Origin of the sequence: Blautia sp. OM06-15AC (genome assembly GCF_003481425.1) — a bacterium.
In the GTDB taxonomy this organism is placed as follows: domain Bacteria; phylum Bacillota; class Clostridia; order Lachnospirales; family Lachnospiraceae; genus Fusicatenibacter; species Fusicatenibacter saccharivorans.
In genome coordinates this window covers 268,096-325,766 of sequence record NZ_QULD01000003.1, presented here as the reverse complement: position 1 = coordinate 325,766, position 57,671 = coordinate 268,096, and the positions used below count along the sequence as shown (strand labels likewise).

At 41.7% G+C, this 57,671-nt stretch carries 61 protein-coding genes, 3 pseudogenes and 1 riboswitch (2 of these 65 only partly in view); of the genes and pseudogenes, 43 read left to right on the top strand and 21 right to left on the bottom strand.

Annotation, left to right across the window (positions count from 1 at the left end; genetic code table 11):
- From mobQ (DXB83_RS06825) to DXB83_RS06790, 8 genes are all read left to right on the top strand, one after another.
- Positions 1-637 carry the 3' end of a MobQ family relaxase gene (gene mobQ / locus DXB83_RS06825; protein ID WP_074104019.1) on the top strand. Its footprint begins 836 nt before the window's first position, so only the last 637 of its 1,473 coding nucleotides appear in the window; its start codon lies beyond the left edge, outside the window; it ends in the stop codon at positions 635-637.
- Positions 638-684: 47 nt separating this feature from the next.
- Entirely contained in the window at positions 685-1,425 is a 741-nt protein-coding gene (locus tag DXB83_RS06820) for a CHC2 zinc finger domain-containing protein (protein ID WP_014079457.1), read from the top strand.
- The gene (locus tag DXB83_RS06815; RefSeq protein WP_009321442.1) at positions 1,310-2,650 is read left to right on the top strand and encodes a virulence-associated E family protein; all 1,341 of its coding nucleotides are present in this window, start codon (positions 1,310-1,312) and stop codon (positions 2,648-2,650) included. The genes DXB83_RS06820 and DXB83_RS06815 overlap by 116 nt, the downstream gene beginning before the upstream one ends.
- 270 nt (positions 2,651-2,920) lie before the next feature.
- A complete protein-coding gene (locus DXB83_RS06810; RefSeq protein WP_005362436.1) occupies positions 2,921-3,106 on the top strand; it encodes a hypothetical protein in 186 nt (61 codons plus the stop codon).
- A gap of 107 nt (positions 3,107-3,213) precedes the next feature.
- On the top strand, positions 3,214-4,836 hold the full coding sequence (locus tag DXB83_RS06805; protein ID WP_118109718.1) for a recombinase family protein: 1,623 nt from the start codon (positions 3,214-3,216) through the stop codon (positions 4,834-4,836).
- Between the two features lie 51 nt (positions 4,837-4,887).
- Complete coding sequence (locus DXB83_RS16875) at positions 4,888-5,511, top strand: XRE family transcriptional regulator (RefSeq protein ID WP_243037616.1); 624 nt, start codon at positions 4,888-4,890, stop codon at positions 5,509-5,511.
- Between the two features lie 427 nt (positions 5,512-5,938).
- Positions 5,939-6,355 carry a YjdF family protein gene (locus DXB83_RS06795; RefSeq protein ID WP_019160999.1) on the top strand — a complete coding sequence of 139 codons (417 nt, stop codon included), beginning with the start codon at positions 5,939-5,941 and terminating at the stop codon, positions 6,353-6,355.
- 61 nt (positions 6,356-6,416) lie between these two features.
- On the top strand, positions 6,417-6,797 hold the full coding sequence (locus DXB83_RS06790; RefSeq protein ID WP_118137847.1) for a DUF4825 domain-containing protein: 381 nt from the start codon (positions 6,417-6,419) through the stop codon (positions 6,795-6,797).
- Positions 6,798-6,938: 141 nt separating this feature from the next.
- On the opposite strand, the gene mobQ (DXB83_RS06785) is transcribed toward DXB83_RS06790, so the two are convergent.
- From mobQ (DXB83_RS06785) to DXB83_RS06760, 6 genes are all read right to left on the bottom strand, one after another.
- A complete protein-coding gene (mobQ, locus tag DXB83_RS06785) occupies positions 6,939-8,624 on the bottom strand; it encodes a MobQ family relaxase (protein WP_118660635.1) in 1,686 nt (561 codons plus the stop codon).
- A gap of 136 nt (positions 8,625-8,760) precedes the next feature.
- Positions 8,761-8,982 (bottom strand): DUF3847 domain-containing protein, encoded by a 222-nt coding sequence (locus DXB83_RS06780; protein WP_118697380.1) that lies wholly within the window; start codon positions 8,980-8,982, stop codon positions 8,761-8,763.
- Positions 8,983-9,152: 170 nt separating this feature from the next.
- The gene (locus DXB83_RS06775; protein WP_118697379.1) at positions 9,153-10,010 is read right to left on the bottom strand and encodes an ATP-binding protein; all 858 of its coding nucleotides are present in this window, start codon (positions 10,008-10,010) and stop codon (positions 9,153-9,155) included.
- Complete coding sequence (locus DXB83_RS06770; protein WP_118697378.1) at positions 10,007-10,723, bottom strand: replication initiator protein A; 717 nt, start codon at positions 10,721-10,723, stop codon at positions 10,007-10,009. Before DXB83_RS06770 ends, DXB83_RS06775 begins: the two co-directional genes overlap by 4 nt.
- 24 nt (positions 10,724-10,747) lie before the next feature.
- Positions 10,748-11,131 carry a hypothetical protein gene (locus DXB83_RS06765; RefSeq protein WP_005348488.1) on the bottom strand — a complete coding sequence of 128 codons (384 nt, stop codon included), beginning with the start codon at positions 11,129-11,131 and terminating at the stop codon, positions 10,748-10,750.
- Between the two features lie 3 nt (positions 11,132-11,134).
- The gene (locus tag DXB83_RS06760) at positions 11,135-12,058 is read right to left on the bottom strand and encodes a ParM/StbA family protein (protein WP_118697377.1); all 924 of its coding nucleotides are present in this window, start codon (positions 12,056-12,058) and stop codon (positions 11,135-11,137) included.
- A gap of 220 nt (positions 12,059-12,278) precedes the next feature.
- On the opposite strand from DXB83_RS06760, the gene DXB83_RS06755 reads away from it, so the two are divergent.
- The 5 genes from DXB83_RS06755 to DXB83_RS06735 all read left to right on the top strand — a co-directional run bounded on the left by DXB83_RS06755 (position 12,279) and on the right by DXB83_RS06735 (position 16,835).
- The gene (locus tag DXB83_RS06755) at positions 12,279-12,953 is read left to right on the top strand and encodes a response regulator transcription factor (RefSeq protein WP_014080778.1); all 675 of its coding nucleotides are present in this window, start codon (positions 12,279-12,281) and stop codon (positions 12,951-12,953) included.
- Entirely contained in the window at positions 12,941-14,119 is a 1,179-nt protein-coding gene (locus tag DXB83_RS06750) for a sensor histidine kinase (protein ID WP_118697376.1), read from the top strand. Before DXB83_RS06755 ends, DXB83_RS06750 begins: the two co-directional genes overlap by 13 nt.
- 116 nt (positions 14,120-14,235) lie before the next feature.
- Complete coding sequence (locus tag DXB83_RS06745; RefSeq protein ID WP_117813827.1) at positions 14,236-15,306, top strand: ABC transporter permease subunit; 1,071 nt, start codon at positions 14,236-14,238, stop codon at positions 15,304-15,306.
- Entirely contained in the window at positions 15,303-15,959 is a 657-nt protein-coding gene (locus DXB83_RS06740) for a transporter (protein ID WP_238033586.1), read from the top strand. Before DXB83_RS06745 ends, DXB83_RS06740 begins: the two co-directional genes overlap by 4 nt.
- Before the next feature lie 3 nt (positions 15,960-15,962).
- A complete protein-coding gene (locus DXB83_RS06735) occupies positions 15,963-16,835 on the top strand; it encodes an ATP-binding cassette domain-containing protein (RefSeq protein ID WP_117509305.1) in 873 nt (290 codons plus the stop codon).
- Positions 16,836-16,872: 37 nt separating this feature from the next.
- Here the strand turns inward: DXB83_RS06735 and DXB83_RS06730 are convergent, their stop codons facing one another.
- A complete protein-coding gene (locus tag DXB83_RS06730; RefSeq protein ID WP_118697375.1) occupies positions 16,873-19,071 on the bottom strand; it encodes a tetratricopeptide repeat protein in 2,199 nt (732 codons plus the stop codon).
- Between the two features lie 250 nt (positions 19,072-19,321).
- Here DXB83_RS06730 and DXB83_RS17010 point away from each other — a divergent pair, with 250 nt between their 5' ends.
- Positions 19,322-19,456, top strand: a complete 135-nt coding sequence (locus DXB83_RS17010; protein WP_270422568.1) for a hypothetical protein — start codon at positions 19,322-19,324, stop codon at positions 19,454-19,456.
- 47 nt (positions 19,457-19,503) lie between these two features.
- On the opposite strand, the gene DXB83_RS06725 is transcribed toward DXB83_RS17010, so the two are convergent.
- Together DXB83_RS06725 and DXB83_RS16870 are read right to left on the bottom strand one after the other, a co-directional pair.
- Complete coding sequence (locus DXB83_RS06725; RefSeq protein WP_118697374.1) at positions 19,504-20,112, bottom strand: GNAT family acetyltransferase; 609 nt, start codon at positions 20,110-20,112, stop codon at positions 19,504-19,506.
- Entirely contained in the window at positions 20,105-20,290 is a 186-nt protein-coding gene (locus DXB83_RS16870) for a hypothetical protein (protein ID WP_014080774.1), read from the bottom strand. Before DXB83_RS16870 ends, DXB83_RS06725 begins: the two co-directional genes overlap by 8 nt.
- Positions 20,291-20,627: 337 nt before the next feature.
- On the opposite strand from DXB83_RS16870, the gene DXB83_RS06715 reads away from it, so the two are divergent.
- The 16 genes and pseudogenes from DXB83_RS06715 to DXB83_RS06640 all read left to right on the top strand — a co-directional run bounded on the left by DXB83_RS06715 (position 20,628) and on the right by DXB83_RS06640 (position 31,144).
- Positions 20,628-22,382: a recombinase family protein gene (locus DXB83_RS06715; protein WP_243037613.1), complete on the top strand. Its 1,755-nt coding sequence runs from the start codon at positions 20,628-20,630 to the stop codon at positions 22,380-22,382.
- 122 nt (positions 22,383-22,504) lie between these two features.
- Positions 22,505-22,825: a SymE family type I addiction module toxin gene (locus DXB83_RS06710; RefSeq protein ID WP_117509302.1), complete on the top strand. Its 321-nt coding sequence runs from the start codon at positions 22,505-22,507 to the stop codon at positions 22,823-22,825.
- 14 nt (positions 22,826-22,839) lie between these two features.
- Positions 22,840-23,625, top strand: a complete 786-nt coding sequence (locus tag DXB83_RS06705; protein ID WP_118697373.1) for a ParA family protein — start codon at positions 22,840-22,842, stop codon at positions 23,623-23,625.
- Complete coding sequence (locus tag DXB83_RS06700) at positions 23,555-23,962, top strand: ParB N-terminal domain-containing protein (RefSeq protein WP_334295287.1); 408 nt, start codon at positions 23,555-23,557, stop codon at positions 23,960-23,962. The genes DXB83_RS06705 and DXB83_RS06700 overlap by 71 nt, the downstream gene beginning before the upstream one ends.
- Before the next feature lie 10 nt (positions 23,963-23,972).
- Positions 23,973-24,194, top strand: a complete 222-nt coding sequence (locus DXB83_RS06695) for a hypothetical protein (protein WP_147343095.1) — start codon at positions 23,973-23,975, stop codon at positions 24,192-24,194.
- A gap of 82 nt (positions 24,195-24,276) precedes the next feature.
- Positions 24,277-24,465: a hypothetical protein gene (locus tag DXB83_RS06690; protein WP_117509428.1), complete on the top strand. Its 189-nt coding sequence runs from the start codon at positions 24,277-24,279 to the stop codon at positions 24,463-24,465.
- Between the two features lie 149 nt (positions 24,466-24,614).
- Positions 24,615-25,625, top strand: a complete 1,011-nt coding sequence (locus DXB83_RS06685; RefSeq protein ID WP_117509301.1) for a helix-turn-helix domain-containing protein — start codon at positions 24,615-24,617, stop codon at positions 25,623-25,625.
- Positions 25,626-25,783: 158 nt separating this feature from the next.
- The gene (locus DXB83_RS06680; protein ID WP_004853467.1) at positions 25,784-26,221 is read left to right on the top strand and encodes a radical SAM mobile pair system MarR family transcriptional regulator; all 438 of its coding nucleotides are present in this window, start codon (positions 25,784-25,786) and stop codon (positions 26,219-26,221) included.
- Positions 26,218-26,907 carry a radical SAM mobile pair protein A gene (locus DXB83_RS06675; protein WP_117509300.1) on the top strand — a complete coding sequence of 230 codons (690 nt, stop codon included), beginning with the start codon at positions 26,218-26,220 and terminating at the stop codon, positions 26,905-26,907. The genes DXB83_RS06680 and DXB83_RS06675 overlap by 4 nt, the downstream gene beginning before the upstream one ends.
- The gene (locus tag DXB83_RS06670; protein WP_055228656.1) at positions 26,895-27,803 is read left to right on the top strand and encodes a radical SAM mobile pair protein B; all 909 of its coding nucleotides are present in this window, start codon (positions 26,895-26,897) and stop codon (positions 27,801-27,803) included. The genes DXB83_RS06675 and DXB83_RS06670 overlap by 13 nt, the downstream gene beginning before the upstream one ends.
- A gap of 44 nt (positions 27,804-27,847) precedes the next feature.
- A complete protein-coding gene (locus tag DXB83_RS06665; protein WP_118697372.1) occupies positions 27,848-28,222 on the top strand; it encodes a hypothetical protein in 375 nt (124 codons plus the stop codon).
- A 74-nt stretch (positions 28,223-28,296) separates the two neighbouring features.
- Positions 28,297-29,639: pseudogene (locus DXB83_RS06660) on the top strand (hypothetical protein).
- A complete protein-coding gene (locus tag DXB83_RS06655) occupies positions 29,639-29,977 on the top strand; it encodes a hypothetical protein (protein WP_330426805.1) in 339 nt (112 codons plus the stop codon). The pseudogene DXB83_RS06660 and the gene DXB83_RS06655 overlap by 1 nt, the downstream one beginning before the upstream one ends.
- On the top strand, positions 29,974-30,390 hold the full coding sequence (locus DXB83_RS06650; protein WP_118697371.1) for a phage holin family protein: 417 nt from the start codon (positions 29,974-29,976) through the stop codon (positions 30,388-30,390). Before DXB83_RS06655 ends, DXB83_RS06650 begins: the two co-directional genes overlap by 4 nt.
- Before the next feature lie 4 nt (positions 30,391-30,394).
- Complete coding sequence (locus DXB83_RS06645) at positions 30,395-30,547, top strand: hypothetical protein (RefSeq protein WP_330378155.1); 153 nt, start codon at positions 30,395-30,397, stop codon at positions 30,545-30,547.
- Between the two features lie 279 nt (positions 30,548-30,826).
- Positions 30,827-31,144 (top strand): helix-turn-helix domain-containing protein, encoded by a 318-nt coding sequence (locus DXB83_RS06640; RefSeq protein WP_118697370.1) that lies wholly within the window; start codon positions 30,827-30,829, stop codon positions 31,142-31,144.
- A 135-nt stretch (positions 31,145-31,279) separates the two neighbouring features.
- Positions 31,280-31,355, top strand: a riboswitch (cyclic di-GMP riboswitch).
- A 216-nt stretch (positions 31,356-31,571) separates the two neighbouring features.
- Here the strand turns inward: DXB83_RS06640 and DXB83_RS06635 are convergent.
- The 6 genes from DXB83_RS06635 to DXB83_RS06600 form a co-directional block, all read right to left on the bottom strand.
- Positions 31,572-32,759: a site-specific integrase gene (locus DXB83_RS06635; RefSeq protein ID WP_117865373.1), complete on the bottom strand. Its 1,188-nt coding sequence runs from the start codon at positions 32,757-32,759 to the stop codon at positions 31,572-31,574.
- Between the two features lie 78 nt (positions 32,760-32,837).
- The gene (locus DXB83_RS06630) at positions 32,838-33,038 is read right to left on the bottom strand and encodes an excisionase (protein ID WP_055065933.1); all 201 of its coding nucleotides are present in this window, start codon (positions 33,036-33,038) and stop codon (positions 32,838-32,840) included.
- Between the two features lie 1,266 nt (positions 33,039-34,304).
- Positions 34,305-34,829 carry a DUF5104 domain-containing protein gene (locus DXB83_RS06620; RefSeq protein ID WP_055065934.1) on the bottom strand — a complete coding sequence of 175 codons (525 nt, stop codon included), beginning with the start codon at positions 34,827-34,829 and terminating at the stop codon, positions 34,305-34,307.
- Between the two features lie 107 nt (positions 34,830-34,936).
- Positions 34,937-36,160: an XRE family transcriptional regulator gene (locus DXB83_RS06615; protein WP_117459757.1), complete on the bottom strand. Its 1,224-nt coding sequence runs from the start codon at positions 36,158-36,160 to the stop codon at positions 34,937-34,939.
- A 93-nt stretch (positions 36,161-36,253) separates the two neighbouring features.
- Complete coding sequence (locus DXB83_RS06610) at positions 36,254-37,222, bottom strand: hypothetical protein (protein WP_118697369.1); 969 nt, start codon at positions 37,220-37,222, stop codon at positions 36,254-36,256.
- A 641-nt stretch (positions 37,223-37,863) separates the two neighbouring features.
- Positions 37,864-38,619, bottom strand: coding sequence for a hypothetical protein (locus tag DXB83_RS06600; RefSeq protein WP_117865375.1), 756 nt, complete (start codon positions 38,617-38,619; stop codon positions 37,864-37,866).
- 497 nt (positions 38,620-39,116) lie between these two features.
- Here DXB83_RS06600 and DXB83_RS06595 point away from each other — a divergent pair, with 497 nt between their 5' ends.
- The 8 genes and pseudogenes from DXB83_RS06595 to DXB83_RS06555 all read left to right on the top strand — a co-directional run bounded on the left by DXB83_RS06595 (position 39,117) and on the right by DXB83_RS06555 (position 49,431).
- Positions 39,117-41,240 (top strand): ATP-binding protein, encoded by a 2,124-nt coding sequence (locus DXB83_RS06595; protein ID WP_118697368.1) that lies wholly within the window; start codon positions 39,117-39,119, stop codon positions 41,238-41,240.
- 129 nt (positions 41,241-41,369) lie between these two features.
- On the top strand, positions 41,370-44,201 hold the full coding sequence (locus DXB83_RS06590) for a transporter substrate-binding domain-containing protein (protein WP_118697367.1): 2,832 nt from the start codon (positions 41,370-41,372) through the stop codon (positions 44,199-44,201).
- A gap of 57 nt (positions 44,202-44,258) precedes the next feature.
- The gene (locus DXB83_RS06585) at positions 44,259-44,492 is read left to right on the top strand and encodes an Hpt domain-containing protein (protein WP_238061014.1); all 234 of its coding nucleotides are present in this window, start codon (positions 44,259-44,261) and stop codon (positions 44,490-44,492) included.
- A gap of 316 nt (positions 44,493-44,808) precedes the next feature.
- Positions 44,809-45,426 (top strand): annotated as a pseudogene (gene wecB, locus DXB83_RS06575) (non-hydrolyzing UDP-N-acetylglucosamine 2-epimerase); the annotation flags it as partial.
- Positions 45,427-45,640: 214 nt separating this feature from the next.
- On the top strand, positions 45,641-46,567 hold the full coding sequence (locus DXB83_RS06570; protein ID WP_147343060.1) for a hypothetical protein: 927 nt from the start codon (positions 45,641-45,643) through the stop codon (positions 46,565-46,567).
- 94 nt (positions 46,568-46,661) lie between these two features.
- Positions 46,662-47,351, top strand: coding sequence for a response regulator (locus tag DXB83_RS17365; RefSeq protein ID WP_173815309.1), 690 nt, complete (start codon positions 46,662-46,664; stop codon positions 47,349-47,351).
- 27 nt (positions 47,352-47,378) lie between these two features.
- Entirely contained in the window at positions 47,379-48,224 is an 846-nt protein-coding gene (locus DXB83_RS06560) for a LicD family protein (RefSeq protein ID WP_022461471.1), read from the top strand.
- 31 nt (positions 48,225-48,255) lie between these two features.
- Positions 48,256-49,431: a glycosyltransferase gene (locus DXB83_RS06555; protein ID WP_117760761.1), complete on the top strand. Its 1,176-nt coding sequence runs from the start codon at positions 48,256-48,258 to the stop codon at positions 49,429-49,431.
- Between the two features lie 63 nt (positions 49,432-49,494).
- On the opposite strand, the gene DXB83_RS16860 is transcribed toward DXB83_RS06555, so the two are convergent.
- The 3 genes and pseudogenes from DXB83_RS16860 to DXB83_RS06545 form a co-directional block, all read right to left on the bottom strand.
- The gene (locus tag DXB83_RS16860; protein WP_243001861.1) at positions 49,495-49,713 is read right to left on the bottom strand and encodes a hypothetical protein; all 219 of its coding nucleotides are present in this window, start codon (positions 49,711-49,713) and stop codon (positions 49,495-49,497) included.
- A pseudogene (locus DXB83_RS17260) lies at positions 49,710-50,015 on the bottom strand (GGDEF domain-containing protein); the annotation flags it as partial. The pseudogene DXB83_RS17260 and the gene DXB83_RS16860, both read right to left, overlap by 4 nt.
- A gap of 179 nt (positions 50,016-50,194) precedes the next feature.
- On the bottom strand, positions 50,195-50,944 hold the full coding sequence (locus DXB83_RS06545) for a transposase (protein ID WP_243108865.1): 750 nt from the start codon (positions 50,942-50,944) through the stop codon (positions 50,195-50,197).
- Between the two features lie 173 nt (positions 50,945-51,117).
- Between DXB83_RS06545 and DXB83_RS06540 the strand changes: the two genes are divergently transcribed.
- The 5 genes from DXB83_RS06540 (at position 51,118) to DXB83_RS06520 (ending at position 53,629) form a co-directional block, all read left to right on the top strand.
- Positions 51,118-51,399 (top strand): hypothetical protein, encoded by a 282-nt coding sequence (locus DXB83_RS06540; protein ID WP_118697365.1) that lies wholly within the window; start codon positions 51,118-51,120, stop codon positions 51,397-51,399.
- A 21-nt stretch (positions 51,400-51,420) separates the two neighbouring features.
- Positions 51,421-51,636, top strand: coding sequence for a DUF4118 domain-containing protein (locus DXB83_RS06535; protein ID WP_118697364.1), 216 nt, complete (start codon positions 51,421-51,423; stop codon positions 51,634-51,636).
- 131 nt (positions 51,637-51,767) lie between these two features.
- Entirely contained in the window at positions 51,768-52,076 is a 309-nt protein-coding gene (locus tag DXB83_RS06530) for a sensor histidine kinase (RefSeq protein WP_243037626.1), read from the top strand.
- The gene (locus DXB83_RS06525; RefSeq protein WP_022461465.1) at positions 52,069-52,770 is read left to right on the top strand and encodes a response regulator; all 702 of its coding nucleotides are present in this window, start codon (positions 52,069-52,071) and stop codon (positions 52,768-52,770) included. The genes DXB83_RS06530 and DXB83_RS06525 overlap by 8 nt, the downstream gene beginning before the upstream one ends.
- A gap of 82 nt (positions 52,771-52,852) precedes the next feature.
- Positions 52,853-53,629: a GTP pyrophosphokinase gene (locus DXB83_RS06520; RefSeq protein WP_118595151.1), complete on the top strand. Its 777-nt coding sequence runs from the start codon at positions 52,853-52,855 to the stop codon at positions 53,627-53,629.
- Between the two features lie 326 nt (positions 53,630-53,955).
- Here the strand turns inward: DXB83_RS06520 and DXB83_RS06515 are convergent, their stop codons facing one another.
- From DXB83_RS06515 to DXB83_RS06505, 3 genes are all read right to left on the bottom strand, one after another.
- Positions 53,956-54,909, bottom strand: coding sequence for a tRNA dihydrouridine synthase (locus DXB83_RS06515; RefSeq protein ID WP_118697363.1), 954 nt, complete (start codon positions 54,907-54,909; stop codon positions 53,956-53,958).
- A gap of 229 nt (positions 54,910-55,138) precedes the next feature.
- Positions 55,139-56,113 carry a choloylglycine hydrolase gene (gene bsh / locus DXB83_RS06510; protein ID WP_055219508.1) on the bottom strand — a complete coding sequence of 325 codons (975 nt, stop codon included), beginning with the start codon at positions 56,111-56,113 and terminating at the stop codon, positions 55,139-55,141.
- A gap of 270 nt (positions 56,114-56,383) precedes the next feature.
- A protein-coding gene (locus DXB83_RS06505; protein ID WP_118697362.1) for an EAL domain-containing protein crosses the window boundary here: on the bottom strand, positions 56,384-57,671 show its 3' portion. 785 nt of this gene lie beyond the right edge of the window; 1,288 of the gene's 2,073 nt are visible here — the last part of the coding sequence; its start codon lies off the right edge, out of view; its stop codon occupies positions 56,384-56,386.

Sequence of the window (57,671 nt, the reverse complement as noted above, 5' to 3'; positions counted from 1 at the left end):
GATGGCAGAGGTAAAAGAAGAACTTTCCAAACCGCAGACACCGAGCCTTGCCGACCTGTTGATCGCTTATTACAACCAGCGCAACGCAGGGGCATGGAGCAATAAAGCCAGAACCGGAAACTTAAAGCAGTTTGCCGAAGCCGTCAATTATCTGACGGAAAACAAGCTGCTCACATTAGAGGATTTGCAGGAGCGTCTTTCCTCTGTCAACGAAGAATTTGAAGCGTTAAGCGACTCCATGAAAAAGAAATCTGCCCGGATAAAGGAATTGCAGGAATTGATACGGGAGGGCGAGAATTACCAGCGGCTAAAACCTGTTCATACGGAATTGAACAATATCAAGTTTAAGAAACAGAGGGAGAAATTTGAAACATCCCACGATGCGGAGTTACGGCTGTTTTATGCCGCCCGCCGTATTTTGAAAGAAAAACTGGACGGAAAACCCATTGCCCTGAAAGCATGGAAACAGGAATACGCACAGTTAAAAACAGAGTATGCCGAACTGTCTCCGCAGCACAAGCCACTCCGGGAGGAAGTCATACGGCTACGGCAGGTGCAGAACGCCGTAGATACCGCACTGCGCCGGAGGGAGCAGCCACAGGCAGTACAGAGAAAGAAACATGAGATGGAGCTATGATATAACCGGCAGCTTTACCGCTACCAGTATTTTTATGGAGGGAGCATTTGAATGTATTTGAAGCGGTGAAACAGTCTGTTACCACCCGGCAGGCTGCTTCATTCTATGGAATCCGGGTGGGGAGAAACGGCATGGTCTGCTGTCCATTCCACAATGACCGCACGCCCAGCATGAAAGTGGACAGCCGCTTTTACTGCTTCGGCTGCGGGGCTTCCGGGGATGTGATCGACTTTGCCGCTTTGCTGCATGGATTGGGGAAACGGGAAGCTGCGGTCAGGCTTGCGGAGGACTTCGGCGTTTCCTATGAGAAATCCGGCAATGCGCCGCCAGATAGGAAGCGTCACAACAGGTCACAGCCCCGACAAAAATCAGCGGAGCAGAGATTTCAGGAAACGGAACGGTATTGTTTCCGGGTGCTATGCGATTATCTGCGCCTGCTGGAGCATTGGAAAACAGCACACGCCCCACAGCCGCAGGATGCCATCTGGCATCCTCTTTTTGTGGAAGCGTTGCAGAGGATAAGCTACACAGAATACCTTTTGGATATTTTGTTATACGGAGAAATAGAAGAAAAAGCGGCATTGATCGCCGCACAGGGAAAGGAGGTGTTGCGGCTTGAACAGCGAATTTCAGAGCTTGCCGCCGGAAACGCAGGAAGCGGTCAAAAGGACGATGGACACAATGGAACCGGCGCAGACACCGGCAGAAATCCGGGAAACATTAGAGGGGACGCAGAAAGGCGGCGTGAAGAACAGCATCCGAAACTGCCTGACGGTGTTCCAGCGTGACCCTCTGTTTCGCGGGGCGCTGCGCCTGAACCTTTTGACGGAGCAGATTGACATTGTGAAGCCGCTGGGCTGGGAGCGCACCAGTACCACGCTGACCGACATGGACATGAACTACCTGCTTTTGTATCTGGAAGAAAATTACGGGCTTACCAGCGAGAAAAAGGTGCAGAGCGCCATCAAGATTGTTGCCAATGAAAACCGCTACCATCCAGTCAGGGATTACCTGAACAGCCTGCAATGGGACGGCACAGAGCGCATCCGTTACGCCCTGCATCACTTTCTGGGAGCCGATACGGACGAATACACCTATGAAGCCTTGAAACTGTTCCTGATGGGAGCCATCCGGCGGGTATTCAGACCGGGGAGCAAGTTTGAGGTCATGCTCTGTCTGGTTGGTGGTCAGGGAGCCGGGAAATCTACCTTTTTCCGGCTGCTGGCAGGCAGGGACGAATGGTTTTCAGACGATTTGAAAAAGCTGGACGATGAAAATGTGTACCGCAAGCTGCAAGGGCATTGGATTATCGAGATGTCGGAGATGATTGCCACAGCCAACGCCAAGAGTATTGAGGAAATCAAGTCATTCTTAAGCCGCCAGAAAGAAACCTACAAAGTGCCGTATGAGACACATCCGGCAGACCGGCTGCGGCAATGTGTATTTGGAGGGACGACCAACCGGCAGGACTTTTTGCCCCGTGACCGCACCGGCAACCGGCGCTTTCTCCCCGTGACGGTGTACCCGGAACGGGCGGAGGTTCACATACTGGACGATGAAGCGGCGGCGAGGGCGTATATCGAACAGATGTGGGCGGAAGCCATGACGGTTTATCGCAGTGGGAAGTATAAGCTGTCATTCAGCATGGAAATGAACCGATACCTGAACGCCCACCAGCAGGACTTTATGCAGGAAGACACACAGGCCGGCATGATCTACGCCTATTTGGAGGACTACACCGGCGACAGGGTATGTTCCAAGCAGCTTTATGAGGAAGCGCTGGGGAACTTAAATTCCCCGGCAGACTGGGAGACACGGGCAATCTGCGAGATTATGAATACCGGCATTGCGGGCGGCATCATACAGGGCTGGGTAGCCTACAAAAGCCCGAAGCGGTATAAGAAATACGGTTCTCAAAAAGGCTGGGAGCGTGTCAACCAAGCTCCGCCGGAGGGGGACGGTTTTCAGGAAATCACGGAAGAAGAAGCCCGGCAAATGGAACTTCCATTCTGAAAAGCCACCGGTTGACAGTTTGGTTGACGCTTTGGTTGACAGCCGGTTGACGGGGAAAAGCCTGATATTTGGGGCATTTCTCTCCTTTGTCAACCATGTCAACCAAGAAATCAAAGAAAAAGTAAAAAGTAATAATAGAGCGCCTATGGATTGTTTTCAAAGTCTTTTCTGCCGGTTGACACGGTTTGGTTGACACGGAGACAGTCTGCGGCTGTACACCTGTCTGACATTCCCTTGTCGGGCATATTTCATTTATGGAGGTAACTGCCTATGGCAAAAAGCAAAAACGAGAGCAATAACAAAAGCAGCGGCACCCTGCTTACCGAAAAAGACGGCACCCAGTATTTTGTCATGGGGAAAGTCCGTATCAAGGTATCGGAGCATTTCGCACAGGATGGGAAGCCGCTTGACAGCCTGCTGGAAGATGTGATCCAGCACGCTGCCGCCGCTTCCTGAAAAAATACGGAATAACGACTGTCAATCAGCCCACGCTTATGATATACTTGTACCAGCGAGTATTGTATAAGCGTGGGTTGTTTCTTTTAGAAGGAGGATTTTTAACCGTGAAACAACCATACAATACAACGATTTATAACACTGCACTATATTTGAGATTGAGCCGTGACGATGAATTACAGGGGGAAAGCGGCAGTATCCAGACCCAGCGCATGATGCTTAGACAGTATGCCGCAGAGCATGGGCTGACCGTTGTAGACGAGTACATTGACGACGGATGGAGTGGGACAAATTTCGAGCGTCCAAGTTTCCAAAGGATGATTGATGACATCGAAGACGGGAAAATCAACTGCGTTGTCACAAAGGACTTATCCCGTCTGGGAAGAAACTATATCCTGACCGGTCAGTACACGGAAATCTATTTCCCCAGCAAGGGAGTACGCTACATTGCCATCAATGACAATGTGGACACCATCAACGGAGAAAGCGAGCTTGCACCGTTCTTAAACATCCTGAATGAAATGCACGCCCGACAGACCAGCAAAAAGGTCAAGGCTGCCATGCACACAAGATTTGCCAATGGCGCACACTATGGAGCCTATGCACCGCTGGGCTATGTAAAAGACCCGGACAAAAAAGGTCATCTTCTGATCGACCCGGAAACACGCTGGATTGTAGAGAAGATTTTTGACCTTGCTGTACACGGGCGTGGAGCCGCCAGCATTACACGGATTCTGGTGGAGGAAAAAGTACCTACCCCCGGCTGGCTGAACTATGAAAGATACGGGACTTTCGCCAATATCTACGCCGGTGCGCCCGCAGAAAAAGCCTATGCGTGGACGATAGCACAGGTCAAGAGCATTTTGAAAGAGGAAACCTACATCGGTCACAGCATTCACAACAAGCAGAGCAACATTTCATTCAAGAACAAGAAAAAGGTGCGGAAGCCGCAGGAAGAATGGTATCGTGTGGAAAATACCCACGAAGCCATCATTTCTGAAGAAGTGTTCCAAAAAGTTCAGGAGCTGATTGCAAGCAGACGCAGGAAACGCAGAAACGGTACGACACAGATTTTCGCAGGATTGATAAAATGTGCAGACTGCGGATGGTCTTTAGCCTATGGGGAAAACAAGCAGAATAAGAACCCATACGGGTACTACCATTGCAGCAAGAACGGGCAGGGATTACGCCAGTGTTCCATGCACTATATCCGCTATGATGTACTGTATGCCTATGTGCTTGCAAGACTGCAATACTGGTCTATGCTGGCACAGAAAGACGAGGACAATCTGCTGAAACGCCTGCTCAATGCCAGCGACAGGGAAAGAAACTCTGCGAAGAAAAAGCAGGCTGCGGAGCTGAAAAAGGCAGAGAAGCGTAAAGCCGAGGTTGACGGGCTGTTTGCTAAAATGTATGAGGACTGGTCTGCCGGACGCATAACCGAGTATAACTTCAATATGCTGTCCGAGAAGTACCAGAACGAGCAAAAGGAGCTTGAAGCAAAAATAAGACAGCTTCACGAAACGATGGAAGCCGCCGTACAGACCGCAGCGGATGCTGAAAAGTGGATTGCCCTAATGAAACAGTATGTCAACCCTGTGGAGCTGACCGCCGAACTTCTGAACACTCTAATTGAAAAAATAACCGTCCACGAAGCTGTCAAGGGCGAGGACGGAAGCCGTGAACAGGAAGTAGAAATCTACTACCGCTTCATCGGCAAAATCGACTGACCTTTCTTTTTTACCCAACAATATCTTTAATTAAGGGAGAACGGTCTTAGTATGCCCAATGTCGTATTACTCATACCAATAGCTGATATATTAGATGTTACCGTTACAGAATTGTTACGTGGAGAAAAAATAGATACACAGAAAAATATTGATACAAAAGAAGTCGAGGAATTGGTAGTAGGCTCTCTCGATATGGCTGTTAGGAATTCTATTCATCAGCATAGAAAAAACTGGATATTAGCATATTTGCTATGCTTTTTAATATCTATTACAGAAATTATTATGTTAGTCGTATCTGGGAATTCAATAGCTGAGATGAAAGATGATATATTGCTGGTTACAGGGTTAATGCTTTTATTTGGTGCATGGTTTTGTTTCTTTGCCAAAGACATATTACCAACATATTATGATGCAAACAAGATAAATTATGTTTCACAAGGAATTTTTAGAATACATCTAGTTGGTTTATCCTTTAACAACGGAAATTGGATGTACATCTGCACAACTTTAAAAATATGGACACTTGCAACGGTTGTTCTATATCCTCTTGCAGGTATTATAATAATCAATTGTTTCAATATAGCTTTATGGGATATTTTGAATAAAATTTTCTTAATTATGATATTAGGTGGTATGGTAATTTCGATTTACATTATCGGGAAAAAATACGAATAATTAAATTACCTGTTATCGTTGTGGATAGTACTAATTTACAACATTCTTCATGGGAAATATGGAATGATGCAGAAGAGGTTGTGTTAAGAGAATTAGTGTACATTTAAAACGTGGAAAGCTCCTTCGAGGCTTTTTGCTGATTATAAAGAAAGTATATAGAAAATGCATTAATCATATGGTATGATTTGAACAAAAGATAGAATCTTATGAAGTAAGAAGAATATTTTTGATGAACGCAACTTAGAAGTTTCTGAATTAAGTTAATCGTGCCATATGGCTTGATTATAAAAGCAAAGATAAAAACGCAACGTACATCTTTGATGTGCCAGAGCCGGTAGGTAGCCCGGCCGTCCTATATAAATAGGGTAAGTAACCTGCCCCTCCGGGTTGTCCATTCTTTGTTCAATCAATTTTAGGAGGGATTCTTATGGACAAAGTAAATGGAAAGCTGACAGTATTTTTTGAGGAGCCGTTTTGGGTGGGGATCTTTGAACGCATCGAAGATGGTAAACTATCTGCGGCAAAGGTAACATTTGGTGCAGAGCCAAAAGATTGTGAAGTACAGGAATATATTCAAAAGTGGTACTTCAGTTTGAAATTCAGTCCGGTTGTTGAAACTGTTGTAAAGGATATCAAAAGAAATCCGAAACGGATGCAGCGGGAAGCAAAGAAGCAGATGCTGGAAATAGGCATTGGTACAAAATCGCAACAGGCGTTGAAATTACAGCAGGAACAGAACAAGCAGGAACGCAAAGAGAAAAGCCGCAAGAGAAAAGAGGCAGAAGAGCAGCGCATGTTTGAACTGAAACGGCGCAAGAAAAGAGAAAAGCATAAGGGACATTAAAGTCCCTTGGGCTTTTACTCAAATCGAAAAGTGTTGAATAAAGATTTCGGGAGGTGTTTCTATGAAGAAAAAAGTACTTGCAATTATGTTAGTTGCCGTATCAATCATGTTGATTTCAGCGTGCGGAAAAAAAGAAAAATTGTACGAAATTCCTGATTTATCGCAGTATAAGACAGATTATGTAGGAGATTCTTCAAATGTTATAAACATTGTAAGCGGTCAAGAGTATCCAGAGGGATACTCATATGACAGTATAGAGATACAGTCTGAAACAGAGCCTTATGGATTAACAGTTTTTCTAAAAGATGAGCCGTCGGCAGTCAAACTTGAAGATGAATTGCAGGTTAATGCAGATATGACATTTGACTTGATTGGTAATTTGGGAACAATTGATTATAAAACAGCAGATAGCAAAGAAATTATTGCATCATATGAACGGTGATATATTTTTAGTCAACTTTTAGACAATTTGAAGAGCGGAATATAAAAAGGCGTATGGAAGTTTTAAATCCATACGCTTTTTTGAAAAAAATTTATTTTTGAACAAGAGATTTGTAAGAACATATTATCTATTCAAAGACGGTTACAATTCTATATCATATGACTTTTTCTTAGTCCGAGCAGGCTGATTTCGCCGTATTTCCTGTTCTCTTTGATATTTAAGTTCCCATGCACGATGGGAGAAGACATCAGGATCTTCCACATTGAGATAATCCACTTCATTGGTTGCAATATCACGACGGTGATAGTCATAATACTTACCAAAAGTACCTTTGAGCTGCTCGATCAGCTTATCCCGGAAATCAGGACGTATATGGATTCTGGTGTCCAGCAATTCTGTATACTGTTCAGGTTCAGGACGAAATTTTTCTTCCCGGAAAGCAGCGGCGTCTTTTTCGAGCTGTTTTTTAAGGGAGATGTCCTGAGAATCAAGAATATCAAGATTGTTATTCATCTGGTCATATTTCTTGGATAGATTTATCATATCTTTATCAGTAGAGCATTGTGCCTGGAAGATTAGCTGCTCTTTCCTTGATTTCAGTTCTTCAATTTCTTCGGTAACGGTTGTAAGCTGCTGATTCAATTTTATATGCTGGATGGGATTCAAAATACTGGTTTTATCCTTTTGCACATTCAGTTTTTTCCGTTCCGTAACTTTAGCTTTGAGTTTCTTTTTAATGGTGTTGTATTTATTCAGTATTGGATTAAAATGATTCATCCAATCATGAATTACTTCTTTTTGCATCTCATTATGAAGTAAATGATATTGTGTAAAAATCATATGATTTCGGATAGTTTCCATTGTTTCTGCAATTACAGGAATAGAATGTTTGACAGCCTGAGCCAGTTTCGATACCTGAGTTTTTAATTCCCGGAGCATTTGGTTATCTGCACGAATCTGGCGGTTGATTTCACAGCGGTCAGCTATCATTCCTTTCTTTTCCATATTCTGGGCAATATAGCCTTCGTGGATGGTCGGCTGTTCGGTGATTCCCTGATCTGCAAAGCTGCGGTGATCAATGGATGCATTTATCTGATTGCGGGCAAGCATTTCATTTACAGTATCTGCCCAGTTTGCTCTCCAGATACAGAGTTGCTCATCACTGTTCCATTGTTCAGAAATAGGATTCTGTCTGCCGTAGCGGCTACTTTTAGGATGCTTGTCGATGCGGTCATAGCCCTTTTCCTGTGCGTCAGATGCGGTCATATAAATCTTCTTTTTTTCAACTTTATATCTGTATTGCTTTTCCCAGCCATCTTTTTGTGCAGCTTTGAATTCAGTAGCTGTAAATCCTTTTTCTTCCCCATTTTTTATACAGAGATATTCTTTTTCTGTTTTATACTGCCATGTTCCGTTTTCATTCAGTGGACGGACGGTAAGCAGAATGTGTGCATGAGGATTGTGTCCATCTGTATCGTGAATAGCAAAGTCAGCACACATGCCCATATCCACAAAATTCTTTTGAATAAAATTTTGAAGAAGAGAAATATTACTGTCCTTATCTAATTCAATGGGAAGTGCGACAACAAATTCCCTTGCCAGTCGGCTGTCTTTTGTCTTTTCAGCAGCTTCCACAGCATTCCAGAGTTGTTCACGGTCTTTCCATTCTGGTGGAGCATAAATGAGACCATGCTTTCTGGTATAGTCATGCTGAATACCATCGTAATCATTGTACATCCGGCTACAGCTCATATAAGCAGAAGCAGCAACAGCAGACCGACCGGAACCACGACTGACGACTTTAGCTTGCATATGATAAATTGCCATATCTGCACCTCCTTTCGATGTTGCCTGCAACAGCGGATAAAGCCCTCGGCAGAGCGCACGAGCCCCGAAGGGGATACCACTGCCTGATTTATCAGGTGGTGAGTAAGTGCGCCCTTCGGGAGTAGAACTTGTGCGTTTACATTCCCCGTAGCCGGATCATCAGCTCCCGTTTTAGGAAATCTAAATCCATTTCTTTAATATGGGGAACAATACTTTCCAGAATTGCTCCTTCCTGGACTAATCGGTGTGTTCTGGCATCACGTTCTTTTTTTCGGTTTCTTGCTTCGGCTTCTTCCTGACGGTGTTTTGCCTGTAACAGTGCTTTTTCTTCTGGTGTCATGATTCTTTTATCTGCCATATCTGGCACCTCCTTTTTATGCCCGTATCCGGGCAGTATTAGTTTTAAAATCTTATGGTTTGGTACTATAGTTTCGGATAACTGACAGTGGCATGTTTCTGGTGATAAATAAGGAAAGAAAGTAGTACCACTGTCAGTGAAGAATAATTATCGTGTTATGCTTCTTTGCTTCAGTTCTGGTTCGGAGCATGATTGTTCAACAGAATTCTTTTTGCCTGTTTTAAATTAGCTGTTGCATTGTCCTGACGAATATCCCGGTTATTGATACGGACAGGAATACATCTCTCCAGAATACGGTCATAAATTCGTTTGTGTGCGATATCAGCAGCGTTATTCAGCTCTGATAAAGTGAGATTGGTCGTTATGATCAGGGGCTTTTTACTGCGGTAACGACTGTCAATCACATTGAATACCTGTTCCAGTGCAAAGTCAGAGTTCCGCTCAATTCCGAGATCATCAATAATCAGAAGACTGTAGCGGTTTAAGCTGTTGATGAACTGGTTTCTGTCTTCAAAATGCATTCCGGTAAGGGTATTCAGAATCCGGGAAAAGTTGGTCATCAGTACAGGAACGCCTTTTTCCAGAAGGGCATTGGCAATGCAGCCTGCAAAAAAAGATTTTCCAGTACCGACATCACCCCAGATGAGAAGTCCGGAAGCGTTTGCTTTCATCTCTTCCCAGTTGCTTACATAATTGTGTGCCAGTTTTATTTCCGGATTGATGCCGTTATCCCTGGCAAAAGTGTAGTCATAGAGTGCTTTGTCCTGTAAGCCGCTGGTTTTAAGATGCTCTATTTCCATTTGTTTTTCATGAAGTTTTCTCTGGGTCTCTTCCTGCTCAAAGATTTCCTGCTGGCATTTACAGCGGATGGAAGGAATAAGAACCTTTCCCTGTAATTCATGCCGGCATTGTCTTGGCGTATTGCATTTGGAACAGTAGATCAGGTGGTCTGTTTCGTTAAAATATTCATCAGACTGAAGCTCTCTGTTTGGTGTTATAGCGGTTGCTTTTTCTGTAAATCTTGTCATAGTGTTTCGTATTCCTCACTTTCGTAATTTCTTTGCCGGGAAGCAGGATGATCCTGTCTTGCCCAACTGATGATGGTAGCTGCATGGTTCTGATATTGCTTTCCGGTAGAAGCCATATAACCGGATAAGCGTTCAATATAATCCTTCCAGTCAGGGATTGTCTGCCGGATATTTTCCTGCTCTTTCTCTGACAGAAAAACATTTTGAAATTTTCCATAGGGTGAGAGTAGATCCTTACTCCCTCTTATTGCTAAATTGTTCTTTTTTATCTCTTTCTTATTACCAGACAGTTTTCTGTCTGTATCAGGGAAAGAATCCTGTCTGTCAATAGGACAGTTTTCTGTCTGTTTTAGGGAAAGAAATCTGTCTGTATAGTGGATGGTTTCTTTTGGGAGTTTTACATAAATCCGATTAGGCTGTCCGGGTCCCTGCCGTTTTCGGAAGATAAGCTCCTGTTTTTCCAGTACTGCCAGAGCAGTTTTAACAGTCATCTGGCTTTTGTGGAGAACTTCTGCCAGTGCTTCAATCGTAAAGTAAATGAACACATGACCATCTGTATCTGACCAGCCCTCATTTTTCTGGGAAAGCCTTGCCCGGTCGAGCAGGATAATATAAAGCATTTTGGCAGTTTCGTTTATTTCCATGTCCAGAAGGAAACGGGGAAACATCATATAAGATGGCAGGTTGGTGTCTGCTGTCAGAAAGTCAGTCATGTGTTCACCTCCAATCAAAAGGGTTTATTCTCCAAGAAAATCCCAGTCTACATCACTATCTGGCTGTGAATTTTCAGGTGCTGGAAAGGACGCCCTGATTTGGGGCTCCCTTTGCGCCATGCCTGCAGTCAGTCCAGAAAGAAAAAGTGGCAATGCCTGTTTCAGACTGTTTTCCACTGCATCTACAATCTGTTTCACAAAAAGTTCTTCCCGTTCTCTTGTTTCCAGATAAGGATCAGCCTGTGTGCGGTAGTAGCGGTCAAAATAATCTACCAGTGCAAGAGAGATTACCTGACTGTAAGATTTAAAATCCTGCCTGTCCATCGTCTGTAAATATTCCCAGGCTCTCCGCTGCTGTTCTTTGTCCAGATTAAAGCGCAGGTTTGTGTTGCGGATATTGTTCTGCATGGTTTATCCCCTCCTTTTCAGGCTCATATAAGCCAGAGATTCGTAACCTTTGGCAGTGGCGCAGATGTCATCAATGATTGTGACTCGTGATTTGTCATATGTTCCGAAGTTACGGATCAGGCATCCACCGCCGCCAACTACATACAGGCGCATTAGGTCAGGATTGTATTCATATTTGCGGAGTGTGGAAAAAAGTTCTGCCACATACTGTCTGGCAATAGAACTGATACAATCCAGATATGGTGCTGAAATGTCAGCTGTTCCAAACCGCAGAATCTGTTCTACTGTGGATTCTTCAATCTTCACTCCAAACTTGTCCAGAACAGCGTTCTTTGCAGCAATCATGCATTGGTTTACACCAAGTTTTTCTGTCCAGCATCGGCTTTCCTGAGCTTTCTTATTGTTGACATACAGAATGTTCATGGTTCCGTTTCCGATATCTGCAAGGAGATTGGTTCCCTTGAAATTTCCTAGTTGGTTTATGATAGCCGGATATCCCTGTGGGTAAAGGCTACATCCCACAAAGTGGAGATGATAATGATATTCTTTGCCGTTGAAACGATAATGGACTTCTGGATTCTGGAGCAGATAGGAACGAAAAGCTTCTCTTTGATTTCTGATCCATGTCAGAGGAAGTCCGGCAGCCAGATGAACATCTGCTTCACGGATGGAAAAGACATTCAGTTCCCTTGCAATAGCCATTAGCGTCAGAAGATAATATTCTTCGTCCATAGCTTTATCCGGGATAAATTCTTTGTGTCCTTCGCCAATCCGGTAGTAAATGCCGTTATATTCCAGAATATTTCCGGTGAAGATTGGTTCTGTTTCATAGGCTTTGATTCCGGTTGGTGTGACTGTGTTTGCTGTTTTCATGTTGCCGTAGCCATGATCTACAGCGATGATTTTTGTGTTTCTGAGTTCTCGCATAAAAAATACCTCCGTTTTCGTATTGATTGATTCAGCAGGTCATACCGGTGTGGTACTGCTTTGCTGTGAGATAAGCATACGAAAATCGGAGGTAAAAGACATTGAGTGGAAATTGAGCTGGAATTGAGAAAAAAGATATATTGTGCGTACGTTCTTCATGTACTCTTGTTGTGATTTCATTGTTTTTTATCGTATAATATGGATACTGGAGGTGGTTTGGATGAAATACAAGATTTTAGTTGTCGATGATGATAAAGAATTGGTGAAAATGCTTTGTAGTTATTTTAATATGAAACAATATGAAACCATTACGGCTACAGATGGAATGGAAGCATTAAATAAAATAAAAATGAAACCGGATATTATTTTGTTGGATATCAATATGCCACGCATGGATGGGATTGAAGTATGTCGTCTGATACGCAGTAAAGTGTTATGTCCAATTTTATTTCTAACAGCAAGAGTTGACGAAGATGATAAAATTAATGGGTTGCTTTCAGGTGGGGATGATTATATTACGAAACCATTTAGTCTTCGGGAGTTGGAAGCGAGGATTGTTACAAACATAAAGAGAGAAGAAAGGCATCAACAAAAAACGGAATACCGTTTCATGGATGAAATGCTGATTGATTATTCTGAAAAAATAGTAGCTATAGCTGGACACAGGATGGAGTTCACAAAAATTGAATATCAGATTATTGAATTCTTATCCATGCATCCAGGGCAGGTGTTTGATAAAGAACGTATATATGCACAAGTCTGTGGATATGATGCGGAAGGGGACAGTAGAACGATAACGGAATTAGTACGGCGTATAAGGAAAAAAATAGCGGATTATTCAGAAAAAGAATACATAGAAACTGTATGGGGGATTGGATACCGATGGAAAAAATAAGAAACTTGTCACTGAAAAAAACAATTCTGCTTTATTTTGTGATCAGCTTAACGGCAGCATTTCTGTTATCTGGATTTACAGTTCATTTTGCAAGAAATATGCAGAATAAAATATGGGAAAAATATATTGATTATGCAGATTATACGGACGTGTTTCAGCAATATGGAAAGAAATACGAGATTGAGATATCAAGACCTAATCAATCACAGATGAATCGTTTGGACCATCATCTTTCGGAAATGTGTGACTTTATGGAAATATATTCGGTACTGATTTTTTCGATTGTTGGGAGTGTTGTTGCGGTATTCTTTTTTTATAAAAATAAGTTAAAGACACCTCTACAGGAACTAAAAGATGCCTCACAAATGATTGCAGATAATGAACTGGATTTTCATGTGTCCTATGAAAATAAAGATGAGATGGGAACTTTGTGTAAAGAATTTGAAATGATGCGAAGTGATTTATCAGATAACAACAGAAAGATGTGGCGAATGATTGATGACGAGAAGGCTTTGCGGAATGCAATTGCACATGATATACGTTCTCCACTTTCCATATTGCGAGGGTATCAGGAAATGCTCTTAGAGTTTGTTTCTGCTGAGAGTATAAAAACAGAGGATGTTATTGATATCTTACAAACAGGCATGTATCAGATTGACCGTATAGAGCATTTCACGGAAAACATGAGAAAAATGTCCCATTTAGAACAGAGGGAACTGCAATGCTCAGAGATAGAATTATCGGAACTGGCAAAAAAGATTGAGGCAGAAGCTGCCATGCTGTCCAAGAAGGAAAGTAAATTATGTAAGGTAGAAAGAGTGCAGGAACAAAACATTGTGAAAGTGGATGAGGAACTTGTCATGGAAGTGGCAGACAACTTACTGGAAAATGCGGTTCGATATGCACAAAAAAGTATTGTTTTGCAGATAAAGAAAAAGGATGGTTTTCTTATAATTTCTGTTGAAGATGATGGAATAGGATTTGTGGATACTGAGGAAAAAGTAACAGAACCATTTTATCATAAGAATCCACAAGATGATTTAAAGCATTTTGGCCTTGGTATGTATATTTCTCGTATTTTCTGTGAAAAGCATGGAGGAAATTTGAAAATATATAATGCCAGACAAGGCGGTGCTCATGTAGAAGCTCTTTTCAAAGCTGAATAAAAATACTTTATAAGGCTGAAATCACAAATAAAGTGGTTTTAGTCTTTTTTATTGTGAATTTATTGAGAATTGATTTGTATGATGTTGTTAAAGAAATAAAGAAAGGAAGAGATACAATGAAAACAATCATAAAAAGAAGTATACTTGATTATTTAAAGAACCCTGTTTTGTGGATTGGCTTGATTATTATAGTTGCCAGTATGTATCAATGTCTGTCATCGTATTTGCAAATTCATTATATCAAACAGAATGAACAGGTCACACAAAATGATGTAGAATTGGAAGATGCCGATGTCATGGATGGGTACATTCCCACATCTGATGATAAAGAAAGAAGAAGGGAGTGGGAAGATACGATCAAAGAGACGTTAATGGACACCTCCCAAAATGGTTTTGGATTTAGCAGGCAGGAAGCGGATCATGTAATGAAAGAAATTCAGAATATGGATGTAAAGACTGCTTCTGAGTTTTTGGAATCCCAATATGGCTATTATAATGCAATATATGCTTATGAGGACCTTGAAATTCATAAGGGGACAGCAGAAGAAATCAATCATTATATCGAGCGGAAATTATCCGAACATTCTTTTTCCTGGTACTTTGCCAAAAAGTTCACGGATTTTGCAGGATTGCATATGGCCTTTTTTGCAACAGTCTTGCTATCATTTTTATTTATTCAGGATACACGAAAAAGTACCTATGAATTATTACATACAAAGCCTGTTACGGCAATCCAATATATATGTGGGAAAGTAATAAGCGGATTCATTAGTATGCTGGGAGTATTAGTGATTTTGAATGTTATATTCTTTATGCTGTGTTTGAAAACGTCTTTAGAATCGGGATTTCCGGTAACACCAATTGATTTTTGCGTGAATTCTCTGATCTATATTGTGCCGAATCTTTTGATGATATGTTGTGTCTATACAATTACAGCATTAATATTTAAAAATCCGCTTCCGGCAGCACCAGTTTTGTTTTTACACATTATATATTCAAATATGCTGACCGAGAAGAATGATATTTATTATATGAGACCGTTCTCTATTATGGTGCGATTTCCTGGCAGGTTTTTTGAAACACATGCAGCCAAAATGTCAAATATAAATCAGATTATGCTTGTGATCGCATCTGTTATATTAGTATGTATTTCTGTTACAATCTGGAAAAGGAGGAGGGTTCATTGAAAACGGAACTCAAAAACTGCCTGTCGTTATATAAGATTTTTTATTCATGTGCCTTTATACTGATATTGTGTGTTATTCATCCGATTATATACTATGAAGAAATCGGTTCAGCAATTCAGTCTCCAATAGCATTTTTAACAATTATTTTTTGTAGTGACACATATTTGATGGAAGTAAAAAGTAAGCGTGCCGATGTATTTCATTTGTATGACCAAAAAAAGCAGTTAAAAGTAATATCGCAGAGAGTGAGCGTTCAAATATTATATTTATTAATACTTTCTTGTGTTGGATATGTTTTGTTTTTCTGGCAAAAACCGGGCAGTGTAAACGAAGGCATTTCGGGTATTCAGATATTTCTTTTATATTTCATTGCAATGTTTGGAACTATCTGGTTTTGGAGTATATGCTCTGTGATTTTGTGTACATTGCTTCGAAATATGTGGGCAGGTATTGGATGTTTATTTGGAATTGTCATTGGACTTATATCAAAAGCGGGAAGTTCATTTTTCGGAAATCTGGGATTGTTTTCTTTCAGCTTTTGTGAACCTACTCAATTAATGTCCGAGAGTTGGATTTATGGAACGCTTGTGTCTTTTATAGCGGGGCTGTTTTTATTTGCAGTATTACCAATTACTTTAAAGAAAAGAGGATAGATTATGAGTATTAGAATAAATGATTTAACAGTTAGATTTAAAAATGGTGTAGTTGCAGTAAATAAGGCATCTCTTGAAATACCTAAGGGAATTTACGGACTTTTGGGTGAGAATGGTGCTGGAAAAACCACTTTGATGAGGGTTCTTACAACTGTTTTAAAACAAACGGAAGGAATGGTTTCCCTTGATGGAATTCTGTATAACGAGGGAAATTATGAGAAAATACAGAAAAAGATTGGTTATCTTCCACAGGAAATCGACTTATATCCGAATCTTACGGTGAAAGAATGTCTTGTATATATGGGGGGACTGTCAGGAGTATCCAGAAATGACCTCGAACAAAGAATTACCTATTATCTGGAAAAGACTTCTCTTACAGAGCATCAGAATAAAAAAATGCGGCAATTATCTGGTGGTATGAAGAGACGTGTCGGACTCATACAGGCACTTCTTAATAATCCGGATTTTTTGATTATTGATGAACCTACCACTGGGTTAGATCCGGAAGAAAGGATTAGGATCCGCAATCTTCTGGTTGATTTTTCAAAGGATAGAACTGTGCTGTTTTCCACTCATGTAGTAGAAGATTTAGCAGCAACCTGTACACAGCTTGCCATTATGAAAAAAGGAAGTTTTTTATATTCCGGAAGCGTGAGTGGGTTGCTGGAAAATGCAAAGGGTTGTGTTTGGAATTGTACGGTACAAAATGCAGAAGAAGCCCGTTTGTTAGAAGCCAATTATTCTATTTCATCTAAGCAGTATGTAGAAAATGGAATTCATATGAAAGTATTAAGCAAAGGAAAGCCAAATGAGAATTGCGCCCCGGATAATGATATCACTTTGGAAGATGCGTATATTTATTTGACGAATAGTTGAATATAACGGCGGGCAAGTTGCCCGCCGTAAATTGTACTTATTTTGTTAAAAGACCGGATAGAGTTTTTCCAATGGAAAATCCAATCTGTGGATATAACTCCTGAATCTCCAGATATTTTGCTTCAATCATTTCAGGCTCATCAGCCCAGATCTTTTCATATATTTTGAAAGCTTTTTTAAAATGTGTTTTGGCGTGTGAAAGATTGGCGGTCATCAGATAAATGGTTGCAAGGGTTTCCTGTACTTTGGCATAATCCAGACATTCATCGGAATGGTATTCCTTGATGATGCCGGATAATTTTTGCAATTCGGAGATCCCTCTTTCGGGTTCCTGCTGTTCTGTCAGGAACATTGCATAATTGGCAATCTGAGGTATGCTGTCATTTATATGAAGCAGGTTAAATTGGTCAAGCAGTGAGATACTTTTTTCCATGTGTTCTCTTGCGAGATCGGGATGACCGTTCATGCGGTAAAGTCCACCGAGATTGGCATGAAGGTTGGAAACAAGGCGAGCATTGTCAGCAGTGATATTTTCTATCTGGGCAAGTGCATCTTCTTCCAGTAATAACGCCCGGTCAGAGTAGGTGCCAATGCTTTTTGTCTTTAACAGCACCTTCAGTTCCTGAATGATTCCCTTCATACCTTTGTGATAGTTATAGTTATCCATGTATGGAAATGCATTTTCCAGAAAAAGCAGATACTTTGGCATATCATCTTTTTCAATTAATTCTATGATATTTCCGATTGTTTGAAATAGCTTTTTATAATAATCTACTTCCATTCCATGCATTAAACATATGTGCTGTAAAGAATCCAGCAACGTGTGACAACTACTTACAGATGGTTTTGTCTCTGAAAGGGTGATTTCCTGAATCATCGGATGCAGAGAGATAGTGCGACGTGTTGTTGTCTGAACGAAACCAGTCTCAATTAAATCGTTGATTTCATTTAGTGTGGACAGTTCCAGCCATTTGGCAAATATACGGGCAGAAATACCGGTGGAAGGAAGAAAGCACATATTACACATGATATCCTGCTGTTTAAGAGATAAAGTGTATAAAGAAAACAGCGTATGGATATGGCTATAATAGGTGGCTTTGCTGCTTTGTCCATCTTTGATTATTTTAATTTTATCTTCGTTATGGAAAGATGCTTTTTCCACCTGAAGTCTTGTTAATAACTGGTCTGGAGTCGAGATTCCATTTCCCAGAAGTTTTGCTGCCAGTTCCACGGCAAAAGTATGAGGGTGAACAGTTTCGATGATCTTTTCAACTGTTGTCCGGTACGTGTCTGCCTCTGAATAAAATGCTGATGCCAGCTGGAAGAGAGCGTTCATGTCCTCTATTTCTTTTAATGGCAGAGTACAGTATTCATCCAGTTTGCTTCTGGTTGTAAACAAAATCTGGAAGCGATATTTTAATACTACTGACAGAAAGCTGTCCTGTGTGGCAGTGACATTAAAATTATCTATGATAAGCAGAGTATCAGATTTCAGGGAACGCAGGAAACGGTTATGTCTTTGAAACCGTTCCTGTTCCGTGCTTTCCGGAAGATCGTCAATAAAATCCATGTCAGTAATATCCTGATGAAGATTGCCGGTATATTCTACATAAAGGATATTGGTGTATTGCTTTATGTACCGCTTTGCGTAGGCTTTGGCAAGTTCACTTTTTCCGATTCCGGCGATTCCGCAAAGAAAAACATGACGGTTTTCCTCAAGCATGGTATATAATTCTTCCAGTTCTTTATCTCTTCCGATAAAATGACGGCATGGTTTCGGAACCTCACTGTCCATAATATAATCCAGCACAATGGGGGATAAAGCGCCTCCGGCGAGCAGCTTCTGATTTTTGGTATTACGTTTGATGAATTGGCGTTCCATGCCAAAAGAAATCAGTTTTGCAAGAAACAGCAGTCTTGAACTGGCTGGTTTATATAAGGGAGTCAGATTTTTCTTTTTCGCATCTGAGATGCTGTCATCCTGAATGAATAAAGTGTAAATATCTTGTATAGCCATATTACAGTCAGACATCAGTGGAAGAAGATTCTGGTGGATGGTATGGGCTAACTTTTCCTGATTGGATGGCTTGGAATAGTAAGCGGATATTTTAGGACTGATTTTAGCCTGACCAGTCATCCAGCGGCAAACCAGACCGTTATCCATTGAAAAATCCTGATTTGCCGGATCATCCATAAAATCTTCAAATAATTCGTATAAAAAATCAGGCTGACTCATTTGATTACTTTCGCTGATATGATTTTTTAAGCAAGTGCTAATAGAAGAAAAATCGCATCGATTCAATAGAAATTCCCCTTTCGTAGTTAAGATTGAGTATATCTATCATAGCACGAACATGCATTCGATTCAAGAAAATGAGGATATTTTTAAAGTGATTGTGTCAATTTACAATCAATTTCTATTCAATGTGGTTTTTCGGCAGGTTCTGTAAAATAAGCTCAGATCAAAACAATGACGGGAGGAGCTTATGCAACAGAATATTGAATTTGAGCGGTGCATTGATTTTCTGGTACGGATGATTGATAAGTACGGCGCTGAAGTCCTCCGGGAGTTGGAGGAAGAAAAACAGAATAAGCAAGAAAAAGAAGCGGCAGTTTTCTGAAATACAAAATGTAAATCATACTGTCGCTTTTTTCGTGTATTTTTAAATCAAATAAATTTTAAAAGCTGATGCAGAGTGTGTGGCTCATTATTCTGGGAAGCGGTAATACGAGTATCAAATGGCTTGAAATGATTCTGTGTATAAAAGCTCAGAAGAAATTCATTATCTTCGCATTCAAGAAACTCCATAACGCCGCCTACGGAATATTTGAGACTGGATATGGTTTCCAGTGCAAATCCCAGTAGAATATTTCCAGGGATTCGTTTATTCTTTGGAAGAGAATAGTTCTTTCCCAACTGGGCAATCAGGTAAGCTGCGGTAGTATAGGATTGTGTTTCTTCATCCAAAATACTGACACGGGACAGCTTTTTTGCCATTGTCTTGCTGATATTTGAAGCACGGACAGAGATTGGTTTTACTGTAAGTGAAAAATAACCAACCAGTGAAGCATCTTCAGCATCAAATACCAGATAAGTGATAGATTGATCTTTTTTGGTAAACTCAATCGCATTATGTAATAAAAAGTATTCCACATCGGGATTTTTGGGACAAGAAAAATCGGAGAGTAAGTCGTAAAGACTTTCCTCTCCGATATATGTCGGTTCGTCTTTATCCAAATATGCCCGAATATTAACGGTAAAATATTTATCAGACATGTTTTTTCTTCCTTTTTGACATTAAAGCTAAGATTTCCTGTGGGTTCGTTAACTGACGTCCGGGAAGTGTCTGCTTTGGTGTGCGGTCACGGTCGGCTTCGTCAATTGCTGCGACAAAACGCTTTACGCTATTTGGATTGGATACGACAAAATTATGAGTAATACTTGAAGTAGCCATACTAACACCTCCTCTTTTTTGGCTTTTTTGTGTATTTATAGTATATGCAATGTGTGATAAAAACACAATATCGAAAACAAAAATAATTTCTAAATAATTTTCAAGCCGGACATTTATTAGACGCTTCCGGTAAGCGAACAATATTTTCGAGCCAATCATTTATAAGTCGCCAATGGTGGGCGGGCAATATTTTGATAACAGAAATGCTCTGTATCTAACTTAATTATACGATTGGCGAAGAAATGCGTCAATACGGAGAATAAGTATTGAAAATAGTTGGAACAAGTACTAAAATAAGGTTGGGACAATAAAACAGAGTTATACTGCGAGGAAGATTATGAAGAATAAAAAGATTAAATGCGATATATATACCAGAGTATCCACAACCATGCAGGTAGATGGCTACAGTCTGGATGCTCAGAAAGAAAAACTCAAGAGATATGCGGAATTTCAGAACATGGAAATCGTAAATGAGTATTCCGATGAAGGTAAGCCTGGAAAAAGCGTAGAGGGCAGACCGGAATTTCAGAGAATGTTGGATAATATTGAGAATGGAACAGATGAGGTGCAGTTTGTACTGGTGTTCAAGCTTTCCAGATTTGGTCGTAATGCGGCAGATGTATTAAACTCTTTGCAGAGGATGCAGGATTTTGGAGTGAATCTGATCTGTGTAGAAGATGGAATTGACAGCTCAAAAGATAGTGGAAAGCTGATGATTTCTGTTCTGTCTGCGGTGGCAGAGATCGAACGAGAGAATATCCTTGTTCAGACAATGGAAGGACGTAAGCAGAAAGCCAGGGAAGGAAAATGGAATGGTGGATTTGCTCAGTATGGTTATGAATTAGTAAATGGAGAATTGCAGATTGCAGAGGACGAAGCAGAGATTATTCGTCTGATCTATGACAAATTTATTCATACCAATATGGGAATCTCTGCGATTGCTGCATGGCTGAACCAGCATGGATACAAAAAGAAAAAACGACAGAATAATACACTGGACGCATTTGCCGCTTCATTTATAAAGGGCGTTCTGGATAATCCGGTATACTGTGGAAAGCTGGCTTATGGACGAAGGAAAAACGAGAAAGTTTCTGGTACAAGAAATGAATACCGCATTGTAAAGCAGGAAAATTATATGCTGCACGATGGTATCCATGAAGGGATTGTTTCAGAAACAGACTGGGAGCTGGCACATCAAAAACGGGAAAAAACAGGTGTGAAATATGAAAAGACACATAGTCTCGAGCATGAGCATATTTTATCCGGAATATTGAGATGCCCGTTATGTGGAAGCGGTATGTATGGGAATGTGAACCGAAAGAAAAAGAAAGACGGAACCTTATATAAGGATTATTTCTATTATGCCTGCAAACATCGTCGCCTGGTAGACGGTCATAAATGTGGATATCGTAAACAATGGAGCGAAGAGAAGATTAACAATGCAGTAGAAGAAGTTATCCGGAAACTGGTGAAGAATCCGAAATTTGAAGAAGCAATTCTGAATAAAATTGGTTCAAGAATAGATACAGAAGAAATAGAAAAAGAGATTGAAAGACTGGAAAAACAGTACAGGCAGCTGACCGGAGCAAAAGCAAGACTTGGACAGCAGATGGATAGCCTGGACATCATGGATAAATTTTATGAAAAGAAATATCAGGATATGGAGACAAGGTTATACCGTCTGTATGATGAAATTGAAGGCGTGGAGAACAGTATAGAAGAAGTCAAGAACCGCCTGCTGAATATTCAGCAACAGAAAATATCAGAAGAAAACGTCTATCAATTTCTTTTATATTTTGATAAACTATATGATAAGTTCACCGACCTGGAGAAGAAAGAATTTCTTAACAGTTTTGTAGAACAGGTGGACATTTACGAGCAGGAGCAGCCAGATGGCAGATTCCTGAAGCACATAAAGTTCCGCTTCCCGGTGTATTTTGGAGACAGGGAAATACAGGAACTTTGTTGGGACAACGAAAGTACCGTTGAAACTGTGTGCCTCTTGAGCAACCGAAAACCAGATACCACGGTAAAACTCAGCGTGGATATGGATGATTACTATCGTATTAAAGATGGTAAAGAGCCTAAATAAAATCGAATAATACACTGAATTAAAGCAGGATAGAAGCTGTTGATGCGTTAGAAGATAACGTGTCAGCGGCTTTTTCTTTTTATCTGAAAATCTATTAGTCAAATCTGAAAGGAGTCAATTCTATGGCAAAGAAAAATGTAAGGAATATGAAGGTTTGTGGACAGAGCGGTTATAAATATGAGACAGTTCCGGCAATTACATTAAAAGGAAAGTGGCTGGAAGAACTGGGATTTCATCTTGGGGATTATGTGCAGGTGAAATGTGAAAATGGTCAGCTGATTATCACGCCGGATGTGGATAAAGCACAAGAGCAGGAAGCGAAGACCGCATTTATGGATGAGGAGATTAAGAAACTGATAATCAGATACCAGAATGAAAAAGAAGAAATTACTGCAAAATATGTGGCAGAGCAGAGTGCAGGCTGTTATGGAAAGAAAGCATGAGAGGGGGAGAATGTATGGCAAGGATTATAATGTGTGGATCATTTAAAGGGGGAGTTGGCAAAACTGCCAGCTCCTGGAATTTGGCGTATTCACTGGCTGAGATGGGAAAAAGGGTTCTGGCTGTTGATTTTGACAGCCAGGCAAATCTGACAACCTGCTTCGGAGTAGAAGATCCTGCGGCTGTGCCGGTGACGATTGGACATCTGATGATGAATCGGCTGGAAGATGAGAAAATGCCGGATCCGTCAGAGTTTATACAGAGTAGAAATGGTGTGGACTTTATTCCATCATCCATGATGCTTTCAGCAGTGGACAGTAAGCTGCGGATGGAGATGGGTTCAGAGAAGATGCTGACTGGTATTCTGGAGCCGCTGAGAGGGCTGTATGACTATATTATTGTAGACACCTGTCCATCGCTCGGAACATTGACGATTAACGCATTGACGGCGGCTGATGAGGTGATTATTGCCGTCAATCCGCAGCTTTTGGCAATGATGGGATTGCAGGATTTTATCCGGACAGTGAAGAAAGTCAGAAGCAGACTGAATGACCGCCTGCAGATTGCAGGGATCCTGCTGACTATGTGTGATGCCAGAACAAATCTCTGTAAGGTAATCACAGAACAGCTGACGGATACTTTTGATGGACAGATCCGGATTTTTAAGAGTATCATACCAAACACAGTAAAGGTGGGAGAATCAATTTATTACAGTGAGCCGCTTCTGGAGTATGCACCGGAGAATAAGGCTTGTAAAGCATACCGGAATCTGGCAGAGGAGGTGGTTGGGGATGAAAGCTAATGCACCAAAAAGAAAAGTATTTCAGGACGCACTGGATCTTCTTGCTGAGGATCCGGTGAAGAATACGCCAGTGCCTGTGAACGGGATTGTTTCTATTCCGGTTGAGGAAATACATTCGTTTCATGATCATCCGTTCCGGCTGTATGAGGGAGAACGCCTGGAAGATATGGTACAGAGCATCAGGGAGTATGGTGTGCTGAATCCGGTGATTGTGAGGAAAGCTGCAAGGGGCTATGAGATGCTTGCAGGGCATAACAGAACCAATGCGGCAAAGATATCAGGATTGACAGAGATACCTGCGATTCAGTATTTATCAGGTTTTGCCGAAGCTGATTGAATTGTGGGGGATGAACATCAGGACGGATGTGGAGGCTAAAAAACTTCATGCAACAGACCGTGAAATGACAACTCCCCTGTTTCTTCTCCGGTGTGTGCAGCTGGGGATTTCCATCCGGGATCTGGATCTGCTGACTATCGGGATGGTGAATGATATGTTTGTGGAAAGCAGGAACGATGAGTATAAGGGATGGAGACAGGTTGCCACGCAGGAGGATTTTGACAGGTTCTGATCTGATGAAATGTGGTGACAGGATGTTTCAGAAAGGGTATAATGGGTTTATCAAAGTCGGGATTTGGAGGAGATTCTTATTTATGAAAAAAGGAATAAATAAATCAATCTTATTTTATATTGCATCAGTTCTGTTTCTCGTAGCCTCAGCTATAGACTTTACGAGTGGAAATGAAAATTCTATGGCTATAGTATGGTTATGTCTTGGTTCTTCGTTTCTTTGCTTGGGTTCGACTCATAAGAAAAAGGAAAACAATACAGATGATAAATAATTTCCTGCTTGTATTGCTGGAAAATCGGGATTCATAGAGTCCTTTTGTGATTTGCAACTGCTGGTTGACAGATTTACAGCCTGAAATGGTGGAATGCAAACAGCAAAACTGTTATATTTAGCTCATAAAATCTGCAAAAGGAGGAAAAAATGATTTTAGCTGATAAGATTACAGAGGAAAGAAAAAAGAATGGATGGTCACAGGAAGAACTAGCCAATCAGTTGGGCGTATCCAGACAGGCAGTATCTAAGTGGGAAAGTGCAGGAGCTGTTCCAGATTTGCAAAGAATTTTACAGATGTCGGAGCTTTTTGGTGTTAGTACAGATTACCTATTAAAAGATGAAATGAAAGCAGAAAATATCACCTATCACGAAAGTACTGAAAGCTATGCAGAACCGTTGAAAAAAGTAACTATGGAGAATGCAAATGAATTTCTTGACATGAAAAGAAATGGATCCAAAGTAGTGGCAAACGCAACAAGTATGTGTATCTTAAGTCCAATATTATTGATTGTTCTTGTGACAATGGCAGAAGATAGCGTATTTCATGTTTCGGAATCTCTGGCAACAGTATTTGGATGTGTTTTTTTGCTTGGAATGGTTGCGGCAGCCGTCTTTTTGTTTATTACATATGGAATGAGTGAATCACATATGGAACATTTTGAAAAAGAATGCTTTGAAACAGAGTATGGTGTATCTGGAATGGTACGAGAAAAAAAAGATTCCTATGAACCAATTTTTATCAGAGGAACGGCTGTTGGGGTAGTGCTTTGTATACTGGCAGTGATTCCGACAATTATTGCCGAATCTATGGAAGCGTCCGACTATTACTGCGGTCTTTCCGTTGGATTACTGCTATTCATACTTGCAATAGGAGTGAATCTGTTGGTTCGTGTTGGGATGGTAAAAAGCAGTTACGATACCCTTCTTCAGGAAGGGGAATATACAAAAGAAGAAAAACTGTTTAAGAAAAAGACTGACACGTTTTCTGGTGTATATTGGTGCTTGACTACAGCGATTTACCTTGCATGGAGCTTCTGGACGATGAGCTGGGATATTACATGGATTGTATGGCCGGTTGCAGGTGTTTTGTTTGCAGCATTGCTTGGTGTGGCGAAAATGGTGTTAAAGAGTGGCAGTGAAACTCAGCACTATATTTAAGATGGAGTTAAGTTTATTTTCCGCATATTATACTCATCCAGAAATTCAAGTTTGGAGAATTGAAAAAAACGGAATTTATCTATTAAGACATATAAACTCTTGACAATAAAGCTCCTATATAGTATGTTTTTAATAAACTACTATATAGGAGCTTTTGTATGGAAATGAATGGAGGATTTCTTGTCACCAAAATAAAACAGCTTGGAGACCGGATTTTTGAGAAGATTCTCAGTGAAAAGAATATTGATGCGTTTAATGGAGCCCAGGGACGTATTCTTTATGTGCTGTGGCAGGAGGATGGTATCTCAATCAGGTCACTCTCGACTAAATGCGGATTAGCGATAACATCTCTTACTACGATGCTGGAAAGAATGGAAAATCAAGGGCTGATAAGCCGTGTTCAGTCTGAAACGGACAAAAGGAAAACACTCCTGTTTCTGACTGAGAAAGCACATGCCTTAAAGGGCGAGTACGATTCTGTATCTGATGAGATGGGCAGTATTTACTACAAAGGTTTTTCAGAGGAAGAAATTACCCGGTTTGAGGAATGTCTCGACCGCATCAGAAAGAATCTTGAGGAGTGGCAGAAGTCATGAGTATTTGTATCAAAGATCAGATTCAGAACATGAATATCGTCATTGGCTGCACAGTGGGGTGTACATATTGCTATGCCCGCAACAACGTGAAACGCTGGCATATGATTGATGACTTCGCTGACCCTGAATTCTTTCCGGGTAAGCTCAAGATGATGGAAAAGAAACGTCCGCAGAACTTTCTTCTTACTGGGATGAGCGATCTCTCCGGATGGAAGCCGGAATGGAGAGACGAGGTATTTGCAAAGATCCGTGAAAATCCACAGCATCAGTTCCTGTTCCTTACCAAGCGACCTGATCTGCTGGATTTTGATACCGATCTGGAAAATGCATGGTTTGGCGTTACGGTGACGAGGAAAGCCGAACTGTGGCGTATCGACGCCCTTCGGAAAAACATCAGAGCAAAGCATTACCATGTTAGCTTTGAACCGTTATTCGACGATCCCGGTACAGTTGACCTTTCCAGAATCAACTGGATCGTTGTCGGCACTATGACCGGGGCTCAGAGCAGGAAGATTCATACGGAGCCGGAATGGGCATGGTCTCTGACGGATCAGGCACACGCACTCGGCATTCCGGTGTTTATGAAGGAAGACCTTGTCCCTATCATAGGGGATGAAAATATGATTCAGGAAATGCCGGAAGAATTTAATAAAGTGTTAGAGGTACAGAAATCATGGAAGAAGTAATAAATGGAATCCTCATTCGTGAGGTGGAAACAAAGAACATCATGACTAAGTCTAGTCTGCCGGTAGGCGGTTACTCGGTCAATCCCTATGTGGGCTGTACACATGCCTGCAAGTATTGCTATGCTTCTTTTATGAAGCGCTTTACCGGGCACAAGGAGGAATGGGGCACTTTCCTTGATGTGAAGCATTGGCCGGAAATTAAAAATCCGAAGAAATATGCCGGACAGCGGGTGGTCATCGGTTCTGTGACAGATGGCTACAATCCACAGGAGGAGCAATTCGGGAATACCAGAAAACTTCTGGAGCAGCTGATCGGCAGTGACGCAGATATTCTGATCTGCACAAAGTCGGATCTTGTGGTACGGGATATTGATCTGCTGAAGAAGCTTGGACATGTAACCGTTTCATGGTCGATCAACACACTAGATGAAAATTTCAAGAACGATATGGATTCTGCTTCGAGCATTGAGCGCCGTATCTCTGCTATGAAGCAGGTATATGAAGCAGGTATCCGTACAGTCTGTTTCGTATCCCCGGTATTCCCCAGTATCACGGATTTTGAAGCAATCTTTGAGCGGGTAAAGGATCAGTGCGATCTGTTCTGGCTCGAAAATCTCAATCTTCGAGGCGGTTTCAAAAAGACAATTATGGATTATATCGCCGGAAAATATCCTGATCTTGTACCACTTTACGACGAGATCTATAACAAGCATAACCGCAGCTACTTTGAAGCACTTGAAGTAAAAGCTGAGAAAATGGCTAAGAAGTATGATTGTGCCTTTGTGGATAATGAAATGCCTTATGGCAGAGTCCCGCAGGGACATCCGGTGATCGTAGATTATTTCTATCATGAGGAAATCCGTGGGACAGAGAATACCGGAAAAAGAAATCGCTAACTTCAAGTTTGCAGGGAAGGTGGCTATCATGGAGATGAAGAGAAATGGATGAGAGGAAAGCGTATTGGTTTGAACAGCCATATATGCCGCAGATGAAAAATATTGCGGTGGCTCCTGTCATTCTGGAAGATGGAAGACTGTCCTTCTGTGTTCCAGGGGATGATGGTTCTCCGTGGTCCGGGGTGTGGAACCTGACTGGAAAGGTTGTTTTGGACGGGGATGATTATTTTGAGTTCCAGTGTGATGATGAAGTGATGCACAGACGGGGTGGAACATATAAATTTCATGCTTTGGATGTTGATACATTCAGCAGGGAAACGTGTCAGTGGATATCACAGGGAAAAGAGATTGCAGACTGCTGTAAAACAACAGAAGAACTGCATGAATGGTACCTGAAACATTGGACTTATAACAGATAGAATGATTATATTTACGAAGGCATCGGTCACCTGGTTGGCTGGTGCTTTTTTCGTGGGGAAATGGAGGTGGCGGGATGTATCCGGTATCGGATGGGTTTCTGAGAGCTGTGAAGAGCAATACAAGAAAATATTACTGGACGGGTACGATCGTTACCAGAGGCGGAATGACGTATGAGTTCGGGGCGAAGGAGATTGTGAAGGGTTCCGGGTATATTTCCAGGCAGTGCTGTGGAAGCACGGAAATTGAACTGGGGACGGTGTATGCGGCGGAGATGGGGATCACGCTTCTGAGTGACATTGACAGGTATACGCTGGAGGATGCTCAGGTGACGCTGGTGTTTCATCTGGTGCTGGCGGATGATTCGGTGGAAGATGTGCCGATGGGAGTTTTTGAGGTCAGTGAGGCGAACCGTCTGGCAAAGTGCCTGGAACTGAAAGCCTATGATTTTATGCTGCGGTTTGATAAGAGTTTCAACGGGTTTGAGACTGTGGGGACTGCTTATGATTTTATTGCTTTGTGCTGTAAGCGGTGTAAAGTGGAGTTTGCGAATAAGAGGGCGGAGATTGATGCCATGCCGAATGGCGGGGTGACGCTTTCTGTTTATACTGAAAATGATATTGAGACCTGCCGGGATGTGCTGTTTTATGTGGCACAGGTTCTGGGAGGTTTCTTTATTATTAACAGGGAGGGAAAGCTGGAACTGAGAAAGTACGGGAAGGATCCTGTGATGAAGGTGGAGCAGAGACACCGGTTTTCTTCCAGCTTTTCGGATTTTATTACCAGATACACGGCAGTGAGTTCCACCAACAAGCAGACGCAGATTGCAGAGTATTATGCTCTGGATCCGGGGGATGTGCTGACATTTGCGGGAGGACAGGCGGATGAGGGATGGATCACCTGTATTACTTCTATCAGGCAGAAGATCGGGGGAAAGCAGAGCCTGAAATGTGTGGGAAAGAATCCGAGGCTGGCTCAGGCGAAGTCAAGGAATGACAAGAATATTTCGGGACTGCTGAACCAGATTGAAGACAATGCGAAGACTGGGAAGATCGGGATCCATACGTTTACCAATGTTTGCCGCTGTATTATCCCATTGAGAAGATCGTTGCCAATTATACGAATACATTCAATGTGTATCTCTGGATGGAGTATGGCAGCGGTACGGTTGATGTGGGAGACTGCATTGCTTCTGTCAGCGGACAGGCAATGGCGGCTGGGGAAGCCTGGGACGGAAAGCTTGAGGTGGAGGATTATACCACGAGATTTGCCATTGGCGGAGGACTGGATGTGAATGGTTTCCGGGAATCGCTGTCCATGCAGATGAAGGAGACGGTGAACAGAGGATTTGAAGTGTATTTTGCTGAGAGAGCGGGAATCAGCGGTTTCTGCAGGCCGGTAGAAATGGAGGGTGTGTGATGAAGTTGAAAGGTGAAATGGTCATTGAACTGACCGATACGAATACGGATGCGGTGGAGAAAGTTCAGGAGACGAACATGATCACGGAGGCAGTGAATAACATTCTGGGGCTGAATCCCATGGGGATTTATCTGAAAGCCAGCGGGGAGTATGACAATTCTGTTCTGTGGAACGGGACGCTGCTTCCCATCTGCCCGAAAATGATCGGCGGGATCCTGCTGTTTCCGGCAGTGCTGGAAGAAAAGGCGGATCATATTTACGAGCAGGGGAAGAACCTGCTTACGGCAGTTCTCAGAAATGGGGGCTGCTTTTTTCATGGGAGGAGGATTCTGGCATGAAGGAATTTTGGAACTTTATTCAGATGGTTTTTATGGCTGTAGGCGGATGGCTGGGCTGGTTTATGGGAGGCTGTGACGGGCTTCTGTATGCCCTGATCGCTTTTGTGGTGATCGATTACCTGACCGGGGTGATGTGTGCTTTTGCGGACCATACGCTTTCCAGTGAGGTGGGATTCCGGGGGATCTGCAGGAAGGTGCTGATCTTTTTGCTGGTGGGAATGGCGAACATTCTGGATGTGGCTGTGATCGGGAACGGATCCGTGCTGAGGGCAGCGGTGATCTTTTTCTATATTTCCAATGAGGGTGTGAGTCTGCTGGAGAATGCAGGGCATCTGGGGCTGCCGATTCCGCAGAAGGTGAAAGAGGTGCTGGAACAGCTGCATGACAGAAGTGAAAAGGGGGATGGGGAATGAGCTGGTGAAAAGTAGCAACAAAAAGAGTGTGGAAACTGTAGCAAAGGAAGTCATTGCCGGAAAGTGGGGGAAAGGCGGGGACAGAAAGAAGAGACTGCAGGCTGCGGGATATGATTATGGGGCAGTGCAGAGAAAAGTGAATGAGTTGATGAGATAGTAGGAAGCCTGCTGTTGTCTGTGGAGAAATCTGCGGATGATGGCAGGCTTATTTTTTTGTTTGAGGTTTCAAACTTTTATGTGACAAACATAACTGTCTGTGCTATTATAAAAACGATATAAGCGAAAATGACTTTTGCGGAAACGAAAGTATCTTTGTATTTTTTTATCCGTATACTTCCTATAATGGGAATGAATACTTGCAAAGTTGATTACTAATATTTTTTCATTATTACAGGTACGATAAGAACATGTAATAGCGGAAATGAGGTATAGTTACTTGAAGATAGAGAAGTATATTGCGGATAAAATAACATCTTTGTGTGAAAAGCGTGATATCAGTAAATATAGATTATCGCAGCTGTCGGGAATTTCCCAGTCATCACTGGGAAGAATCATGGCGCAGGAAAACCTGCCGTCGCTGATTACACTTGAAAAAATATGTGCAGCTTTGGGCGTGACATTATCACAGTTTTTTCAGGAAGGCAATTCAGAGAATCTGACAGAAAAACAGAAAGAAGTTTTAAGGATATGGAACAATCTGAGTACAAATGAGCAGGAAACAGTAATGTCAATGCTGCGTGGACTTCGGACGTAGGAGAACAGTTCGAGTATATGTATCGGCTGTTCTTCTTTTGTTTTTAGGCGTTAAAACGGTAATGTTTTTCTTGTACATAGTCGAGCATTAGAGTATAATAAAACCAGTTTTTTTTCATATGTTTAAAAGCTATAATAAGAAAAACGGCAAAACAGATGAAAGTCTGCGACGCAAAGCTATAGGGCCTGTAAAATGGTAGCCAGTTGCCACGTTAAAGATGCATTGTCTGCAATGACAATGCTTTTTTCATTTTTGGAGATTAAACATAAAATAAATTTCTAATTATCTTTTCATAAGTTCTTATAACACCGATATATCCCTATTTTACAGGCTTTATCGGTGTTTTCTTTTTGGCAGATACTTCTTATAACCACTCATAAATCTGCATATCTTGTCTTTTTATCGTAGTAAATTTCGTAGTAAATTACTAGGCTATCAGACTTCGCATTTCCATGTTTGCTCCTGTCTGTGAAGCATGGGCGTACAGGTTCAGCGTTATCATTATGCTGGAATGTCCCATAATGTATTGCAGGTTCTTTGGGTTCATGTTTTTCTGTGCTAATCGTGTACAAAACGTATGTCTTAATATATGCGGGGTTATCTTCGGTAAGGGTTCATCATGGTACTTATTGTATTTCTTTACTATATTTCTCAATGTAGAAGTATAGTAACAAGCTGTCATAGGCATACCTTTCTGATTAAGAAACAGGAAATTGCGGTAACCGTCAATTACAATCCCTTTTCCAGTTTTTTTGCGTTTCAACACTCTTTGAAATGCTTTTCCTGCTTCTTCGCTCATAGGAACTTTTCGTATGCCACACTTTGTTTTTGGCGTTTCTATATAATATCCCTCTTGATTGCGTAATAACTGGTGGTTGATATTGAGTGTATGATTTTCAAAATCTAAGTCCTGTACAGTAAGTCCACACAATTCAGATATTCGTAAGCCTGTTTTTAACAGTATCAGCACATCATCATAATATTTCTGATACACCGTATCATACTGGAGAAAGGACAGCAGTTTTTCTTCCTGTTCCTCACTCAATGCCTGTCTGCTTTCGCTGTCATCATCAATAACCTCGCTTAACTGAAAATCAAAAGGGTTCTTCCTTACATAATCGTCCTCGATTGCCATATAGAAAGAAGCCTTTAAGGAACGCTTATAGTTACTAATGGTTTTGAAGCCGTAGCCCTTTTCTTTCATTCTGACCGCCCATTCTTTTGCGTCTGACGGTTTAATGCTGTCTATGCTTCGTGAACCCAGCTTGTCCTGTTTCAATGCGTCCATGAGATATTTTCGCCCTGCTAGTGTATTCTTCTTGACATTGATTCTCTGTGCCGTCTTTTTGGCATATAGTTCACACAATGTCATTTTCTTTCCTTTGGTGTCTATTCCGTCCTCTAAATCACGCTGTATCTCCCGTTCCTTTTCCCTAAGAGATAAATCATCACGCTTTCCTTTCGGTACTCTGTCCGTAGCCACCAGTTTCCATGAATACACAACCTTTGTTTCGCCTGCACGATTAACATATTTATACATATATCTGCCGTCTGCCCTTTGGCTCTCTCCAGTCCTTAAAATGCGACCTTTGTTATCCCGTCTTTTTTCTGACATCTTTCAAAACTCCTTTCAAAACTGAAAGAGCCTTGTTACGACATATAAGTATCATATCATGCACAAAGCTCTTTTGCATTAGATTTCTTCCAATTTATCAATCATATGTTCAAATTTCTTTTTCTTAATCAGCATACGGTTTCCGTTCATCACAACACACTCGTCTTTATATTCACTTGCAATACGGCGGAGTTTGTTCTCTCCGATACGGAAATAACTGGACGCTTCCTCAATCGTCATAAGGTAGCGTTCCCATAATGGTGTATTTAAATCATACATAAAACTGCACCTCCTTTCTTTTTTGATTTTTAAACAGTCTGACGGCTTTTATCATAGCCCACAGGAGTTCCACCTCTGCATAGTTCTTATGTAGCCGTACCCATTGCGTGCGACGCTCTGAACGCTCAAGCTGTGGCTGTACGGGAGTATCATTATCAGACAGGACAGGTCATGGCGATAAAAGAGGATAAATCTTTTACATGGACGCTGACAGTTTCCGCTCGCTTTAAAGGGAAAAGGTCATGGCGTATCAGCTCCAACGGCTCGCTGTCTGTCTAATGTATCAGACTGCTTTATTCAGTTGTCAAAGAACACGAAAGAAGAAAATCATCTCTCCTATATACCGCGTTGGAAAAGAGAGGAAATGTAACCAAAATTCAAACATTTTTTCTTTTTTCACTACTATCTGTATAGCAAACGTCCATTTGTTAAGCTGGTGATGAAAAAAGATTATTTTTCTTTTCACACCCTAACTACCCAAACCATACTGTTACTGCCAACAATAGAATGAAATATTTTCTTCACTCCATATCAGGACAGAATAGCGTTATTTGTATCACATTTCTTAAACTTTTTTCTTTCTACGCCATATAGGGAACGGAAACCTTAAATTGTTAAGTTGAGGATAAAATAATTTTCTCTTTCCGCATCAACACTCAACAGCTAATGCCTGTTTGAATACAAATCAAGAAATAAAGTGTGATTTCCTCTTTCTGCATAATACTGTCCGCTTAACTCGATTTTCCGACATTTTTTTCAAAACTTTTTTCGTCTTTCACTTCATATAGGGACAGCAAGCCAAAATTTAATGACCTATTTTCAAAAAAAGTTTAGATTTCCTCAACTTCACTCCAAATAAGGAATAGAAACCTTGTTTTGTTGCAGATTTTTCAAAATAATTTCAATTTCTTTTTAATCTTCGTGTCTGTACACCGAGTAAAAATTTTATGACCCCATTTCAAAAATAGTTAGATTTCCTTTTCTCGCACCATATCTGTACGCAAGTAGCTGTTTTGTTGCAGATTTCTGTAAAAAATTTGTTTTTCTTCTTTTAATAAACATAGGGAATGAAAAAAGCTCTTTGTTGACTAAATCTGAAAATTTCCATTGCATTAAAAAATACCGTTATTCTTTCTTTTAAATAACGGTATCTCTATTTATAACTCATTAAAACAGATTAAACTAAATGGCTAAAAAACAAAAAGTAGGAGGAAGTATGTGTCACAACTTTGTTTTGGTTTATCTTTCAAACATATCATTCTATGTTTATTCCCGCACGACAAATATTCCGTTTTCTGATGTATCCCACATAAAGTTTTCCCTGTTTACAGTTTGTTCAGTCGCAATTTCAATTTTGGATAGTCCTATATCTGAGGGAACATCATCAGCTTTATAGACCATATAAAAATTCAAATAATATTCATTTTTAGAAGTTGATATATGATACATTCCGTCTAATTCAATTCGTTTATTTCCATTATTATTTTCACTAGATGATGCACAATCACCAGAATATTCTTGTATATCTCCATCAATAAATTCGAAGAAAGAAGAAATTTGTTTATTTATATCCTCTATGTCTTTTTTACTGTTTTGTGAAAACAATTTTTCAAATTCTTTTACATTGCCTTCATTGTATAAATCTATAATTTGTTTCATCATATTATCTGATATTTCTTGTTCCGATTTAAACCAATTAGACATATACTCATTTCTATTTGAGCCAACATTCGTACACCCACAGAAACTTAACATCAATATCATACAAAAAATAAATATTATTTGTTTCATATTATTTATACCTCATTTAATACTTAAATATTTTATATCTATATAACCTATATTTACATTGTAGCATTTAGCTTTAAACTTGTCTTTAACTTTCTCCATAAAATAAATTATTGCTTTTCTAAAACATCGTCATTCTCTTGTGGAATAGCGGTATCTATTCGTTCTTCTATGGTTGATTTTTCTAATTGTAATAAGTGTTTATGCTTGTCTTTAAGTTCTGCCTGTTCAATCATATCTTTTAGTATCGTTGTATGATTTTCTCTGTCTAATGCCTGTACCATTTTTATGGTTGGTGCAACCTGTCTTTGTAACCAATGCAACGCTTTTTGTAAAGTATAAGGTTCTGGCTTTGTAGTTAAGCGTATCGGTTCTCTGTTTTCCCCTACAAACCATGCCCAATCATCATTTGTTTTCCATTGATTTTTTGGCTTGTCGTCCTCTCTGTCAACAAAGCGGACATAATGATTGATGATAGAAAAAGCAGTGCGTTCAGCGTCCCGATAAGTCAGTAAATCTACAACCGCATAATAGGCTCGTTCATTCTTCATGCGTATTTCAAAGCGGTTCTTAATCTCCGTATCTTCAACTTCTATGCTATTCTTGACATACTGCTCATAATTTTTCTGATAAGCACACATATATAATTCACTGCTTGTTGAACCGAGATATAAGGTTTCTCCTGTATTCTTTGGTAAATCGCTACCACATTTTTCCGTACCGCTGTAATCTTTCTGCATACGAAAGTAGGAGATACATTCGCCAGCCTTGTATTTTTCCTTTAACTTTGGAATATCCAATATTCCTGCTTTATCATTGATTGCCAAGTCAAGCCGTTTCATCTTACCACCTGCCGTTAAACAATCAAGCATGAAGTCATACCATGAGCGTTCCTGTGCCAATAGATAACTTTCCATTTGACGACAGCCTCTGCCTTTCAGTTCCAATAAAACACCTAAATGCTCTTGCATGGAACACATGACATTGATGTCGCCTAAAACATATTTGCTTTCATATCCGTATTTTCCATAATCTTCATAAAGCATATAATCGGGTTTTAGTTGTAATACATCACGGATAATCGCCAATGCGTCCGTAGTAGGAAAGCGAACACGGAAGTAATCAATCAACAGGAATAGTGGTTCTTGTGGATTGAAACGCTCAATCTGTTTTTCTATGACTCCTTTTAATTCGTCATTCAATGGCTGTTTCCCTTTTTCAATGCGGTTGTAATATTCACGGCTGATACCACAAGCAACAGCAAGCCTTGTTTGTGTTACTCCGTATTCCTCACGCTTTTGTCTTAATTCTTCAATAAAGTTTTTATCATTCATTCTTTAATTCCTCCAATCAAAAAAGGCAACTACCATTTACTGATAATTGCCTATCATTAAAAATCCGTATAGAAAAAGCAGTCAATCCTAAGACTAACTGCTCTGATTGCTATGAAGTGCTTGTATTTTCTTTACCACTTCTTGCCTATAATTTTCAATATCCAAAACTCTTTTTTTACCTGCTGTTAAATACATAATCGGTAAATCAATTTTTTCAAAATCATTCAACAATAATAACGGTTCTTCAAAAATGCAAAACGGTTGTCCTATTTGACAACTAGTGCTTTCTTGATAAATTCTAAAATCCTCAAATAAAAATTCATTTTGAGGAAGTGTAATATTTTTAACTTCTTCTCTATACAAGTATCTTGCAAAGTTATACAATCCAAATGCAAAAAAGGAAATTTTTCTTGTAAATGGATTTTCTCCATAATCTTTTGATTTTCTATGTGCTTTACAGAGATTAGCCAATTCCAATGAGAATTTTTCCCAATTTTTTTCTATTAGTGCAAGGAAACCGTTTATCACAGCTTTTTCTTCTGCTGTATGTTTATTTTGAAGAAATTCTTTACTTTCATCAATCACATATTGTTTCCACATAGGTTCTTGATAATACAGATACATCACTAAATTTGTGATACTGCATGCAGACTTTAACCCATTCTTACTAAGTCCGTTTTCTTTTGGAAATATTTTTTCAATGTCACGAAAGCAGTTTGCACAGAATATATGTGGTAAAATATTCCAAGCGTGAATGGAATGGTCGCAACCGCTGTTTGTTATTGTGAGTTGTCCCCATGTTACTGCCGAATTGAACGCATTATTTAAATAGCTCATATCCTTTTCTTGTAATGCTAAGTAACTTCCTAAATAAACAATCTTTTTTCCGAAATTTTCATGCAATAATTTCAGCCATATAATAATCTGTTCTTCTGGCTTTTTACTTTGACAGTATTTCGTATACTTCTTTAATCGCTCATCAATATATGCGTTCATGTTGGCATATCCAAACATTTTATCCACATTTTGTAAATATAGTTTGATAAGTTCCTTTTTTTCCATAGAGTACCTCGTTTCACTTATAAAATTTTGCTATTTGCTACATAAATGCTTTCAATCCCATTAGAATAAGTATAATAGCAATATATACACCCCACTTATCCCAATTATAAGTGTCATAATAAAATTGAAAACAATACAAACTTTCTTCTGATTTAAAGAAAAATGTTCAAATTTTTCAAGGTTGTATTGACGAATATAACTTTTAGTAATTATGGAATAAATTGAATAACCAATAGCAATGATACTTGAAATAATAGCAATAATATCAGTCATTTTACAATCCATATCTTCCCTCCTAAAAAGTTTGCATATCATTACCACAAAAATTAAAATATTATAATGTTTAAATTTATTGTTTTTCTTTTGTGAAATAGATACTTTTTATATCACATCTTATAAAATGCGGTTTTGCCTTGTAAATACAGCGTTTTCCGCCTGTTAGTGTATAGTGTCTTTTGTTTTTTGTGCCCCCCTTGTTAGATAACGGGGCTTAATCTTCGCTCGCCACAGGCTCGCTCACAGACGAAGTAAACCAGCCACTTGCAAGACATGGCAGAAAAATCTGAAAGATTTTCCTGCCACCGTGTCTGGATCACTCCGTCTGCCTAACTAATAATATAGTATTATGTAAAAATGTCATTTTATTTAGGTACATCTACCGAATAGCTTAAACAGTCACCTCTTTTGTTACTTTGTAAGTCATTGTAATACCATAGATACATGACTCTGTCATATACATTGATTTCAATTACACCGTCCGGTTTTTGTCCTTCTACTTCCAATGAATAGATTTCTTTATCATGTGCATAGCCGTAAACAAAACGCTTGCTTGGATAATCGGGGTTTAAGTCTTGTTGGAAATCACTTAATTTCAAAGAAGAGTGAATAAGCTCTGTAATATCATCTAACAAAATTCTATCTCGTTTCGTTGTAACCGGTGTAGCATTTATAAATGCGTATTGTGTATGCCCATTCTGTATCTGCTTTTTACAACGAGCCATTACTAAGCCTTGAATATCATCGTTATCATTTCCAGCCCGATAGAAAATCGTATCATATTTTTTGCCTTGCCATATATGCAAGGTTTCATCAACATGATTAAGAAAATCAGCAGGAACCGAAAGTTCCTCATTTTCAGCATTCAAAGTGGAAAGTTGAATAGCTTCTTCAATCGTGTCATAATATACAAGCTTGGCATTATTTTTATCATAATCATTTATCGTAAATTCCACGTATTCATTATCTTTATTTTCTTCTTCCGGAACATAAGTATAACGACCATTTTCAATATGGTCATCATATTCAACATCAACAAATAACCCAATCCCTATCAGAGCTACAAAAATCAAAGAAATCGCTCCAATTATGATTAACGTTATTTTCAAAAATTTTTTCATGGCATACACTTCCTTAATCACTTCAAGTTTATCTATTATTATTTATCATATTATATCATTAGAAAATTGAGTAGTCATCACTTTTCTAGTATCTGTCAGAATATTTTTTATTCCATAAATTATCAAGAGTGTAAACATTGCTACGCAACAAGCTCTTGACAATTCATGTCCTAAAAAATGATTAATAATCAAGCAGAAAAAGAATAGTTATACTGTATTACAGCAACAAAAAAGACATCTCATATTCTGTATGAAATGCCAATTTTGCCTTTATTTATGCTGTTTTCTCTGTCGTATCAAGGTTCTTTCATTCGTAGTAAATTAGTGGTAAAATTCTTTTATTTTTTGTTTCATATTGCTTAAAATCCCTGTGTTTATGCGGATAATTCGATTTTTACTCTTTTTTATACAAAAAGAAACTAAAACAGGCAATAATTGGTGGCTGCTAAAATATAAAAATGAAGTAGATAAAAACGCAGGTGTAAAGGAAATCGGTTATGTGGAAGAAAATTAAGTCAGCACAGGAACAAAAAAATACATTTAGGATAAAAAAAGAGTTATGGATTCCGGTATTTGTATTGATGATCGGTTTGGTTGTTCTGGTGAATATAGGCATTCGTGCGGATAGCAGTCAAAGGGATTTGATAAGGTCAAGAGCTGAATTAAACGCAGTAACGTATGCAGATCATATGAAGGCTGATATCGTGAGGGGAATTGATATTACAAATACTTTTGAACAGATTGTTATTAGTGAAAACGGAAAAATTTCCATGTTCTCGAAAGTTGCGGAGAATATGATGGCAGATTATGTCCAGAGTATTCAGATCGCACCAGACGGCGTAGTGACTGAGATTTATCCGGAAGACGGAAATAAGGCTGGAAAGATAGATCTTATTTATGATAAAGAACGAGGAAAGATATCTTGTTATGCCAGAGACAATGATGTGATAACCATGCAGGGACCATTTTCTTTGAAACAGGGTGGAACGGGGATTGCTGTAAGAAATCCGGTGTATGTGGAGCAGAAAAATGGCGAAAGGACATTTTGGGGATTTACAATTGTAATTATTCGTGTACCGGATATATTCGCTGATTCTATAAAGTCACTTACCGATTTTAGCTATGAATATAAGTTGTCTAAAAGTATTGCACCGTGGGATGAAACATACGAAGAAGTGTATGGCTCAGGTGTGGAAATGATTGATCCTGTCACATATACTTTCGAATTAGGTGACAGTCAATGGGTTCTGGAAGTGATGCCTGAAAACGGATGGAATAGCAATGAAAAGTTATATAGACTATGGGGCTGCGGTTTACTGATTGTTTTGCTTTTAACTGGATTTGTTTTTATGATTATGTTACTGCACAGGACACAGGAATCGGAAAACACAGTAGTGAAATTAAATAAAAAACTGCAGAAAGCATTGGAGCAGGCGAAAACAGCCAGTGTTGAAAAATCTAATTTTCTGTTTAATATGTCACATGATATACGTACTCCTATGAATGCAGTTATTGGTATGACGTCATTAATAAGACATGATGCAGGAAATAAAGATAAAGTAATAGAGTATGCAGATAAAATAGATGTTTCATCCCAGCATCTGTTAGGGATTATTAATGATATTCTGGATATGAGCAAAATTGAGGCAGGAAAAACAGTTTTTAAATACGATGATTTCTCTATTCTGAATTTTATACAGGAAATCAATAATCTATTTCATTCACAGATAGATGAAAAGAAACAGATTCTTACAACAAAGAAAAATATCCGACATGAGTGGGTGAACGGGGATCAGCTTCACCTGATGCAGATTTTCAACAACCTGCTTTCTAATGCAGTGAAGTACACGCAGGAAGGTGGAGAAATTCAGTTTCTGGTAGAAGAATGTGAAACAAATTCATCCGTCTATGCAAAGTACCGTTTCTTAGTCAGGGATAATGGAATAGGAATGTCAGCAGATTTCAAAGATAAAATCTTTGATGCTTTTACCCGTGCCGAAAATTCTGTGACGAATAAGATCCAGGGAACCGGTCTTGGAATGGCTATTACCAGAAATCTGGTTGAAGCAATGGGAGGTACCATTGATGTGGAGAGTGAACTGGGACAGGGAAGTTGTTTTGAGGTTCTCATAGAGCTGAGAATTGCAGAGGATAGAACAGTTGCTCTGGCGGCACAAGAAGACACAGATGAGCAGGATGGTAATATTCTGCAGGGAATGAGGTTCCTGTGTGCAGAGGATAATGAGCTGAATGCTGAGATCCTGACGGAACTGTTAAAGATTGAAGGTGCAGAATGTACCATCTGTGAAAATGGTGAAGAGGTTTTGAAAGCATTTGAACAGTCTGCTCCGGGGGATTATGACATGATCCTGATGGATGTGCAGATGCCTGTTATGAATGGTTATGAGGCAACAAAGGCAATCCGCAGAAGCTCCCATGAACTGGCAAAGACGATTCCGATCATTGCCATGACTGCGAATGCATTTTCCGAGGATATTCAACATTCCCTGGCAGCTGGTATGAATGCACACGTTTCAAAACCAGTTGAGATGAAAGTACTGGAAAAGACAATCAGAAGCATAAAATCCGGCGGGGGGGGGCACCGAACCGCAGGGCATTGAACAGTGACAAATGGTTTTGATACAGTAGTGTAATTTTATTAAATCAGAAGGTTGACAAAGAGATGTATAGAGAAATATATTTGACAGACAGACAGACAGACAGACAGACAGACAGACAGGAGATTTAATATGATTTCGAGAGCAAAGAAATATGTGGCAGTATTACTGGCTTTTGTATGCGTGTGTATGATATTTTCTCCCCAGACTGCATATGCAGCCGAGGACAGTTCGCAGCATGAAACTGTCAAAGTCGGTTTCTTTGCCATGGATGGTTATCATGTGATGGATGAAGAAGGCAACCGCAGTGGGTATGGCTATGATTTTCTTCGGCTGATGGCCCGTTATTGGGATGTAGATTACGAATATGTCGGATATGATAAGAGCTGGGATGATATGCAGCAGATGCTTGAAGATGGCGAGATTGACATGGTAACATCTGCCCGCAAAACACCGGACAGAGAAGAAAAGTTTGATTTTTCACGTCCGATCGGAACCAATTATGGGATGCTGACCGTCCGCAGTGACAACAGCACGATTGTGGACGGCGATTACAGCACTTACAACGGTATGCGTGTGGCGCTTTTGAACGGAAACACCCGGAATGAAGAGTTTGCGGATTTTGCAGACAACAAAGGATTTACATATGTTCCATCTTATTTTGATACGACCGCAGAGATGGAGGAAGCCCTTCAGAGCGAAAAAGTTGATGCGATTGTTACCAGTTCTCTGAGAAAAACAAACAATGAGCGAATCGTGGATAAATTTGGCAGCAGCGATTTCTATGTCATTGTTAAAAAGGGCAATACAGAATTGCTGAATGAGATCAATTATGCGATCGATCAGATGAATGCGGTTGAGGGGGACTGGAAAACGACGCTTTACAATAAAAATTATGAAAGCATAGAAACTAAAAATCTGGAATATACGGAGCAAGAAAAAAGTATTATTGCACAATATTCCAAGGACAACCCGCTTCATGTTCTGTGTGATCCGACCCGTTATCCATATTCTTATAATGAAAATGGTGAGATGAAGGGTATTATCCCGGATTACTTCCGGAAAATTGCAGACTATGCCGGGATTTCCTATGAGTTTCTTACACCTGCTACCAGAGATGAGTATATTGCTTATCAGAAAAATACGGAAACCACAGATATGAGTATCGATGCACGCCTGGAAACAGATAACTATGCTGAGACGAAAAAATGGGGGCTTACTGCACCTTTCATTACAATGCAGCTGGCAAGGGTGACACGGCGTGACTTTGATGGAAAAATCAATGTTGTTACTACGGTTGACCAGACAGCATCAAATTCCATTGAAGATGCAATGGCACCAGGCGCAGAAAAACTGATGTGCAGTACCCGACAGGAAATGATGGAGGCTGTCCGTAAGGGAAAAGCCGATGCTGCCTTCGTCTACTATTACATGGCACAGGCGTTTGTGAATAGTGACACCACAGGCACCCTGACATATACTTTGCTGGAACAGCCTACATACACCTACCGCATGGTAATATCATCAACAGAGAATCATGCACTGGCTGGCATCCTGACGAAAGCAATGTATGCCATGCCCCAAAATCTTGTCGAAGATATAGCAGCACGGTATACCACATACAAAGCAGCAGATCTGACATTTGTTGACTGGATCCGTCTGCATCCTGTTGTTACTGTTTGGGTTCTTCTTATTTTCGGATGGCTGCTGACTACTATGGCTGTGATAGCAATGCGTCTCAGTGCAAGAAAAAAAACTCAGAAGGCAGCCCAGGAGACGGCTGAGAAAATGGCGGAACTGGCAGAGCATGCGCAGGCTGCAAACAAGGCAAAAACAGCATTTCTGTCACATATGTCCCATGATATGAGAACACCGATGAATGCAATCATGGGATTTACCGGTATTGCAATGAAAAAAAATCCTTCAGACGAAGTGAAAAATTGTCTGGAAAAGATTGATGAAAGTTCAGAGTATTTACTGTCGCTGATCAATGATGTATTAGATCTGACTCGCGTGGAAAGTGGAAAAGTGAAATACAATCCGGTACCGGCAGATTTGAAAAGTATCACAGATTCTGCACTGGATATTACAAAAGGTTTTCTTACGAACAGGGATATCAGCTTTAAGATCCAGCGTGAAGAAGCAAAGATCCCAAATGTACTTGTGGATCCTGTACGTCTGCGAGATGTGCTGGTTAATATTCTGAGCAATGCCGTGAAGTTCACTCCGGATGGAGGGACGATTACATTTGAAACCCGGTGTCAGGAAAAGGGCGGGGATGGATATATAAATATGCATTACCGCATTTCGGATACTGGTATTGGCATGAGTGAGGAATTTACAAAAGAAGTTTTTGAGGAATTTGCACAGGAAGATTCCGATGTGAGAACGCAGTACCATGGAGCGGGACTGGGGATGGCTATCGTAAAGAAGTATGTAGATATGATGGGTGGAACCATTTCCGTGCAGAGTAAAAAGCATGAGGGAACCACATTTACTGTGGATATTCCTTTGGAAATTACAGATAAGGAATGTAATAAGTCAGACACAGGTTTTTCTGAAAAGGTAAATCTTACAGGTGTGAATGTTCTTATTGCAGAGGATAATGAACTGAATGCAGAGATTGCTGCCGTGCAGTTGGAAGAGTTCGGGATGAATGTAGAAAGAGCTGTGGATGGAAAGAATGCTGTTGAGATTTTCAGAAATCATCCGGAAGGCACATTTGATGTAATCCTGATGGATATCATGATGCCTGAAATGAATGGTTATGAAGCGACAAAAGCAATCAGGGCAATGAATGACAGACCGGATGGAAAAAACATTCCTATTATAGCAATGACAGCCAATTCATTTGCAGAAGATGTTCAGGCATCACTGGATGCAGGAATGAACGCACATTTGTCAAAGCCGATTGTGATTGAGGAAGTTATAAAAACGATTTTAAGGTATGTTCATAATGATTAGTAATGATTAGCAGAGGTTCATGAATTAGTGGAATACAATTGACAGGAGGGCTAAAAGATGACAATGCAGGAGTGCTATAAAGCTATCGGAGGAAATTATGAGGCTGTTTTGGGACGCCTTCACAGCGAAGCACTGATTCAGAGATTTACATTAAAGTTCCTTGAAGACCAGAGTTATCTACAGTTAAAACAGGCATTGGAAAATAAAAATTATGAAGATGCTTTCCGCAGTGCGCACACATTGAAAGGGGTGTGTCAGAATCTTTCCTTTGACCGTCTGTTAGTAAATTGACACAAGTTGGCTGTAGAGTATAATTATAGTAAAAGTACAGCAGAAGCTGTCGCAAAGATATTTATAAAAATGTTGTGGGGGTATTGAACATTAATGAATGTAAAATTAAAATCAGCAAGCAAGCAAGCAAGCAAGCAAGCAAGCAAGCAAGCAAGCAAGCAAGCAAGCAAGCAAGCAAGCAACTGTAGCCCGGAGGGTGGGAGAAAGATGAAGAAGTGCAAATTAGTACAGAATATAAGAAATTTCAAATCTTGTTATTTTATATTTTGCACAATGATATGTTTAGTTGTTTTTCCTGTTTCCACATCTGCCCAAGAAAGATCCAGAGCGGATCTTTATCACAGGAAATACAGGAATTGATGCTTTGCACTATACGGTGCGAAGTGATTTTTATCATCCGGAAACAGAATGGGCAAAAGGCAGCAGACTGATTGCTGTAACAGCACACAGAAGGGAGAATCTGGGAGAGCCCATGCGTGATATGTTCCGGGCTATACGCAGGATCGTGGAAGAATTTACAGATGTGAAGGTTATTTATCCTGTACATTTGAATCCGCAGGTCAGGAAGATCGCAGATGAGGAATTTGGTGGATGCGAGAGAATACACCTGATCGAACCAATGGATGTGGTGGAATTCCATAACCTGATGAAAGCCAGTTATCTGATCATGACAGACAGCGGCGGAATTCAGGAAGAAGCTCCTGCACTGGGAAAACCGGTACTGGTCATGCGGGATACAACAGAGCGTCCGGAAGGTGTGGAAGCAGGAACCTTAAAGCTTGTAGGCACGAAGATGGAGGATATTTACAGAGAATGCAGGCGGCTTCTTACAGAGCCGGAGACATACAGAAAAATGAGTGAGGCTAGAAACCCTTATGGTGATGGGACTGCAAGTATCAAAATCAGAAAAATCCTGGAGGATATAGATGCATAAGCATAAACAGAGCCAATGCAAAAGAAAAGTGAAACATCGAAAGAACTTGATGGGACTTATTATATTTTGCATAACTGTGTGCATTGTGTTTATGTTTGCTTATTATCAGAACCTGAGAAAAGAAATATCTGTCCGGCAGGAATGGCTGGAAACCGTCCTGACCAGAGAAAAAAAGTGGATCCTTGAGAATCAGGGCCCTGAAGGCGAAATCTATATGAATGGAAGTAAAGCCGGAGATGTTAATCCATACTTTGCATGTATGGCTGCACTGGGGCTTCTGGCAGAAACAAAGAATTGCCCCATGACTGAAACAGAGCAAAAAGCTGTTGGCAGGTATCTGGACTGGCATACTGGGGTTTTGCTGGAAACAGATGGAAAAATGGGAATCTACAGGAAAGAGGGTGGGGAACTTATTTATAAAGAAAAGGCTGATTCCGAAGACGGATATCTTGGTATGTACCTTTTTCTTATGGGAAAATATCTGGAAAAGACAGAAAGTACAGACCTGCCGGAATCCTGGAAAAATGGAATCAGCCTTGCATTAAAAAAGATTCAAAGCCTGATGCAGGATGGAATTACACAGGTTTCAGAAGAAAACACAACAGTTTATCTGATGGATAATCTGGAAGTGTGGAAAGGCCTGTATGAATTGGAACTTGCAGGACTGGAAGATACGCAGGCGATCAGTGAAATTCGTAAAAAGATACAGAAACAGATAGAAAAGATATTCTGGGATGATGCGAATCAAAGATGGAGAATTATCGGAAACAGTGATCGGTATCATCAGACAGAATTTTATCCGGATGGTGTTGCTCAGATTTATCCGCTGATTTATGAATTTCCGGTAAAAGAGAAGAAAAAGCAAAAGGTATTATATGATCAGTTTACGGAAAGATTTCAGTGGCAGAAACTGAATAAAAAAAGAACTGGCTTTTTGTGGGCAATGACAGGAATGGCTGCTGCGCAGATGAGGGATATCAATAACCTTGTGGAATTAGTAGGAAATTATGAAACAGAATATTGTAAGAAACGAAAATATCCGCTATATACAGGCGAAGCAGGATGGATATGCATGGAATGCGAGAAATTGTATGGATTATATGAAAGAAAAATAAAAACAGCATTTATACCATGTATATGATCTTGTGCAGAGTGAATAAACGAATACTATCGCAATTTTCAAAAATAGTGCCTGTCAAAACAGCATATTTGCAATATGCAGTTTGCGGATGTTGATGAAGCCCAAAGAACCCGAATCTGATTGTAATCAAGTAAAACGCCGGTTGTGTGAATTTCTGAAAAAACGTGAGGAAGAATTAAGCTCCACGCATGAAAACCTCCAGTTTATTGCCGTGAACCAGGAAGGATACTATTATTCCGATGAGGGTCTGCAGGGCGTGTGGTACAGATCTAAAGATCTGCAGGATGCGGATATCAAAAGCTTTCTGACATCGGACTGGATCACCAATGAAAACCAGATGGTATTTGCCAGAAAACTGCAGAGCCAGCTGGTGGTCGACGGCAGTATCATCACACACTTTATTCTGATCCGTTCGATGGAGGAGATGGCACCGTATTTCAGAAGCAGTGCATTCAGCAACCAGAGCACGACGTATGTGGTGGACAGCAACGGAACGAAGATGTTCGAGGATACCGCTGTCGAGGAGCTGAGGATTCTGGCAGTAATTCTGCTTCTGATCCTGGCATCGGTTCTCTTTGTGACGAAATTCCGGAACAGCAGCCACCCGCTGGCAAAGAAAATCCCGATTCTTGCGATGACAGCCAACGCATTTTCAGAAGATGTGCAGAATGCCTTCAATGCGGGCATGAACGCACACATAGTAAAACCGGTGGATATGAAGGTACTGATAAAAACAGTGCGGAATCTTCAGACGGGCGCCGGAGCGGCAGGAACTTTAAATTGAAAAAATCCGGCAGAGTGTTTATAATGGATGGGAAAAACAAAACAGAAAGGCAATGCCGTTATGCGTAAAATTACAGAATTAAAAGAAAAACAGGAGATTGCGCTTGGAATATTACTGTATCTGGATGAAGTCTGCCGGAAACATCACCTGATCTATTTTGCAGCAGATGGAACGCTGCTCGGGCTGATCCGGCATCAGGGGTTCATTCCGTGGGATGATGATGTGGATGTCTGGATGCCGAGAGCGGATTATGAAAAACTGGAACAGATTGTAAACAGCGAAACGGATACACCGTACCGCGTCATGAATTTTCATAATACAAAGGGTTTCACACTGGCATACGGAAAGCTGGTACACACCGGAACGAGTCTTGTGGAGCACGTGGCAGGAGCTGTGGATACCGGTCTTTTCGTCGACATTTTCCCGTTTGACGGACTGCCGGAAAAAGATACACCGGAGTACGACCGTCACTGGAAAAAGCTGCTGTTTCTGGAAAGCCAGCGGATGAATGCATTCCGCACCTACCGCCAAACCTTAAAAGGAAACAAAGGAAGCTTCGCAAAATGGTGCAAATGGGCGATCCGGAAATGCTATGGAAAAGAGCGGATTCTGCGCGAGATGGAAAAAGAGTGCAGAAAGTACCGCGCGGAGGACTCAAAGTGGGTGGCCTGCCAGTGCGGCGGTTACCGCAAGTCGGACGCGATTCCCAAAACAGCGATCGAAGAGATCGTGCGCCTTCCGTTTGAAGGCCATCTGATCAATGCCCCGGCGGGATATGAGACGTATCTTCACACCCTGTACGGCGATTACCATCAGCTTCCGCCGGAGGATCAGCGTCATCCTGCGCATGTGGGAGATGCCTACTGGCGTTAGAACAGAGAAAAAAGCAGATGAGAGGTAAGCAATGAGTAAAATACTGGTGCTGGGACGTACCATGGACATGGGCGGAACGGAAGTTGCCATGGCAGCGCTGCTGCAGAAACTGGTGGAGAAAAAAGAAGATGTAACGCTTCTTCTGGTCGAAAAAAGAGGCGTTCTGCTGGAGCGGATTCCGAAGGAAGTGGAAGTGCGCCAGATGATCTGGAACAAAAAGCCGCATCCGGCTTTGGAACGGATTGTGGGAAAACGGGAGACACCGGCAGAACGGTCTTTCTATGCCAGAGGAATGGGCGTATTTCTGATGCGCGTCGTGTATGGAAAGAAACGGTATGGAAAACTGTATGAACGGATTCTGGAGTGTGTGGAGCCGGAAACAAAACAATACGATCTTGTTTTCGACTTTTTCGGATTCGGTGCGTTCACAACCGCATTCGGAGCCAGAAAGACGAATGCGCGGAAAAAAGCGGTCTGGTTCCACGGAGAAAATCTCTGGTGGCTGTTCCGGACCAGGGACTTTATTCCGGAGTATGATAAAATTTACTGTGTTTCCGAGCCTGTCCGAAAACAGGTCATTGCCCGTTTTCCGGAACTCGCGGACCGGACAGAGGTTCTGCTGAATTTCATTGACATCAAACAGGTGCAGAGACGGAGTGAGGAGCCGCTTAGCGATCCGCAGTACACAGGAGAGCTGAAATTTCTGACGGTGGGAAGAGCTTCGGAAGAAAAAGGATATGATATTGCGGTGCAGATTACGGCGGAGCTGAAAAAACGGGGACTTCGCTTCAAATGGTTCATCATCGGTGATGGAAGAGATCTGAACAAGCTGCGGACCATGGCAAAGGAATATCAGGTGGAGCAGGAAATTATTTTTCTCGGAATGCGCGAAAATCCTGCGCCGTACGTAAAATCCTGCGACCTGTATCTCCAGCCGTCCCGTCACGAAGGCTATCCGATTACGATTGTAGAGGCGAGAAGCCTGCAGAAGGTCATCATCGCTTCCGATATTCCGTCCATGCGCGAGCAGATCCGGGATGGGGAAAACGGATATCTCTGTCCGCTGGATGTGATGCAGTTTGCCGATAAAATCCAGAAAGTGCTGGCAGATCAGGAAGGACGCGATGCGGTCAGAAAGAAGCTGCGGGAGGAACCCATTGATTTTTCAGCGGGATATGCGCAGATAGAAGCGTTTGCAAAAAAATAAAAGAGAAACAGCAAGAAAAAACGCCAGAACCGGCGATAAGATATTTCCGGTTCCGGCGTTTCTTTAGTCCTGGCGTCCCTGCTTGTTTTCATACATATATTTATCTGCTTTGTCAAACAGCGTGTGGAGCGTACATTCGTTGTAATCGGTGGAAAGTGCCAAGCGGTGGGAATAGCTGATGCGGAACTGGGTTCCGTAGCTGTTGAACTGTTCGACTTCGTTCTGAAGCTCTGTGAGGATTTCTGTGATGCTTTCGCGGGTTGCATCATAGATGACCGCCATAATTCATCGCCGCCGTATCTTCCTACGAAATGCTTCGCGGGAATCGAGTTTCGCAGCAGCCGGGCAAAGTTCAGAATCAGCTGGTCGCCAATGGAGTGGCCGAGGCTGTCGTTGACGCGTTTCAGGTTGTTCATGTCAAAGACGATACAGGCGGTAGGAGTTTTGATGAATTCCACATTGTGGAACAGCTCTTCGCACTTGCTCTTGTTCGGCAGTCCCGTGTGAAGGTCGATGTAGGCTTTCTGTTCCAGCTGGCGGTTGGCACGGGAAACTTTGACTGCGGCAACCGTTTCATCTGCCATCTGGAAATACGTCTCGCTCATGTCTACCAGATCCGCCGTTCCGTTTTCTCCGGATCTGACCTTCTGAATTTCATTTTTCAGTTTATCCCAGCAGGCAATCTGGACATCCAGTTTTTTCTGATAATCCTTGTCGGAAAGACTCACGAGATCGTAGTGGCCGTCCTCGTATTTCAGTCCGCTTAAGATATCGTCCAGGTAAGGTCTATCTCAAATCCGGAAAGATCCCAGACTTCAATACTCTTTTTTCCCTTCCTGAAGCTCCTTTTTCTCCCCTCGTCCCGCTGAAACATGCTTTCTGCATCCTGAAACAGAAGCCTTCTTTCATCTTTCAGACGGATTACCGTTTCTAAACCGCATTCCTTCAAAGTATTGATAAACAGGGCATTCAGGTACAGTGCATCTGCCACAATCACATCTGCGAAATGACCATGCCTTTTCTTTAAATGCCGGATGAGCCTTTTCGCTCCTGTCAGTTCCCCTTCATCTTTTTCTGAACCATCTCTGGGTTTCAGCATTTCCTGCCCAAAGATCACATGCGGCGATTTTCCTACCGTCATACATACCACACTTCGATGAAAGTATTTTGTCTTCCCCGTCCCGTTCTTCCGGCTCAGGCAGTCTGGACAGGACTTTTTTGTACTGCTGAATAATTCCACCCCATCAATACCTGCCGCAACATATCCGCCTATGGTTCCTTCCCGAAATACGCGGTTGCGTTTCAGAACATCAATCGTCTGCGCGTGAATTTTCTCGATTTCTTTTGGATCAATCCGGGAAAGAAGATCCCTGACTGCATCAACTTTTGGGATTTTTCCACGGATACAGTTTTTCAGTCGTTTCTCCATGCTTTCCGGCGCTGAAAAAATGGTGTGAAAACTTTCATACTGAAGCATCAGGAAAATCAGCACTGGCATAACGATATTAAACAACGGGATGGATTTTCTTTTTCTTTCATCGGATAAACCCTTGATTTTTTGTGAAATTTTGTATACACTTTTCATATAAGTTAGCAGTTTCTTCAATGCTAATTTTTCATTAAGGACACCTTCTTTCGTATGTTTGTGGGGTAACATAATTATACAATAAAAGGTGTCCTTTTTGAGTGTTTATCCGGACTGCGGCACAGATGGCCCGGGCATTTGGTGCTAATTTTACAGCACTGTATGTGCAGACCGCGGAACCGGCAGAGAAAACGCCGGAGGATCAGGCAAGGCTGCAGAAGCATATCCGCCTGGCAGAACAGAGCGGGGCGGAGATTGTAACGACGCACAGCGAGGACATTGCCCTGCAGATTGCAGAATATGCGAGAATTTCCGAAGTAACGCGGATTGTCATTGGAAAAAGCATGATGGATCAGGGATTTTTTCGAAAGAGAAGGGGATGAACCGAACGGCTGACCGATCTGGTGCCGGATTTGGAAATCCATATCATTCCGGATTCCAATATCATTACCATATATCTGGTCGGCGTTATGATGACGTCAATTCTGACCAGCGGTTATACCTGCAGCGTAATCAGTTCTGTGATCAGTGTAGTGCTGTTTAACTACTTCCTGACAGAACCTTCTTTTCAATACCAGCCAGCTTCTGCAGAAGGCAGAGGATGCGTCGGAGATTTTTGATATTACAGCGACAAAGCTTGTAAAACTGCTGGGAAGGGATCTGACGGCCGCACCGGCAGGGGCACAGGAGAGCAGAATTGTCCGCGGAACACTTTACAGCGCGCAGACAGGAGGAAAGACGGAAAAAATCTTTGACCCAAGGGAACAGGAAATCATTCAGTGGGTTCTCGACAGCCAGAAAAGAGGAGAAAAATATCTGGATCGCGGTGGAGGACAACGGCCCCGGGATTCCAAAAGAGTCCAGAGAGCATGTGTTTGAGATGTTCTATTCCGGGAAAAATAAAGTAAGCGACAGCCGCAGAAGCCTTGGCCTTGGACTGGCACTCTGCCGTTCGATTGTAAATGCGCACGGCGGGGAGATAGCACTTTATGACTGCGATCCACAGGGCTGCTGCTTTTGGTTTAACCTGCCGCTCAGTGAGGTGAATTTGAATGAATAAGACATTAATTCTGGTTGTGGAAGATGATACGCCGGTTCACAACCTGATTACTACGACGTTAAAAACACACGATTATAAGTATATTTCTGCAAAGAACGGTGCGGGTGCCATTATGGAGGCATCCACACATAATCCCGACATTGTTCTACTCGACCTTGGCCTGCCGGATATTGATGGCGTAGAGGTGATTGAAAAGATTCGAAGCTGGTCGAATATGCCGATTATCGTAATCAGTGCAAGAAGTGAGGACAGCGATAAAATCGAGGCATTGGACGCAGGAGCGGATGATTATCTGACGAAACCGTTTTCTGTGGAGGAACTGCTGGCCCGCCTTCGAGTCACACAGCGCCGTCTGTCCCAGATGCAGGCAGAAAATGGAGTCCAGTCGGCTGTCTTTGAAAACGGCGCACTGCGGATCGAGTACGCAGCGGGGTGCGCATATCTTGACGGAGAGGAACTTCATCTGACACCAATCGAATACAAGCTGCTCTGCCTGCTGTCGCAGAATGCAGGGAAGGTGCTGACGCATACGTTTATCACACAGAAAATCTGGGGAAGCAGCTGGGAGAACGATATCGCTTCTCTCCGTGTTTTCATGGCGACGCTTCGGAAAAAGCTGGAAAAGAACGGAGAGCAGACGCAGTATATCCAGACGCATATCGGGGTTGGCTACCGGATGCTGAAGGTAGAGTAAAAGAAGAAAAAATTTGACTTTACAGGCCTAAAATGATAGCATAAAGGACAGAGAACGCAGTTTTGGGAGGACGAAAAAACGGATGATGAAAAACCTCGAAGTACTGGAGGAAATTAGAAAACAGGGAAAAAATCTGATCGAGACAAAACGGGATGAGTTTGTAAAGCAGAATCTTTTATCGGATGAGTTTATTGAGATGATGCAGAAGAACAAAAAGCCGTTCGATCTTCTGATGTCGTATTATCAGTGCGCCATTATGGAAATCGAGACAAAGTTCCGCGTGCTGAATCAGGAATACTCGCTTTCCTATGACCAGAACCCGATCGAAGGAATCAAAACAAGGGTCAAATCGTATGAGAGCATTATGCGGAAAATCCGCGTGAAAGACATCCCGGTCACACTGGAATCTATTGAGGAAAATATCCGCGATATCGCCGGTGTGCGCGTGATCTGTTCTTTTCCAAGCGATATTTATAAGCTGGCAGACAGTTTTCTGAAACAGGATGACATTACGCTGATTGAGCGGAAGGACTATATTCAGCATCCGAAGGAGAGCGGCTACCGCAGTCTTCATCTGATCGTTCAGGTGCCGATCTTTTTACAGGATACAAAGAAACTGGTCTACGTGGAAGTACAGTTCCGTACGATCGCGATGGATTTCTGGGCGAGTCTGGAGCACAAGATGCGCTACAAGAAAAATATTCCCGAAAATCATGTCAAATATCTGCAGGATGAACTCTACGACTGCGCAAGACAGAGCGCGGAGCTGGATAACCGTATGCAGAATATCCGGAATCTGATTGCAGAGGAAGCAGAAGAGGAAGAGCGCGATACGCTTGCAATGCTGCCGATGAAATAGAGAACGGATTTGGGAGTTGGAGAAAAAGAGCATAAAAATACGCCGCAGGTCTAGTGATCAGATCTGCGGCGTATTTTTGCTCATGCTTCTTTCGAATAATGAATATGCTGCAATTTCCATTTCTCGTCCTCTTTGACGGCGACCTGTGTCTCGAGTCCGCGGATGCCGTACGAAGTGCCATCCTCACGGCGGATGCATTCGGTGTGGTAAGAGAAAAGGATGAGAGCTGTGTTTTCGTTGATCAGACGCGGTTCAATTTTATCTGTGCGGAACAGGATGGAAAAATCAAGCGAAGGTTCATAAGCGGCTTGCGCGGCTCGATTCGGTTAAAAAATCAGCTCCTGTTCCCGAAAGAGCGAATCAACGGCCTCTTCATACTCGGCAAGGCGATTTGCTTTTTTGATCTTTTTCAGATACTTCTGGGGATTCGTAAACGATGTTCCGAGGTAAATCCACAGTGCCTTTAATTTAAACAGCACATTTTTATCCCCGGAAATAACGCGCGCATAGCCGGCACAGAGATCTTCGCAGAATGCGCGCAGCAGCTCCTTATCTGCCGGAGCTAAATTTTCACTGCTGGCAGGATCTGTACTGCGCAGCATCCAGATCAACCAGGGGTTCTGCAGCACCCCGCGGCCGAGCATGACCTTTTCCGTCAAGGGAAAATCATGGCAGAGCTTCTGAAAATCAGCGGTTGAGAAAAGATCCCCATTGTAGCACAGCGAGTGGCGGCTCGTCTCATATGCTGTCCGATAACACTCCATGCGCGGCGTATATTTGTAGAAATCTTTCTGAATCCGCGGATGAATAATCAGCTCTTCCAGCGGATATTTGTCATAAATCGCAAGCAGCGTCTCCCACTCATCGGTGTCGGTTGTGCCAAGTCTTGTCTTGATGGAAATCCGGCAGTCGCAGGACGAAAAGATTTCATCGAGAAATGCATCGAGTGTATGCGGCCACGCAAGCAGTCCGGAGCCGCGCCGCTTGGCGACAACCGTGCCGGACGGACAGCCAAGGTTCAGATTGACGGTATCGTAGCCGTACTCCTTCAGTTCTTTTGTCAGAGAAAGAAAGTCCTCCGCCTGGTTTGTGAGAATCTGCGGGATCACCGTCATCCCTTCGTTATGCTCCGGGAGAATGTCATTGCGCTCGCGGGAGCTCATCTTTTTATTTGTAATAAATGGCGTGAAATAACGGTCAGCCGCCGGAAAATATTTGTGGTAGGCGCTCCGGTACACATATCCGGTCAGCCCTTCCATTGGGGCGAGATAAAATTGCATGATGATAAAATCCTTTCAAAAAAATCGGTTTTCCAATACGAAAAGTGTATCATAAAACTGCCGGAAGGGACAGAAAAAAATGAAAGTAAAATAATATCTACTAAACAAGTAAGAGGTTAAAAGAAGAAGCCGGTGCGACGTCTGTTTTACAATATGTGATGAGATGTAGAAAAAATCCGATACAGAATCTTTTTTGAGGGGTCCTCAAAGATTTCTGTACCGGATTTTTCTAATTCTGCATATGGATCTGCTCGCCCGTCACCGGCGCAAAGCAGCGAAGCGTTTCGCCATCGAGATTCTCGCGGTGCATATCAACCGCAGAAATCTGATGATTGTCATACGTCGTATAATAGTAAATTCCCTGCGTCGCATTGCAGCAGGAAGTATAGAGCGTGATCTCATACTTTCCGTCCGCCACCTCACAGCATCCTCTCTGCTGGTCAACAGAATTTAAAATATGGAAAAACTGGCTGACACTCTCCGTTTCGCTGTTTCCCGAGATCGAGTTCTGCTTTACAAACGCCACGCGTGCAAAGCGGGAAGCAGAAGAGAGGTCGCCCGGCAGTCCGAGGCCACCCATGCCGCGGCTGTACGTAGAAAGATCGAGCTGGTTGGAAAATGTGTTGGCCGGCTGTTTCGGTGACAGATGCAGGTAATTGTTCAGTGAGAACATCTGCATTGGAAACGGCGGATTGTTTGTCAGAACGCCGACCGGATTGTCGTAGACATGCAGACCGTCCGCCGTGGATTCCACGGTGATGGCACCCGATGCATCTGCGATGATCCAGTGAAGCTGTGCGAGCGGAAGATTCTTTTTAAAAGGTGTGCTGATGAGATTGATACGGGAGAGGGATTCTTTTGCTTCCGCAAGCGAAGCACATGTACCGAGAATCCACGGGATCAGCTCGAACTGCGCGATATTGTCTTTCTCCGGTTTCGGATCGAAATAAACGGCATTTCCTACAAAATTAAGGCCGGCGATACCAAGCCCTTTTTCATTGAACGCCTCATAATAGAGCGGGTAATCATCCATCACACACGCCATGCCGATCATTGCATAGTGATGGGAAAGGGACGGCATATGAAGAAAGGAAAACGGGTAATTGCGAGGTGTAACGGTGATCTGGTCGCCATAGGAAAATTCATAATCGAGTGTGCGGCCCATATAAAAGTCGCGTGTTTGATAGGTTGCTGCTGTACACATAGAAAAACTCCTTTCGATGGATGATTTGTCATTGCTATAAGGTATCATAGCACAGAAGCGGAGGAACGAACAGGAGAAAAATATGAAAAAAGTATAAAAAAGGATCCTTCAGAGTGGAGACAAAACCCTGCTTTTGCAGGGTTTGCTATGGATGTTTTTTGAGGGATGATTGCTCAGATACGCTCCGGGTCGCTGACCGGTACCTGTTTCGAAGCAGCAGATCAGACATAGATGCTGTGATTTGAAAGGATGCTGCAGGAAGAGGTGGAATTACGCAAGATGCTTCCGGAAGTGTTCTATGACAGCAACGGATTCTGCACTGACAGGTTTCGGAACAGCGGACGGTTTTGCAAGAAAATAGCCCTGCAGGAGATCAACATCCAGTTCCAGTACCTTCAAAAGTTCAGCTGGAGTTTCCAGACCCTCGGCAATGATTTTCATGCCTCTTTGATGTGCATAGGAAACAATATTTTCTACGATCTGCTGCTTGTCCGGATCGGAGTCGATATCGCGGATGATGGAAAGATCCAGCTTGATATACGCCGGTGCAAGCTCCAGAAGCGTTTTTTCATTGCTGTAGCCGCTGCCGTAGTCATCCAGGGCAAATACACCGGAAAATCCCGGCATCTCACGTTTTTTCAACAGAGCTGTAAGATCCTGTGAATCCTCCTCTGTGATCTCGATGACAATCCGATCCTGAAGAAAGCTGTATTGTTCGACGTAAGCCACTGACTCATCGTGATTCATGTATTGGCTTGCAATCGAATTGACAAAGAGAAGCTCATCACCGCGTATCTGATGGGTGGAGAGGAATGTGGCATAGGATTTTGCAGAGAGAAACATAGTCAGACGTTCTATTTCATGCAGGCACTCTTCCTCGTGAGCCAGCTGCAGGATCTGATCCGGACGAGTAAGTGCCGGGAGATTTCCGCGCATCAGCGCCTCGTAGGCGTAGATACTGCCGTCCGCAGCGGAAACAATTGGCTGGAAGTAATACGTAAACAGCTCTTCATTCAACATTTTATGGAACAGGCGGCGCATCTCGGTTTCCTTTGCGTTTTTTGTAAAAAGCTCCAGATCGAATTCGGTAATGTACCCTTTTTCTGCTTTCTTTACCTGGTACATTGCGAAATCCGCATATTTTTTCAGCGTAGACAGATCTGTACTGTTTTCCGGATACCAGGAAACTCCGCCGGAAAGGCGAAGGGGCAGTTTACGACCACTTGGCAGCTCCAGGGCTGTATTTGAAACCGCAAGGGAAAGATTCTGCAGAAGTGCTCGAATTTCTTCCTGCGATTGGTAGCCGTAGAACAGAAGATTAAATTCATCGCCGGAAATACGGGCACAGAGCGTTTTAGCCGGCACAGAGGAGATAAAACACTGTCCTGCCTGCCGGATATAGGCATCGCCCCAGTCGTGGCCGAAGGTGTCGTTGGTGCGTTTTAGATTGTCAAGGTCGATCATCAGAAGGGCAGCGTGACCGAGAACTTCCGAATGCTCAAAAAGAGCTTCACTTTCCCGTTGAAACGCGCGTCGATTGTAGAGACCGGTCAATGCA

Bases quoted from the DNA above. Each gene is read 5' to 3' on its own strand.
- DXB83_RS06610 (WP_118697369.1), bottom strand. From the start codon at position 37,222: ATGGAAAAAAAGGAACTTATCAAACTATATTTACAAAATGTGGATAAA.
- DXB83_RS16870 (WP_014080774.1), bottom strand. From the start codon at position 20,290: ATGGCTACTTCAAGTATTACTCATAATTTTGTCGTATCCAATCCAAAT.
- DXB83_RS06525 (WP_022461465.1), top strand. From the start codon at position 52,069: ATGAATAAGACATTAATTCTGGTTGTGGAAGATGATACGCCGGTTCAC.
- DXB83_RS06765 (WP_005348488.1), bottom strand. From the start codon at position 11,131: ATGCAGAACAATATCCGCAACACAAACCTGCGCTTTAATCTGGACAAA.
- DXB83_RS06595 (WP_118697368.1), top strand. From the start codon at position 39,117: ATGTGGAAGAAAATTAAGTCAGCACAGGAACAAAAAAATACATTTAGG.
- DXB83_RS06755 (WP_014080778.1), top strand. From the start codon at position 12,279: ATGAAATACAAGATTTTAGTTGTCGATGATGATAAAGAATTGGTGAAA.
- DXB83_RS06635 (WP_117865373.1), bottom strand. From the start codon at position 32,759: ATGTCAGAAAAAAGACGGGATAACAAAGGTCGCATTTTAAGGACTGGA.
- DXB83_RS06750 (WP_118697376.1), top strand. From the start codon at position 12,941: ATGGAAAAAATAAGAAACTTGTCACTGAAAAAAACAATTCTGCTTTAT.
- DXB83_RS06690 (WP_117509428.1), top strand. From the start codon at position 24,277: ATGAAAAAAGGAATAAATAAATCAATCTTATTTTATATTGCATCAGTT.
- DXB83_RS06700 (WP_334295287.1), top strand. From the start codon at position 23,555: ATGCACCGGAGAATAAGGCTTGTAAAGCATACCGGAATCTGGCAGAGG.
- DXB83_RS17365 (WP_173815309.1), top strand. From the start codon at position 46,662: ATGAAGCCCAAAGAACCCGAATCTGATTGTAATCAAGTAAAACGCCGG.
- DXB83_RS06590 (WP_118697367.1), top strand. From the start codon at position 41,370: ATGATTTCGAGAGCAAAGAAATATGTGGCAGTATTACTGGCTTTTGTA.
- DXB83_RS06760 (WP_118697377.1), bottom strand. From the start codon at position 12,058: ATGCGAGAACTCAGAAACACAAAAATCATCGCTGTAGATCATGGCTAC.
- DXB83_RS06655 (WP_330426805.1), top strand. From the start codon at position 29,639: ATGAAGTTGAAAGGTGAAATGGTCATTGAACTGACCGATACGAATACG.
- DXB83_RS06570 (WP_147343060.1), top strand. From the start codon at position 45,641: ATGAATGGAAGTAAAGCCGGAGATGTTAATCCATACTTTGCATGTATG.
- DXB83_RS06520 (WP_118595151.1), top strand. From the start codon at position 52,853: ATGATGAAAAACCTCGAAGTACTGGAGGAAATTAGAAAACAGGGAAAA.
- DXB83_RS06735 (WP_117509305.1), top strand. From the start codon at position 15,963: ATGAGTATTAGAATAAATGATTTAACAGTTAGATTTAAAAATGGTGTA.
- DXB83_RS06585 (WP_238061014.1), top strand. From the start codon at position 44,259: ATGACAATGCAGGAGTGCTATAAAGCTATCGGAGGAAATTATGAGGCT.
- DXB83_RS16860 (WP_243001861.1), bottom strand. From the start codon at position 49,713: ATGGCGGTCATCTATGATGCAACCCGCGAAAGCATCACAGAAATCCTC.
- DXB83_RS06600 (WP_117865375.1), bottom strand. From the start codon at position 38,619: ATGAAAAAATTTTTGAAAATAACGTTAATCATAATTGGAGCGATTTCT.
- DXB83_RS17010 (WP_270422568.1), top strand. From the start codon at position 19,322: ATGCAACAGAATATTGAATTTGAGCGGTGCATTGATTTTCTGGTACGG.
- DXB83_RS06695 (WP_147343095.1), top strand. From the start codon at position 23,973: ATGAACATCAGGACGGATGTGGAGGCTAAAAAACTTCATGCAACAGAC.
- DXB83_RS06795 (WP_019160999.1), top strand. From the start codon at position 5,939: ATGGACAAAGTAAATGGAAAGCTGACAGTATTTTTTGAGGAGCCGTTT.
- DXB83_RS06665 (WP_118697372.1), top strand. From the start codon at position 27,848: ATGGATGAGAGGAAAGCGTATTGGTTTGAACAGCCATATATGCCGCAG.
- DXB83_RS06555 (WP_117760761.1), top strand. From the start codon at position 48,256: ATGAGTAAAATACTGGTGCTGGGACGTACCATGGACATGGGCGGAACG.
- DXB83_RS06685 (WP_117509301.1), top strand. From the start codon at position 24,615: ATGATTTTAGCTGATAAGATTACAGAGGAAAGAAAAAAGAATGGATGG.
- DXB83_RS06810 (WP_005362436.1), top strand. From the start codon at position 2,921: ATGGCAAAAAGCAAAAACGAGAGCAATAACAAAAGCAGCGGCACCCTG.
- DXB83_RS06675 (WP_117509300.1), top strand. From the start codon at position 26,218: ATGAGTATTTGTATCAAAGATCAGATTCAGAACATGAATATCGTCATT.
- DXB83_RS06680 (WP_004853467.1), top strand. From the start codon at position 25,784: ATGGAAATGAATGGAGGATTTCTTGTCACCAAAATAAAACAGCTTGGA.
- DXB83_RS06715 (WP_243037613.1), top strand. From the start codon at position 20,628: ATGAAGAATAAAAAGATTAAATGCGATATATATACCAGAGTATCCACA.
- DXB83_RS06710 (WP_117509302.1), top strand. From the start codon at position 22,505: ATGGCAAAGAAAAATGTAAGGAATATGAAGGTTTGTGGACAGAGCGGT.
- DXB83_RS06615 (WP_117459757.1), bottom strand. From the start codon at position 36,160: ATGAATGATAAAAACTTTATTGAAGAATTAAGACAAAAGCGTGAGGAA.
- DXB83_RS06770 (WP_118697378.1), bottom strand. From the start codon at position 10,723: ATGACTGACTTTCTGACAGCAGACACCAACCTGCCATCTTATATGATG.
- DXB83_RS06775 (WP_118697379.1), bottom strand. From the start codon at position 10,010: ATGACAAGATTTACAGAAAAAGCAACCGCTATAACACCAAACAGAGAG.
- DXB83_RS06620 (WP_055065934.1), bottom strand. From the start codon at position 34,829: ATGAAACAAATAATATTTATTTTTTGTATGATATTGATGTTAAGTTTC.
- DXB83_RS06745 (WP_117813827.1), top strand. From the start codon at position 14,236: ATGAAAACAATCATAAAAAGAAGTATACTTGATTATTTAAAGAACCCT.
- DXB83_RS06780 (WP_118697380.1), bottom strand. From the start codon at position 8,982: ATGGCAGATAAAAGAATCATGACACCAGAAGAAAAAGCACTGTTACAG.
- bsh (WP_055219508.1), bottom strand. From the start codon at position 56,113: ATGTGTACAGCAGCAACCTATCAAACACGCGACTTTTATATGGGCCGC.
- DXB83_RS06560 (WP_022461471.1), top strand. From the start codon at position 47,379: ATGGGAAAAACAAAACAGAAAGGCAATGCCGTTATGCGTAAAATTACA.
- DXB83_RS06515 (WP_118697363.1), bottom strand. From the start codon at position 54,909: ATGCAATTTTATCTCGCCCCAATGGAAGGGCTGACCGGATATGTGTAC.
- DXB83_RS06705 (WP_118697373.1), top strand. From the start codon at position 22,840: ATGGCAAGGATTATAATGTGTGGATCATTTAAAGGGGGAGTTGGCAAA.
- DXB83_RS16875 (WP_243037616.1), top strand. From the start codon at position 4,888: ATGCCCAATGTCGTATTACTCATACCAATAGCTGATATATTAGATGTT.
- DXB83_RS06815 (WP_009321442.1), top strand. From the start codon at position 1,310: ATGGACACAATGGAACCGGCGCAGACACCGGCAGAAATCCGGGAAACA.
- DXB83_RS06650 (WP_118697371.1), top strand. From the start codon at position 29,974: ATGAAGGAATTTTGGAACTTTATTCAGATGGTTTTTATGGCTGTAGGC.
- DXB83_RS06670 (WP_055228656.1), top strand. From the start codon at position 26,895: ATGGAAGAAGTAATAAATGGAATCCTCATTCGTGAGGTGGAAACAAAG.
- DXB83_RS06725 (WP_118697374.1), bottom strand. From the start codon at position 20,112: ATGTCTGATAAATATTTTACCGTTAATATTCGGGCATATTTGGATAAA.
- DXB83_RS06730 (WP_118697375.1), bottom strand. From the start codon at position 19,071: ATGAGTCAGCCTGATTTTTTATACGAATTATTTGAAGATTTTATGGAT.
- mobQ (WP_118660635.1), bottom strand. From the start codon at position 8,624: ATGGCAATTTATCATATGCAAGCTAAAGTCGTCAGTCGTGGTTCCGGT.
- DXB83_RS06790 (WP_118137847.1), top strand. From the start codon at position 6,417: ATGAAGAAAAAAGTACTTGCAATTATGTTAGTTGCCGTATCAATCATG.
- DXB83_RS06630 (WP_055065933.1), bottom strand. From the start codon at position 33,038: ATGTATGATTTAAATACACCATTATGGGAACGCTACCTTATGACGATT.